Origin of the sequence: Octadecabacter algicola (assembly GCF_021532625.1) — a bacterium.
GTDB lineage: Bacteria > Pseudomonadota > Alphaproteobacteria > Rhodobacterales > Rhodobacteraceae > Octadecabacter > Octadecabacter algicola.
Genome location: NZ_JAKGAR010000001.1, coordinates 1 through 57,671 on the forward strand (window position 1 = coordinate 1; position 57,671 = coordinate 57,671).

38 protein-coding genes (1 of these 38 running past the window's edge) are annotated in these 57,671 nt (G+C 52.9%); 17 read left to right on the forward strand and 21 right to left on the reverse strand.

What is annotated here, in order from left to right; genetic code table 11:
• Positions 1–504: 504 nt before the first annotated feature.
• Positions 505–2,442 carry a polysaccharide biosynthesis protein gene (locus L0666_RS00005; RefSeq protein WP_235256848.1) on the forward strand — a complete coding sequence of 646 codons (1,938 nt, stop codon included), beginning with the start codon at positions 505–507 and terminating at the stop codon, positions 2,440–2,442.
• Between the two features lie 83 nt (positions 2,443–2,525).
• On the opposite strand, the gene L0666_RS00010 is transcribed toward L0666_RS00005, so the two are convergent.
• Positions 2,526–3,638 carry a polysaccharide biosynthesis/export family protein gene (locus L0666_RS00010; protein WP_235256850.1) on the reverse strand — a complete coding sequence of 371 codons (1,113 nt, stop codon included), beginning with the start codon at positions 3,636–3,638 and terminating at the stop codon, positions 2,526–2,528.
• A 92-nt stretch (positions 3,639–3,730) separates the two neighbouring features.
• The gene (locus L0666_RS00015) at positions 3,731–4,474 is read right to left on the reverse strand and encodes a DnaA N-terminal domain-containing protein (protein WP_235256852.1); all 744 of its coding nucleotides are present in this window, start codon (positions 4,472–4,474) and stop codon (positions 3,731–3,733) included.
• A gap of 457 nt (positions 4,475–4,931) precedes the next feature.
• Between L0666_RS00015 and L0666_RS00020 the strand changes: the two genes are divergently transcribed.
• From L0666_RS00020 to L0666_RS00035, 4 genes are all read left to right on the forward strand, one after another.
• Positions 4,932–6,275, forward strand: a complete 1,344-nt coding sequence (locus tag L0666_RS00020; protein WP_235256854.1) for an AAA family ATPase — start codon at positions 4,932–4,934, stop codon at positions 6,273–6,275.
• The gene (locus tag L0666_RS00025; protein ID WP_235256856.1) at positions 6,272–7,381 is read left to right on the forward strand and encodes a ParB/RepB/Spo0J family partition protein; all 1,110 of its coding nucleotides are present in this window, start codon (positions 6,272–6,274) and stop codon (positions 7,379–7,381) included. Before L0666_RS00020 ends, L0666_RS00025 begins: the two co-directional genes overlap by 4 nt.
• A 236-nt stretch (positions 7,382–7,617) precedes the next feature.
• Complete coding sequence (locus L0666_RS00030) at positions 7,618–10,107, forward strand: glycosyltransferase (RefSeq protein ID WP_235256858.1); 2,490 nt, start codon at positions 7,618–7,620, stop codon at positions 10,105–10,107.
• Positions 10,100–11,293: a hypothetical protein gene (locus tag L0666_RS00035; RefSeq protein WP_235256860.1), complete on the forward strand. Its 1,194-nt coding sequence runs from the start codon at positions 10,100–10,102 to the stop codon at positions 11,291–11,293. The genes L0666_RS00030 and L0666_RS00035 overlap by 8 nt, the downstream gene beginning before the upstream one ends.
• Here L0666_RS00035 and L0666_RS00040 read toward each other — a convergent pair whose 3' ends face one another.
• Positions 11,294–12,106, reverse strand: a complete 813-nt coding sequence (locus L0666_RS00040; RefSeq protein WP_235256862.1) for an ABC transporter permease — start codon at positions 12,104–12,106, stop codon at positions 11,294–11,296.
• A gap of 88 nt (positions 12,107–12,194) precedes the next feature.
• Between L0666_RS00040 and L0666_RS00045 the strand changes: the two genes are divergently transcribed.
• Together L0666_RS00045 and L0666_RS00050 are read left to right on the forward strand one after the other, a co-directional pair.
• Positions 12,195–13,676, forward strand: coding sequence for a KpsE/RkpR family capsule polysaccharide export protein (locus L0666_RS00045; RefSeq protein WP_235256864.1), 1,482 nt, complete (start codon positions 12,195–12,197; stop codon positions 13,674–13,676).
• Between the two features lie 15 nt (positions 13,677–13,691).
• Positions 13,692–14,357, forward strand: a complete 666-nt coding sequence (locus L0666_RS00050; protein ID WP_235256866.1) for an ABC transporter ATP-binding protein — start codon at positions 13,692–13,694, stop codon at positions 14,355–14,357.
• A gap of 11 nt (positions 14,358–14,368) precedes the next feature.
• Here the strand turns inward: L0666_RS00050 and L0666_RS00055 are convergent, their stop codons facing one another.
• The gene (locus L0666_RS00055; RefSeq protein WP_235256868.1) at positions 14,369–15,310 is read right to left on the reverse strand and encodes a glycosyltransferase; all 942 of its coding nucleotides are present in this window, start codon (positions 15,308–15,310) and stop codon (positions 14,369–14,371) included.
• Positions 15,311–15,483: 173 nt separating this feature from the next.
• Here L0666_RS00055 and L0666_RS17325 point away from each other — a divergent pair, with 173 nt between their 5' ends.
• The 3 genes from L0666_RS17325 to L0666_RS00070 all read left to right on the forward strand — a co-directional run bounded on the left by L0666_RS17325 (position 15,484) and on the right by L0666_RS00070 (position 21,250).
• Positions 15,484–18,039 (forward strand): DUF4214 domain-containing protein, encoded by a 2,556-nt coding sequence (locus L0666_RS17325; RefSeq protein WP_235256870.1) that lies wholly within the window; start codon positions 15,484–15,486, stop codon positions 18,037–18,039.
• Positions 18,040–18,091: 52 nt separating this feature from the next.
• Positions 18,092–20,065, forward strand: coding sequence for a DUF4214 domain-containing protein (locus L0666_RS00065; protein WP_235256872.1), 1,974 nt, complete (start codon positions 18,092–18,094; stop codon positions 20,063–20,065).
• Positions 20,066–20,149: 84 nt separating this feature from the next.
• Complete coding sequence (locus L0666_RS00070) at positions 20,150–21,250, forward strand: DUF2793 domain-containing protein (RefSeq protein ID WP_235256874.1); 1,101 nt, start codon at positions 20,150–20,152, stop codon at positions 21,248–21,250.
• Here the strand turns inward: L0666_RS00070 and L0666_RS00075 are convergent.
• From L0666_RS00075 to L0666_RS00110, 8 genes are all read right to left on the reverse strand, one after another.
• Positions 21,247–22,290, reverse strand: coding sequence for an enolase-like domain-containing protein (locus L0666_RS00075; protein ID WP_235256876.1), 1,044 nt, complete (start codon positions 22,288–22,290; stop codon positions 21,247–21,249). The two genes, L0666_RS00070 and L0666_RS00075, sit on opposite strands and share 4 nt — an antisense overlap.
• Positions 22,291–22,395: 105 nt before the next feature.
• Positions 22,396–23,823, reverse strand: coding sequence for a mannose-1-phosphate guanylyltransferase/mannose-6-phosphate isomerase (locus tag L0666_RS00080; protein ID WP_235256878.1), 1,428 nt, complete (start codon positions 23,821–23,823; stop codon positions 22,396–22,398).
• A 13-nt stretch (positions 23,824–23,836) separates the two neighbouring features.
• Entirely contained in the window at positions 23,837–24,745 is a 909-nt protein-coding gene (locus tag L0666_RS00085) for a hypothetical protein (RefSeq protein WP_235256880.1), read from the reverse strand.
• A 64-nt stretch (positions 24,746–24,809) separates the two neighbouring features.
• A complete protein-coding gene (locus L0666_RS00090) occupies positions 24,810–26,504 on the reverse strand; it encodes a sulfotransferase family 2 domain-containing protein (protein WP_235256882.1) in 1,695 nt (564 codons plus the stop codon).
• A gap of 48 nt (positions 26,505–26,552) precedes the next feature.
• Positions 26,553–29,090, reverse strand: a complete 2,538-nt coding sequence (locus L0666_RS00095) for a glycosyltransferase (protein WP_235256884.1) — start codon at positions 29,088–29,090, stop codon at positions 26,553–26,555.
• Positions 29,091–29,119: 29 nt separating this feature from the next.
• The gene (gmd, locus tag L0666_RS00100) at positions 29,120–30,133 is read right to left on the reverse strand and encodes a GDP-mannose 4,6-dehydratase (protein WP_235256886.1); all 1,014 of its coding nucleotides are present in this window, start codon (positions 30,131–30,133) and stop codon (positions 29,120–29,122) included.
• 322 nt (positions 30,134–30,455) lie between these two features.
• Complete coding sequence (gmd, locus tag L0666_RS00105; RefSeq protein ID WP_235256888.1) at positions 30,456–31,469, reverse strand: GDP-mannose 4,6-dehydratase; 1,014 nt, start codon at positions 31,467–31,469, stop codon at positions 30,456–30,458.
• 90 nt (positions 31,470–31,559) lie between these two features.
• A complete protein-coding gene (locus tag L0666_RS00110) occupies positions 31,560–32,471 on the reverse strand; it encodes an NAD-dependent epimerase/dehydratase family protein (RefSeq protein ID WP_235256890.1) in 912 nt (303 codons plus the stop codon).
• 389 nt (positions 32,472–32,860) lie between these two features.
• Between L0666_RS00110 and L0666_RS00115 the strand changes: the two genes are divergently transcribed.
• From L0666_RS00115 to L0666_RS00125, 3 genes are all read left to right on the forward strand, one after another.
• The gene (locus tag L0666_RS00115) at positions 32,861–33,055 is read left to right on the forward strand and encodes a hypothetical protein (protein ID WP_216037690.1); all 195 of its coding nucleotides are present in this window, start codon (positions 32,861–32,863) and stop codon (positions 33,053–33,055) included.
• A gap of 82 nt (positions 33,056–33,137) precedes the next feature.
• Complete coding sequence (locus L0666_RS00120; RefSeq protein ID WP_235256892.1) at positions 33,138–34,010, forward strand: hypothetical protein; 873 nt, start codon at positions 33,138–33,140, stop codon at positions 34,008–34,010.
• 9 nt (positions 34,011–34,019) lie between these two features.
• A complete protein-coding gene (locus L0666_RS00125; protein WP_235256894.1) occupies positions 34,020–34,889 on the forward strand; it encodes a hypothetical protein in 870 nt (289 codons plus the stop codon).
• Between the two features lie 39 nt (positions 34,890–34,928).
• Here L0666_RS00125 and L0666_RS00130 read toward each other — a convergent pair whose 3' ends face one another.
• Positions 34,929–38,219, reverse strand: coding sequence for a glycosyltransferase family protein (locus L0666_RS00130; RefSeq protein ID WP_235256896.1), 3,291 nt, complete (start codon positions 38,217–38,219; stop codon positions 34,929–34,931).
• Between the two features lie 48 nt (positions 38,220–38,267).
• A complete protein-coding gene (locus tag L0666_RS00135) occupies positions 38,268–39,023 on the reverse strand; it encodes a sulfotransferase domain-containing protein (RefSeq protein ID WP_235256898.1) in 756 nt (251 codons plus the stop codon).
• Positions 39,024–39,415: 392 nt separating this feature from the next.
• Between L0666_RS00135 and L0666_RS00140 the strand changes: the two genes are divergently transcribed.
• Positions 39,416–43,231 (forward strand): DUF4214 domain-containing protein, encoded by a 3,816-nt coding sequence (locus L0666_RS00140; protein ID WP_235256900.1) that lies wholly within the window; start codon positions 39,416–39,418, stop codon positions 43,229–43,231.
• A 60-nt stretch (positions 43,232–43,291) separates the two neighbouring features.
• Here L0666_RS00140 and L0666_RS00145 read toward each other — a convergent pair whose 3' ends face one another.
• Both L0666_RS00145 and L0666_RS00150 read right to left on the reverse strand, forming a co-directional pair.
• Complete coding sequence (locus L0666_RS00145) at positions 43,292–44,689, reverse strand: phosphomannomutase (RefSeq protein WP_235256902.1); 1,398 nt, start codon at positions 44,687–44,689, stop codon at positions 43,292–43,294.
• 137 nt (positions 44,690–44,826) lie between these two features.
• Positions 44,827–45,522, reverse strand: a complete 696-nt coding sequence (locus L0666_RS00150; RefSeq protein WP_235256904.1) for a hypothetical protein — start codon at positions 45,520–45,522, stop codon at positions 44,827–44,829.
• A gap of 93 nt (positions 45,523–45,615) precedes the next feature.
• Between L0666_RS00150 and L0666_RS00155 the strand changes: the two genes are divergently transcribed.
• The 3 genes from L0666_RS00155 to L0666_RS00165 all read left to right on the forward strand — a co-directional run bounded on the left by L0666_RS00155 (position 45,616) and on the right by L0666_RS00165 (position 52,416).
• On the forward strand, positions 45,616–48,471 hold the full coding sequence (locus L0666_RS00155; protein WP_235256906.1) for a DUF4214 domain-containing protein: 2,856 nt from the start codon (positions 45,616–45,618) through the stop codon (positions 48,469–48,471).
• Between the two features lie 267 nt (positions 48,472–48,738).
• On the forward strand, positions 48,739–49,917 hold the full coding sequence (locus tag L0666_RS00160) for a Hint domain-containing protein (protein WP_235256908.1): 1,179 nt from the start codon (positions 48,739–48,741) through the stop codon (positions 49,915–49,917).
• A gap of 63 nt (positions 49,918–49,980) precedes the next feature.
• Positions 49,981–52,416 (forward strand): tetratricopeptide repeat protein, encoded by a 2,436-nt coding sequence (locus L0666_RS00165; RefSeq protein WP_235256910.1) that lies wholly within the window; start codon positions 49,981–49,983, stop codon positions 52,414–52,416.
• Positions 52,417–52,461: 45 nt separating this feature from the next.
• Here L0666_RS00165 and L0666_RS00170 read toward each other — a convergent pair whose 3' ends face one another.
• The 5 genes from L0666_RS00170 to L0666_RS00190 form a co-directional block, all read right to left on the reverse strand.
• Positions 52,462–52,899 (reverse strand): hypothetical protein, encoded by a 438-nt coding sequence (locus L0666_RS00170; RefSeq protein WP_235256912.1) that lies wholly within the window; start codon positions 52,897–52,899, stop codon positions 52,462–52,464.
• Positions 52,900–53,007: 108 nt separating this feature from the next.
• Positions 53,008–53,145 (reverse strand): cytochrome bd-I oxidase subunit CydX, encoded by a 138-nt coding sequence (gene cydX / locus L0666_RS00175; protein ID WP_216037379.1) that lies wholly within the window; start codon positions 53,143–53,145, stop codon positions 53,008–53,010.
• 13 nt (positions 53,146–53,158) lie between these two features.
• Positions 53,159–54,319 carry a cytochrome d ubiquinol oxidase subunit II gene (gene cydB, locus L0666_RS00180; protein WP_235256914.1) on the reverse strand — a complete coding sequence of 387 codons (1,161 nt, stop codon included), beginning with the start codon at positions 54,317–54,319 and terminating at the stop codon, positions 53,159–53,161.
• A gap of 5 nt (positions 54,320–54,324) precedes the next feature.
• On the reverse strand, positions 54,325–55,938 hold the full coding sequence (locus L0666_RS00185) for a cytochrome ubiquinol oxidase subunit I (RefSeq protein WP_235256916.1): 1,614 nt from the start codon (positions 55,936–55,938) through the stop codon (positions 54,325–54,327).
• A 140-nt stretch (positions 55,939–56,078) separates the two neighbouring features.
• Positions 56,079–57,671, reverse strand: the 3' portion of a protein-coding gene (locus tag L0666_RS00190; RefSeq protein ID WP_235256918.1) for an amino acid ABC transporter ATP-binding/permease protein. The gene runs 54 nt beyond the window's last position; only the last 1,593 of its 1,647 coding nucleotides appear in the window; its start codon lies off the right edge, out of view; its stop codon occupies positions 56,079–56,081.

The window sequence follows — 57,671 nt, forward strand, 5'->3', positions numbered from 1 at the left end:
GCATCGGGCAACGTTGAAGTCGTGTTTGAGGGCACCGATCTCGCCGACTTCGATGACGGCATGTTGTTTGTATAAGGACCCTTGATGGCCAGACATCCATCGTTGAACGGTTCTTGAAATAGAAATTGGTCCCCGGTTCTACGAAAAGGATTGGGGACCGCGACTTACATATACTTTACATAACTATGATTATACGCCTCCCGTGTCGCTCAAACCGCCACACGGGATTACGGTCGATTCACAGTCTGATTCGTACTTTTTTCGGCACAAACCCGCCACACCGCCGCTTTTCTGTGCAAGCCGCCAAGAAATTAACTCGTAGTTAACAGGGATTTATGCCATTCCTTACCCTGTTGGCTACGAAACTGGCACAAATACAATACGACCTTTATACCAGAGGTTGTGGGGAAAGTGCCTACACGCGGTCCACAACCATGTTGAATGTTCTTTTTTGGACCAAGGTTATTAGTCTTTTGAATTGTTTTGGTGAAAGGACACGCTGGTATGCGACGTAGGACAATCAAGCATAAGCTGCTAAAGCTGAACAAGCGTATGTCCCGCACCTTCGAGACTATGCCAAGAAATGTTAAGCATGGCATCCTGCTTCTCGTAGATATCATGCTTGTGCCGATTGCGTGTGCGATGCTGATCTTTGTCGCCGAGGGCAATTTCCGTGAAAAGCTGGCTCTGGTGGTTGTTTTGACAGTCGCAGGTGGCGCCGCCTCTCTCATCATGGGTTTGCCACGCATCAAATTGAAGACTTACGAACAAAACGGCATTCAGCGAACCGCTGGATATGGGGCCATTGTCGGCATCGTCGGGTTTATTGGGTCAAAATTGCTTTACGGCACTGTCGCGGATCCAATTTTCATTCTGAATGTGACGATGGCAATTGTGATCCTGTCCGTGGCCGCGCGGTTTATAATGCGCAACATCCTGATCGCAATCTACACGCGCGGACATGACAGGCAACGGGTCCTAATCTATGGCGCCGGCCAAACTGGCGTTCAACTTGCCGCCGCACTCGACAAAGATGACATCATCGAACCGGTCGCATTCATAGACGACAACCCGACCCTTCAGAAAATCCTTGTTGCGGGCCTGCCCGTTCACTCTCCTGTTCGCATTGAACAGATTATTAAGACCCTAAGAGTCGACCGCGTTGTATTGGCGATGCCGACGCAAAGCCGTCCACGTCAAGCGCGCTTGATCAAGTACCTTCAGTCGCTTGATTGCGAAGTATCCGCCTTGCCCTCTTTTGCCTCCCTTGTCGGCGAGACCCGACTGACGGACAAACTCCTTCCTATTAACCCAACAGATTTCCTAAACCGTGCAGATCTGGATGCTGACTTAGAAGGCAGCTGTGAAATTTATGCAGGCAGCTGCGTGATGATCACCGGTGCGGGCGGATCGATCGGCTCAGAACTTGCGCGTCAGGTGATAAACTGTCGCCCGAAATGTCTGGTCTTGTTCGACGTAAGCGAACACGCGCTTTACCAGCTCGACAGAGAACTGAACGAGAGTTCCAGCGATGATGAAATCTGCCCGATTATTCCTGTCTTGGGGTCAGTAACAGACGCGCTCCATGTGCGACGGACCATTGCCGAACACGGTGTGAATACGGTCTTGCATGCAGCAGCCTACAAACACGTTCCGATGGTTGAGAAGAACCGCCTCGTCGGGCTTTATAACAACGTAATAGGCACCCAGACCGTTGCAAAAGCCGCAGGTGATGCTGGTGTCGATTCCTTTATTCTTGTTTCAACAGACAAAGCTGTTCAGCCCACAAACATCATGGGCGCATCCAAACGATTGGCCGAACTACTGGTTCAAGACATTTCGACACGCACACCTCAGACCCGTTTTTCGATTGTTAGATTTGGGAATGTTCTTGGCTCGTCGGGTTCGGTCATCCCGCTATTTGACGAACAGATCGCACGCGGCGGCCCAGTTACGCTGACACACGCTGAAGTCACCCGTTACTTTATGACCATCTCAGAAGCCGCGCGGCTGGTTCTGATGGTCGGAAGCCAAGCCCAAAAGACCGATCAACACGGCGAGATTTTTGTGTTGGATATGGGTGAACCTGTCTCGATCCGCGCCCTCGCCTGCCAGATGATCGAAGCCGCTGGATATACGGTGTGCGACGCTGAAAATCCGGATGGTGACATTGAAATTCAGGAGTGCGGCCTACGCCCCGGCGAGAAGCTGCATGAAATTCTGACGGTCGAAGGTAAGCCAATCACAGACACCGACCACCCGAAAATCAAACGTGTCCAAGAAGATCGCCTCGCGGAAATTGAAATCGCCTCTGCCCTTCGCGCCTTGAACGAAGCCTTCGTTGAAGGAGACGAGGACATCGCCGTAGACATGCTGCGCCGCTGGGTTAAACGCCCTGCCCTTGAACACGAAGGCTCCTCGTCTGCCCTAGCGTCGTTCTAGGCCCCTACCCTTTTACGTTCAGCTCGGCGCAAATGATCGTCGGCGGGTTCACACCGCCTTCTCCAAACGCTCAAAGGTCTGTCTTAGTTCAGCTGGTTGTTGATCCCAAGAACAGACCCAAACAAGCTAAAGATCGACTGAGCCGCCGTAACAGGGCTTTCTGCGACATAAATCAAATCGCCCGGCTGAACGATGAACTGGTCGGCGGAGAATAAGCCGTCAGCCGTAGTCAGATCGATTGTAAAGACCGTCCGTGGGTGATCTGGCCCAGACCTATCTGCCGTCACAGCACGCGCAGGATAGCGACGCAAAATCAAGATTCCCTTGGCATCCGCTCGCGATTCCGCGACACCACCGATGATCGTAAGGGCCTCTAGTGCCGTAACAGTGTCTTTTGTGAACGAATGCACCGCTTCAGTCCCTGACGCACCAAGCGAAAGGAAAATGCGCTCATCCTCTTCGACAAAAACGCGGTCTCGCGCATTCAGGGTCGTATTGAGCCGCGGTGTCCCCAACAAACGATCCGCAGAAACGCCATAAAGGGTACCGTTGCGCTGCAATCGGACCTGCGGGTTATTGAATGAGGTCACAATCCCGCCGCCATCCGCGATCAGTTCCAAGATTGTATAATTCGTATGGGGCAACGTAACCTGCCCTGGGGCACTCACACCGCTTACCAGCGTGACTTGCCGGTTTGGGCCCTCAGTAAGTTCCAATTGGACCTGTGGCGATTGTAGTGCGCCTTGATATTCAGTCTCTATTCGCGCCCGAGCACGATCAGGGCTCATACCGCTGACTTTGATGTCGCCAACAAATGGTAGAAAAATTGTACCCGCTGCAGACACTGTTGTTTGTGGAAACGTTACAGACCGTTGGCCGGGGTTCGTCAGAAGACCGTTTTCCTCTGTCCCCCAAATCGTAATATCCAATCGATCGCCTGGCGTTACAATGCGGGTATTGGGCTGATCAGCGGCTTCGATCCAACGCAAATTATCGTTGTCGATATCCGGCCAATGCAAGAACGTCGCAAGGTTATCGCGCGTGATCGGCTCGACAGCAAATTCAGGAACCACCTCTTCACCATTTGATGAATCCGGAACGGCCAGAACCTCTGACTGCAGCCCTGCCCCTCTGGGGATCAGGTCGCATCCAGACAATAAAACAGCTCCACACAACAGTAGACGGACGTTTAACATTTGTTTCCCCCGGTTGGGCATAAATAGCGCCCTTCGACTTTAAGACGCAACCCTAACGAGCCTGCGCGTTGTTTGGCCATGGACAGCCACCGCTAGTCCATAGAAATGAGTCGTATCCCCTTAATCGATCGATCTTGGGCAATTGCAGCCGACAAAAGCCGCGTGTGTAGATGTGTCTCGATATAACTGGCAGCAAAACTGCTTGGCGCCGCAAGAACCAAGTGGTCCCCATCACGGTCTACATAGGAAAGCGCACTCAACCATGCGGCATAAACCGCTGGGTCCTGTGCCTTCATCTCTGAGGCGATCGCTGGCCAAACTGTGCCGTCCTCCGCTGGAACAGTGTCTGTTCCGGTGCGCAGCGGCACAACATTGCTTTGGACTTCTTCTGATGGTTCGGGTGCACCAGCCATACGGGCTGAAAAGTCCGGACCGACGGAATCCCAATAACCGATCGTATCCCTGAGAATATCCGCGAACTGGATTTTGTGTTGAGTAACGCGCCCTCGGGTCGCGGTCTTCTGAACGGAAATCCAATTAATGCTCCGCATCAGTCCAATTTCGCGTTTGGCAGTTCGCTCGGTCACGCCCCACATCCGCGCCAGTTCTTTGACCCCGACACTGAAGAAACCAGATTTCCAATTAAACCGAGCCGTAATGACCAAAGAAAGGCGCAGGGCCAATCGGCCCTGTGTTCCGTTGTTCTGTGCTGCAAGCGCAAGAAGCGCTGTTAGAACATCATACTTGAGAGATGCTGACCCCGGTCCTGCAAATTTGTAATCTGCAGCTAAACCGCCCTGCCCTAACCTTGGTTGTCGGTCGTTAAAGATTTCCATGCCCGCCTCGTTTGCTCAATGGTTACTGCTAACCATGCGGAGGCTGCCTTTTGTTTTGACCGAGAGACTCAGTTTAGGCGTTATTCCTGACCGCCCCCTGATTTGCGTTGGAAAAGGTCTTCATGTCAAGGATTCGCTACTTTCTCCCCCAGTCCCTTTCAAACTATCTAAAGAAAAAATGGTATTAAAGGTATAGGGGGACATCTTGGGTGACACCCTATTGGTCGTAGATGTCCCCCCAAAGTATTCCAAAGCCGAATTCGTGTCCCCCTATATCTAGTCGATACTGTGGAGGGCTCTGCCTCACCCGATTCGGAGGGCCGTTGTGGTGCTTGGCCTACCTATCCTGACCTTATCCGCGGATAAGGATGGTTAGATTACATGAATAACATTCTCGACAAAAAGTGCAAATTGGGCGTAAATGCAGAAAAACCACGAAACAACGTCCGAGGCAAAAATGCTGAATCACCGCGATCTACAAGAAATGCAGTCGAGATCCCTGAAGATGCAGGGTTGGATTCGTCAGCAGACCTTCTCTCCGGAGAACGTTAAGTCCCTTCGGCGGTTCTCCTCATGGGAGGTTTCGGAGCTCATCTTGGGGATTAATCAGTCGACCTTTAGGGGCAAGCTTGCGGCGGATCCTTCATTACCAGCGGGTCTTGTTGAGCCCGATGGGCGGCAGCGTTGGTTTACGCTTGATGAGGTGAACATCTTGCGCCGGAAGATACGCCAGCGTGGGAAGCCTTTGACCCCTCCCCGTCCGGCTGGTCGTGCCATCAGAACTGCGATTGCAAATTTCAAAGGCGGCGCAGGAAAGTCGACCGTTGCGCAGCACTTTGCGCATGCGGCCGCGCTTGACGGATATCGCGTGCTTTGTGTGGATTTCGACCCTCAGGCCACACTTAGTCATTCAATGGGTCTGACGGATGTGAGTGAGGAAAACACGGTCTGGGGGATTATGGCCCGCGATCTGATCCGCCAGACCGAAGAGCAGAATGCTATGCCGCAAGGTGCTGCGAGCGGGGCTGCCCTGCCCCAGCGGTCAATCCCTTCGTCGATCACGTCTTTAGGCCTGCAGGATTTACGCATCTCTGATTTCATTCAGCCGACAAACTGGCCGACGATCGATCTGATCCCGTCCTGTGCGAACGCGGCCTTTGTTGAATTCGCCTCTGCGCAGTATCGCCACTTGAATCCTGAATGGTCTTTCTTTGCGGCAGTGTCGCGGTTCCTTGATCAGTTGCCGGACGATCAGTGGGACCTGATCTTCTTCGATTGTCCGCCAGCGATTGGGTATCAATCCATGAACGCGGTCTTCGCGGCTGACGTTCTCTATATTCCGTCAGGTCCTGGGTATTGGGAATACGACAGCACCACTTCATTTATCGGTCAGTTGGCCGAGGCGTTGGAGGATCTGTCGCAAGGGTTCGGCGATACCTTATCCGCGGATAAGGTTACGTTGCCGAAAGAATTTCATGATGTCCGCTTTTTGCTCACACGGTTTGAAGCCGGCAATGATCTGCACCGTGCGATGCGGGAAGCATTTGGTAAGGTTTTCGGTGAAAAACTTGCAGAGCACCCCGTGGAAATGACGCGCGCCGTTGAGCAATCTGGTCGGTTCCTGAGCTCCATCTATGAAATGGATTATCGGGACATGACCCGAGAAACTTGGCGCCGCGCGCGCGCTAGTTTCGATCGTGCCTATGGGGAGTTCAGAGAGGTGATCCTTCCGCATTGGGAGGCGATGTCCGAAGAAACCTTATCCGCGGATAAGGTCGAACGTGAGGGAGAGAACACATGAGCCGGAAACGTCGTGTATTTGATATTGACCTGCCAGATGACGCAGACGTCGATCAGCAGGCCCCAAAAGAAACCCCGACACGCCGCGGGCCGATGGCGAGCGCAATCTCCGAGAATGCGGATGCCTTGCGTGCGCGCAAACAGGCGGCTGATGCGATCCGCGACGAGAATGATGCCTTGGCCCATGAGTTCGTCGCCAAGCGGGAGGCGGGAGGCGTTGTCCTTGATGTGCCTCTGGAAGATGTCCATACCTTCATGCTCGTGCGTGACCGTATGCCGGGTGATGATCTGGAACTTGAAAGCCTTGTTACCTCGATCAGGGAATTGGGACTATCTAATCCGATCCGGCTCCTGAAGCGCCCTGATGGTACTGGATATGAGCTGGTGCAGGGGTACCGGCGTCTCAGCGCATATAAGGCGCTGCTTGAAGAAACAGGTGATGAACAGTGGGCCGCTGTTCCTGCTCTTGTTCTGCCGGGGGGCGATGACATTGGCGGGCTATATCGCCGTATGGTCGATGAGAACGTCATCCGTAAGGATTTGTCGTTTGCGGAAATGGCCCGTGCGGCCCAGACATATGCGGCTGATCCCGCGACGGAAGCAAAGGATCTAGGCGCGGCCGTGGCTGCGCTGTTCCAATCGGCTCCATATTCCAAGCGCAGCTACATTCGCTCCTTTGCGTTCCTTCTGGACCAAATCGGAGATGCTCTCGCGTACCCGACGGAAATCCCGCGGGCTTTGGGGGTGACGGTGGCGCGTGCATTAAAGGACCGCCCAGAGATCAAGGCGCGGATCAGGGATGACCTGAAAGACTGGGAGATGCGCGGCGTTCTGGATGAGCTGGACGTCTTGCGTCGTCATTCGGGGCAAGAGGCGATCGACGTTGGCGGAGACCCCGATGAGGTCGCCGCGGTCGTCAAATCTAAACAGGGGGCGGCTGATCCGTCCAAGACAAAGACGACGTTTGATATTCGCACCAGCGCGGGACGGGTGAAATGCACGGCCGGTGTCGGGCGTCTGGAAATTAAGGTGGATCGAGACTTTTCAACGATTGACCGTGCACAGCTTGAGCGCGCGATTGCCGGTCTTGTGGACGGGTTAGGGTAGGGACCTTATCCGCGGATAAGGTCTATAAGTTGGAGTTGGGTTAGTTTGCTGAGAAGGTGAAATTTTTTAGCGTTTTATATCAATGAGTTACGTTGGTATTGGGTTATTGTGCGTCGCGAGAAGGACCTGTTTGTCTAGGGTGCGATCCTGCGGAAAACACCTGTCTCTTGTTGGTTCGATGTATTATCAGAAACCGCGCCAAAAAGGGCTGTAAGGGTTAGATTGAAGGGAAGTGGATGTTTGTACGTCGGATTTATAGCGTCTTTGAGCGATACGCCGACATCCACGTGGCGATTGATGTACCAGTTGATCGTGCCCAGCCGAACGGATCAGGGGCTGATGTGACAATCAAATCAGTCTCTATCGCTGCGAATAGACTCTGTTTTACGGCTGTTGGACCTTTTGAAAGCGTTGAGCTTAGTTTGAATAAGGCGTCGGTTCCTGTGCTGGGGGTGCGCCAGACAGACGGAAGTTACAACTACGAAGGAAGCCTGCCGTTTGAGTTGGGCGAGGCGACGTTGCGATTTGGTGTGGGGAATGAAGAGGCGGATGTTTCGCTTCCTTCCATTAGTCCCGCCCGGCTTGCCCGCGCGAGGGTTTGGCAGGGGTGCCGGTTCTGCGCGCAAATCGTGCGATCTTTGCCGCAAATCTACCGATGGAAAGTTAAAGGCGACTTGCGTGAACGTGAGCTCGTGAAAGAGCGTTTTGGCCTCAGAATACGCCCGCCCGCTATGGCGCTGGAGCCAGGTCTTTTTGATAAAGCTAAAGCTGCCGTTGGGCCTCCACGACAGGCGACTTTGATGATGCCTGTGTTCAATGCATATGATTTGCTCCCCAATGCCCTTGATCGCATTGAGCGATACTCCGGTCAGGGCTGGCGTTTGGTTCTTGTTGAAGATTGTTCAACTGACCCGCATGTCAGGCCGTTTCTTGAGGAATGGTGTGCGGATGCCAGACGAGCTGACCGAGTTACATTGGTTAAGCATTCAGAGAATAAGGGGTTCGTTGGCGCGGCGAATACGGGGTTGAAACAGGCACAAACCTGGCCTGATGATCCTGTGGTTTTGGTGAATTCGGACGCGTTTGTGCCAGACGGTTGGCTCGATCGGCTGTTGGCGCATCTGGACAGCCCCGATGTTGCATCGGTTACACCCATGTCAAATGACGCCGAGATTTTCACGGTTCCTGTGCTATGCGCCCCATCCGCGCTAACGAGCGGGGCGGTTGATGAATTGGACGCTGTTGCCGCGACATTCGACCCTATTAAGGCCCAAATCGACGTGCCGACGGGAGTCGGGTTCTGTATGGCCATGTCGCCAAAGTACCTTCGGGACGTGCCGTTTTTCGATACGGCTTTTGGGCGTGGCTACGGAGAAGAGAACGACTGGTGCAAAAAGACGGAGGCCTTGGGTGGGCGCCATGTGGCTGCCGGAAACGTATTTGTTGAACACTATGGGGGCATGTCCTTTGGATCCGCTGCCAAGCAGCGACTGCTGGAAAAGAATATTGCAAAGCTGGCAGCCAGATATCCCAAATACGAGAAAGAAGTTCACACTTTCATAAGCAATGACCCACTGGCAACGGTGCGGTTGGCGTTGGCGTTAAAGTGGGCGTCAGTCCATCAGGAAGACCCTGTTCCAATCTTTTTGGCACACGCTGCCGGTGGCGGCGCGGATATCTATCTTGATGAACGGATCGCGGATTGTATTGCGGTTGGCGGCGCGGCTGTAGTGGTTCGGGTCGGCCTTCGCATGAGTTGGCAGATCGAGCTTCACAGTGGTCAGGGGTTGACCATTGGCATGTGCGACGACGTTGAAACGCTATTGTCGATGATTGGGGGGCTGGCGGAGCGGCGTGTGATCTATTCATGCGGTGTCGGGGATCCCGATCCCATCAGGTTGCCTGACGTTCTATTGCGGATGGCAGACAGCGGTCAGCATCCGGTTGAGGTTCTGATGCATGACTATTTCCCGATTAGTCCGTCGTTTACCTTGGTCGGATCGGATGGCACGTATCAGGGCGTGCCGCGGGCAGGTGGGCCACTAGAAGATGACCCTGCACATCAACCTAATGGCAAAGGCTTGGCGGACTGGCAGTCAGAATGGGGGCGCCTTTTGCGGGCTGCGCAAGACGTGCAGGTCTTTTCAAATGTGAGCAAAAATCTATTGACCGAAGCCTATCCCGAGATCGCGAATAAGGTATCGGTTGTTCCGCACGGGCTGCATTCTCAACCCGGTGCGATTGAACCTGCGAAGTACGGGCAGGGCGGTCTTGTGATTGGGGTTCTTGGCAATATCGGAGAGCATAAGGGCGCAGACGTTGTGGTTGAGCTGTCTAAGGAATTGGACCGAACTGGCGCCGGTCGGATCGTTGTGATCGGCAACCTTGCGCCAGGGTTTCATCTGGCACATGGGTCCAAGGTTCATGGAACGTATGACGTTTGCGATTTGCCTGCGCTGGTGTCGCGCTATGGGATTTCGAACTGGTTCATACCATCAATTTGGCCCGAGACGTTTTCATTTACGACCCATGAGGCGCTGGCAACTGGCATGCCGGTATTTGCATTTGATCTTGGCGCACAGGGTGCCGCCGTTGAGGCGGCGGTGAAAACCGGAGCACGTGGTGGGGTTCTGCCGTTACCGCGGATCGGCAGGTTGGACCAAACGTCGGCTGCAGAGCTTTTGTCTTTCTTGACGGCTTCGGAGACTGGAGAGCCACATGACTGAGCAAGCACAAATGGTTCTCCATGTAGGGGCCCCCAAATGCGGCAGTTCTGCTTTGCAGGCCGCGCTGAGCATGACGCCAGACCTGATGAGTAAAGACGGGCTGCCGTTTCGCTATACGACTTGGAAAAAGGCCGCGGGCGTCGGCCGTATCCAGTACGGCCGGGGTGTCACTGCTGCAGCCAAATGGTCGGCCTATGGGTACACGAGCTGGCCGAATATAAAGAACACAGAAGTAGATGCGCCAATGTTTGCAGCGTTGAACCGCGCGCGATTGAGCGGCCTTCGCAAAGGGCATGTGCCGATTGCATCCTGTGAGGGCTGGATTGACCGTGTAGATATGTTCGCGCATCACCTGAAAAGCTGGGGAAACCCGCCAGTTGATGTCGTCGCGTATCTTCGCCCCGTGATGGATTGGTACAATTCGGCGTTTTGGCAGTGGGGCGTCTGGAACGTCAAAAGCATGGACGCTTGGATCAATCGCGCGAAAATGCACTACACGTTTGGGACGAACCTTGAGGCGTGGTCGGCAATCCCGAATGTCAGAGTAAGATATGCATGGGCGCAGCCGGATGTCGTTGCGCGGTTTTCGGACCACCTTGGGGTGGAATTGCCGGCAGCAGAGCAAAGCAATGTGTCTTCGTCCCCCGCGTTGATCGGCGTGTTGAGGCGTCATCGCCGCCTGCGGGTTTCCGGGCACGATGCGCACACTGAATTCGTTGTGCAGCGGTGGTGTCCGCAGGTTGGGGGGCGGCGGCTTTGGGCGATTACGCCGCGCCATGCTGATATTCTACGACCTATCGCGCAGACCAATCTCGATGCGTTAAAGCGTGTGGCGTCTGATGCGGCCATGACCCAAGTGTGTGATGACGTTCGCTGGCTGGACGATACGCGGTGGCAGGACGAAATAGATCGGGGGGTTTCCCCGATGAATGATCCGGAACAATTGGCCGCGCTATTTCAATCGCTGATTGTCGGTCTTGAACGCGTCGCTGAGACTGGGGTGAAGGTGTCGGCCGACATGCCGGATTCCCCAAAAAACTCTGCGTCCATTAAGGAGTGGGACGGCGCCATTCTCGTGTTGCTTGATGCTTTGCTAAGGGCAGATCAGGACGCGCGCATTCAAGCCGTCGGTGGATCAGCCGGTAGAGTTCTTCGGAGGGTTAAGGGTTTGGTTCAGAAACCCTGATTACAGGTTCAAAAGATCTCGGTGGTATCGGCGTAGCAACAGCAGGCCAAGGACCGCTAGGGTCAGTGAGACGCCGATGACATACGGGATGCTAATCCAGTCGGGATCGTAAGTGCTATAGAATCCGGATCGCATCAGGCCAGTCACGTGGATCAGAGGGTTATACCACAACAGGGTCTGGTATTCGGTTGGAACAAGTTCGTAGGTGAAAAAGACGCCAGAGAGGATGAACAAGGGTGCGTTCAGAACTGCCCAGAATCTTTGGTAGACAGGGAACTGTGTGAACATAAAACAATTCACTGAACCCACGGCAAATGCGAGAGCCGCCGCGAGGGCGTAGGCCTGAATGATGATTGCAAAATTCAGGTGCGTGCGCGTTTCAAATAATAGGGGAATACCTGTGAGGACGATATACCCAACCAATAATTTGGTCATCGTTTCCAAGGTGAAACGAGCAACGAGTGAATCAAAATAAGTAACGGTTGGGTAGGCCATAAATGGCCTTGAATAGGTCAGCCCACCTGCGACCTTACCCTGCACTGCGTTATAAAGCAGGAAAGGAAGCATTCCGGTTGCGTAAAACATTGGGAAGCTAATACCGAGAGCAGGGCTGCGCACGAGCGCAGAGAATACGATCGACATGACGGTAATGGCCGCAACAGGTTCTAGGACCGCCCAAATGTAGCCACCTGGTGAGCGTCCATAAGACGTCGCCATTTCACGCATAATTAGGGCGAGAACAGCGCGAATGCTTCCGAAGCGACGCCGTGTTTGGGTTGGCGGCAGGGGAGCACGGGAGGGGGCTGTTGGCATTCTCGGTGTCCAATGTGCTATGGTGAAACGCTTCATATGGGTATAGCGTTCCTGTCAAAAGTTAAAGTTCTTCTTGAAAGGCCCTGCGATGTCCTCAGCCTCCAATTCTGATGCAGCCGCACCTAAACCGTCTGAGACTGTAAAAGGTTCTGCTGCAAAGGCTGCCAATAGCACCGATCAAGAAGGCCCCAGCAAAGCGGACCTGCGAAAGGCCGCGCGTCAAAAGGCGGCGCGAGAAGAACGAGCTGCACAGGCCGCGAAGGCCCCACCAAAGGCGCAGGCGCAACCAAAAGCACAACCCCAGCCGCAGCCGAAACCACAACCAAAACCGAAGGCACAGCAGCAGGCCAAACCACAGCCGAAGCCAAAACCGCAACCGAAAGCACAGCCGCCAAAAGCAGCAGTGCGGCCTCCGGTACGACGGAGCTTTTTCCGGTTGCGTCATTTCATAGTGACGTTGTCGTTTCTATTGTTTGTTGTGGCACCGAGTATTGTGAGCGGGGTCTATTTGTGGACTGTAGCGTTTGATCAATATGCGTCGAGCGTCGGGTTTTCTGTGCGTCGCGAAGATTCATCATCGCCCACTGATGTTTTGGTTGGGCTCACCAACTTCTCTGGCTCGAGTTCTACGGATACGGACATTTTATTCGAGTATCTCAGAAGCCAGAAACTGGTCAGTGAATTGGAAGACGAGATCGATTTGACTGAAATCTGGTCGCTGCCAACCGACGAGGAAACGCTTTGGCGCATTCCGTCGCAGGATCCTGTGTTCGCGCTGACGCCGGACGCCTCGATTGAAGATATTATGGTGTACTGGGGGCGGATGGTTAACGTCTCGTATGCTGCTGGAACAGGACTGATCGAGGTAGAGGTGCGCGCTTTTGATGCTGATGACGCCACGCTGATTGCGGAGCGGTTGTTTGAGAAAAGTTCGGGGATGATCAACCAGCTGAGTGCCGTCGCGCGAGAGGACAGTATCCGCTACACGGCCCGCGAACTGGGGGAAGCAGAAGACCGGTTGCGAACCGCGCGTTCGACGTTGACGTTGTTCCGCAATGAGAACCAGATCATTGACCCGGAATTGGATCTACAAAGCCAAACGTCATTGCTGGCGAGTTTGCAGCAACAAAAAGCCGAGTCATTAATTGCGTTGGATATGTTGAGCCGGATGGCGTCTGAATCGGACCCGAGACTTGTGCAAGAGCGTAGCCGTCTGGAAGTTATCGAAGAACGCATCATTCAAGAACGTCGAAAATTAGGGGGCGCAGGGTCGACAGATCCGGATGATGACGAGCAAGGGTTTGCCAACCTAATCGGCGAATACGAGACGCTGGTCGTGGATCGGGAGTTTGCGCAGGAGGCCTATATCTCAGCTAGAGCGGCCCATGACAGCGCATTGTCAGAAGCCAGCCGTCAAAGCCGGTATTTGGCTGCCTATCTAGAACCAACGCGCGCGCAAAGTGCTGTCTATCCTGAACGTTTGATTTTGCAGGTCGTGTTCACATTGTTCCTGTTTCTGCTCTGGAGCCTTGTCGCGCTTGTGTATTATTCCGTTAAAGACCGACGCTAGCGGTGTCTTAGATCAATGATCCGATTTGAGAATGTCACTAAGGAATTTGCCCTAGATGGTCAGCGCAAGGTCATCATGGAAAATGCCAATCTGGTATTTCCTGAAGGCCAGTCTGTTGCTTTGTTGGGGCGCAACGGCGCGGGAAAGTCGACGATCTTGAAGATGATCGCAGGCACCATGCAGCCGACGTCGGGAAGGGTGGTAACCACTGGCGCAATTTCTTGGCCCGTGGGATTTGCTGGGTCATTTCATGGCGAGTTAAGTGGCGCGCAAAACTGCCGTTTCGTTGGGCGGATTTATGGCGTGGATACAGATGAGCTGATCGATTTCGTTGCTGATTTTGCAGGGCTGGGTGCGCATTTTCATTTGCCACTGCGAACGTATTCATCAGGTATGAAATCGAGACTGGCTTTTGGTGTTTCGATGGGGGTGGCGTTTGACACCTACCTCGTGGATGAAATCACGGCTGTCGGGGACGCGGCGTTCAGAAAAAGAAGTGATGAGTTGTTCAAGGCACGCATGAAAAATGCTGGTGCGGTCGTGGTGAGCCACTCAATGCAACAAATTCGAAACCTTTGTGATTCAGCAGTGGTTCTTGAAAGTGGTGAGCTGCGGTTCTTTGACGACGTTGAAGACGGCATTGAATATCACAATGCAAACATGGAACGAGACAGCACTTAGCTAGGCCGCCGTTACACACGGCCCAACGCAACCGCGAGGTACAGCAGCGCTGTCGTGATGCGGTTTTGGCGACGGATGCGTGCCGCGTAAAACGCTTTAAGCCGTGCCGGACCTTTTGGAGTTGCTTCAAGTCGTTTGACGATGTCGCGATTGGCAGGGGTGAGCAGGGGGCTAATTTTGGACAGGGCCCTTAGGTTTGTGTCCACCCATGCGCCATAGGTTTTCCCGAAGACTTGGGTGAAGCGTATTAGGCCCGCACGAAGACCATCATGCGCACCCATCGCATTCGAGGCGTGTTGCCGATAGTAAATGAGCTGTGCTGTATCGATGTGGATTGTGCCGCCGACGCCACTGATCAACTGATACAGCCACCAATCATGATAGGGAATTCCGTCGGGCCGCCCAGCCTGACGAACAACCGCGAGCGCCTTGGTGTTCAAGACGAGACTGTGACCGCTTGCAATATTTTGGACCAGTGCGTTTTCAAAGAATGGCCCGCGGATTGGCGGGGTCGAGTGCCCGATCACATTCAGGTTGGTGTCTGTGTGAAAGCTTTGATTGCTGAACAAGGCGGGTCCGGCAGTGGGGCTGAGTGTCGCGAGGGCTGTGGAAAGTTTGTTGGGCAGCCAAACATCATCCTGATCCGACAGTGCGGCTGGTTGATCTTGGGGGAGGTCAGGGTGGACCAAAACGGACATGAAATTGGCCGCTGGGCCTTCGCCCGGGCCTGCCAAAATTCTGATGGTGCGGTTTTGCCCGTTTTCCTTGGCGAATGCCTTGAGGATCGTCATCGTGTCGTCGGAAGACCCATCATCAGAGACCCATAAATCCCAATCAACGTCCTGTTGAGCCACGTATGAATCGAGTTGCTGTTGAACGTATTTAGCGCCGTTGTAGGTCGCTAAGATAATCGTCACGCGCGGCAAGTCGGCTGTTTTCGTGGGAATGGTCATACGGGTTCCAGATCGATTGATTTAGCGGCTAACACCGGTGGACCTCTCAATAAAGCCATTAATTTTTGTGAAATTAAATCCGAAAGGCGCAGTCCTGCCGCGTTCGCGCCGCGCGTTTGGTCACGTCACCTTGCACACAAGAAGCCTAGGAGTGGTTTAGGTGGAGCAAGGGCGTGGCCGAGTTCGAACATGTTTCGACGCAGACGAACGGTGTGGTTTCGCATACGATCGGGCTGTCGGATGTGACGGTTTTTACGCTGGGTGGCGAAACGTTTGTCTATACGGCGAGCGCGATGGGGGGCGGTGTAACTGCCCGCACATCGGGCAGCGACATGGCGATCTTGGACCATGAAAATTATGATATGATTCAAGGGCTTGATGCGGGTCGATCGCTGACTGTGACCGGATTGGATGGCGAGGCGGTTTTGATCGCCGCGGGGCGATATGGCACCGAAATTGAGACATGGGAGATCAATTCGGACGGCACACTTGGTGCGTTAGAGTCGCTTTCGTTTGTTGGACAAGAAGACGAGGCCATAACAGCATTCGTCGACTTTTATAGCGGGGGCAGTCATTACTTTGTCTCGGCGAGCCGACAGAGTGACGGGCTAAAGGTCTGGGAACGTGAAGCGGGCGGGCTGGTTGAGGTGGGCAGCGCAGGTGCGACATCGTTCTTATCCGCAGGTGCCGTGCACGCCATCCAATGGGCAGAGCCTGATGGTGTGCCATTCGTATTGGCCTTGGATCACACCACGAATGATTTGCTGGCGTTTCGTGTTCTCGAGGACGGCACTTTGGGTGTTCCAACACGATTGGATGATCGGGATGGCTTATTCATATCAACGCCCACCGAGTTAGAAGTGGTCGAACTGGATGGCCAAACATTTGCCATTGTGGGTGCGGCGGGCAGCAGTTCGGTATCGGTGGTGGCGTTAGATGCGTCAGGGCAGATGACTGTGAAAAGCCAAGTGGTCGACACACGCGATACGTTTTTCGACGGTTTGGTTCAGCTAGAGGCACTAAAGGTTAACGATCTGGTGTTCGTTCTGGCTGCCGGAAATGACAACGGATTAAGTTTGCTTGCACTGCGAGTGGACGGTCAGTTGTCGCATGTCGCAAGCCTTGATGACGAAATGCGCGAGATGGCTTTGTCGGGCATTGGAGGCCTAGACATGGTCTGGCGCGAGGGTGGGTTGGACATCTTTGTAACGGGTGAGACACTCGGGGACACAGATGCAGGGCGCGGGATTACGCAGTTGCGGGTAGATGGCCTCGACGGTGAATTGCCTGCGACGCAACAGGCCGACGATGTGGGTTCCTTTTTTGGAACAGTTGGCGCGGATCAGTTTGTCATAGAAGATTCCGGCGTCCGGCAAGTCGTGAATGATTTCGACATCGATGCAGATCTGATTGATTTCAGTAACTTCGATCAGTTTTATGACCTTGATCAGCTTTCATTCAAATCCAAGAAGCAGGGGCTAGAAGTCGCACTAAATGGAACAACCATTCGGTTGCACAGTGATGACGGTGATCCGATCTTGGAAGAAGATTTTCTAGCGCGTCATGCGGTTGGATTATGGCAGATAGACACGACCCCACTGCCAACCGAAGCACTAAACGAAACAGGCACTGATGAACCCGATCTTTTAGACGGTCGCGACGGGGATGATTTTCTATTGGCGGGGGTAGTTGATAGTGAATTTGATGCAGCCTCGGCGCAAATTTTCCGCCTTTATCAGGCGACGTTGGCCCGTAATCCTGATGTCGTTGGATTGAACAATTGGGCCGATCGTTTGAGCGACGGGAGCTATTCGCTCGTTGAGGTAACGACTGGTTTCGTGAACTCGCCCGAATTTCAGAAGACATATGGGGATTTGGATAACGATGGGTTTGTGACCCTGTTGTATCAGAACGTGCTTGGCCGTGCGCCAGATGAAACAGGGTTGGCAAACTGGACGGCGCGGCTCAACGGTGGCGCAAGCCGGAGTTCAGTTGTCGTCGGGTTTTCTGAAAGTACGGAGTTCAAGAATGCCACGAAAATAGAGGCTTTGTCCTTCAGCCGTGCAGGTCTTCAGAGCGCGTTTTCGGATGATGTATTCCGGCTGTACGGGGCAACGCTAGATCGTTTGCCCGATGAAAGCGGGTTTGAGAACTGGTCGTTACGCTTGGCGGAGGGGATGTCATATTTAACCGTCGTGGAAGGGTTTATCAATTCCGCTGAGTTTCAGAAAATTTATGGATCGACGGACGACAGAGGCTTCGTTGAGCTTCTTTATTACAATGTTCTTGATCGCGCGCCGGATGAAACGGGCCTTGAAAATTGGACCGCGCGACTGGTGACCGGTGAGATGTCGCGGGCGCAGGTGGTGCAAGGGTTTTCCCAAAGTACAGAGTTCACGGATGCGAGCGACGACGTGATGATGGATTGGATCAAGAGCCTCGGGACCGAAGATATTCTGTCTGGAGGAGGGGGCAACAATGTCCTGATTGGGGGCGTAATGTCTGACACATTTGCGTTCGAGCAATCAACAAATGGCCACAATGTGATCATAAATTTTGAACCTTGGGATGTTTTAAGTTTGGCCGGATCCGATTGGAATTCAGTTTCTGACATTGAGCAGTTTCTGATTTCAGACGGGACCAACGTAATATTTGAAGATGCAGACTTAGTGATAGAATTTCGTAACACGACACTAGAACAGATACTTGAGTCCGAGTTCTTGTTCTGAGCGTAGCCAAAGCGAAACGTGAACTTTCTGTCTGACGAGCTGGAGCTGAAAGATGGAAAACGCCCCCAACGAGTTTGAGCAGTTGATGTTGGAATACACCAACCGTGCCCGAATGAACCCAGACGGGGAATATGATGTTGCTATGGATGCGATTTCATCAAATGCGGGAATCGCATCTGCGGTTAGTTATTTTGGCGTCGATATGGACGTCTTTGCAACGCAGATGGCGGCGTATGATCCTGTTGCGCCTCTGGCATGGAACGATGCTCTCGCGATTGCTGCAGATGGTCATTCGCAATTGATGATTGAAGAAGATGAACAGTCTCATCGGATAGAAGGTGAAGCATCACTATTGGATCGGGTCGAAGATGCCGGTTACGATAACTTGTGGACCGTAAGAGAGAACGTTTACGCGTACACAAAGGACGCACTCTATGGCCATGTCGGGTTTATGGTTGACTGGGGATATGATGACGCCGATTTTGGTTCGGACGGCAATCTTTATGATAACTGGCAAAGCATTGGCGACGGCATACAGGATAGCGCGGGCCATCAAGCCTCAATCATGTCGGGGACTGTTGAGGACATTGGTATTTCCGCGTTGGAGGAAACTGATCCCAGCACCGGTGTCGGCCCTTGGGTGGTCACCCAGGATTTTGCGGCGTCCTTCGGCAGTAGCGCCGTTTATCTGTTAGGTGTCTTTATTGACGATGCGGATGATGATGCGTTCTACGACATTGGTGAGGGGATCGGAGACGTAACCGTAACCGTTACTGATGACGACACAGGCGATGTCTTTGCGACAACGACTTGGGCCGCTGGTGGTTACCAAGTGGAAGTCGAAGCCGGTAGTTACACCGTAGAGTTTTCCAGTGATGATTTACCTGGCGTTGCGACGTATTCGGTCGACGTTGCCAATGAAAATACGAAATTAGACGGGTTCTTTGATGACCTTGTAACGACGGCGTATGCTTTTGCAGACGGGTTCGAGGCAAAATATTTCTCGTCCGTTTCAGAACAAGTTTTCCGCCTATACCAGGCAGTCCTTGGGCGTGAGCCTGATAGTTCGGGGCATCTGGCATGGACCGAACGTCTTGCCGTTGAAGGCCGAGAGCTGTTGGACGTCATTGGTGGGTTCATGGGCTCCAATGAGTATCAAACACAGTATGGCGGTCTGGAAAACGAAGCCTTTGTTGAACTGCTTTATTCTAACGTGCTCGGTAGGGATGCGGATGACGCTGGGCTAACGCGTTGGGTTGGAGAGCTGGAGTCCGGCACCGAGAGAGCATCGGTTATCCAAGGTTTTTCAGAGAGCACCGAGTTTAAGAACAGCACCGCTGACGCGGCCACTGCGTTCACTAAAGCAAATTCGCCGTCTGAATGGAGCGATGATGTGTTCCGGTTGTATCAAGCAACATTGGACCGAGCACCCGATGCGACTGGATTTGTGAACTGGTCCGATCGGCTTGGATCGGGGACAGAATATTTGGACGCTGCAAGCGGCTTTGTGAACTCAACGGAGTTTAAGAATACCTATCAAGACTTGTCGGATTCAGAATTCGTAACGCTGTTGTATGCCAATGTTCTTGATCGGGCGCCCGACGAAACCGGTTTGGCGAATTGGTCTCAGCGAATGGCTGACGGGATGACCGAGGTCGAGGTTGTCCAAGGGTTCGCACAGAGTGCCGAGTTCATTTCGGCAACCGCCGAGAGCCTGAAAGACTGGATCGTCGCGCAAGGTGTCGATGATGAACTGGAAGCTGGCAGTGATGGGACAGTGTTGGCCGGCGGTTCTTTGTCCGATAGTTTCGTTTTCTCTGAATCTGTTGCGGAAAGTTCGGTCCTTGACCTTGAAGCATGGGATTTCATCGATTTAACCGATTTTGACCTAGCGAGTGTGGCGGAGGCGCAGGGCTTGTTCAGTCAGCAAGGTGACGATGTTGTTTTTGATGATAACGCCAATGCGATGGTTACATTCGTGGGCACAGATATCTCGCTGATCACGGACGATATGATCCTGATCTAAGCAACGCGCGGTGGGTTTGTGATGTCTTAAAGGATGGTTTCTAGGGTTGGGGCAATCACGCCATCAACTCGGGGAACCCATCATATGTCGGATGTTTCGGCCAATCTAGAACTTCCATATTTGGCGCCGGCGCAGGCCCAAAAACACGTCACGCATAACGAGGCTTTGCAGATTATTGATGCCGTGGTGCAGCTGTCTGTTGAAAGCAGAATTCTGTCCGAACCTTCGGGCACGGTCGATGCCGGGACGTGTTTCGTTGTACCCGAACTCGCCACGGGTGTGTGGATGGGGCAGGACAACAAGATCGCGTTGTGGAACGGCACGGGCTGGATTTTCCTGACGGCAAAAGAAGGTTGGCGCGCGTGGGTTATTGCGGAAGGTCTTGAGGTTGTGATGACGTCTGGTGCTTGGATGACGGCCGAAGGCCAAGGGGCCAGTGAGACGTTCGGTATCAACACCACAGCTGATGTTGTGAATCGTCTGTCGGTTGCTGCTGACGCAACCTTGTTGTCTCATGACGGGGGCGGGCATCAGTTGAAAGTGAACAAAGCAAGCAGTGGGGATACGGGCAGCTTGCTTTATCAAAGCAATTGGTCAGGGCGAGCGGAAATGGGCCTTGCCGGTAACGATGAGTTTTCAATCAAGGTGTCAGATGATGGTTCTATATGGACCGAGGCACTGCGGTTTGATGGGGCGGATGGTCTGGCCAGTGGTGCGGCGGTTACACAGGGCCCAACGGACACCTTGGGCGGGCGCTTGATCCGGAACGGGGACGGCTATGTCAAAAGCACTGTTGTTGGCACGGTTTCCGAGTCCGGTGGTGTACCGACCGGCGCGATCATTGAGTCGGGTTCGAATGCCAACGGCGACTATGTGCGCTTTGCCGATGGCAGCCAAATTTGCACGGCGACCTTAACGCTTGGCTACTCGGGTGCGGTGCGGCTTTCTGGGACTTGGACGTATCCCGTTCCATTTGCGAGTGAAGCCAATGTTACCGGAATTGTTGACCTGGCGGATCTCAACGTCAATGCGACGCCGGGGCCGGATGAAGTGGGTTCTGTTATGCTTGGCAGCAACAATGCAACATCTGCTGTCTTCTGGTTATACCGCTTGAGCGGCATGACCAATTTCACAAGCGCCGACACCTGCGAAGTTAAGGTCCATTCGCGCGGTCGTTGGTTCTAGTTTGCTGAAATAGATTTCAATGCGGTGTGTAGCGCGTTTGACGTCCGATCAGAAAGGTTGGGCATTAAGCGGGCTGCAATCGTTTGCCGAGTCTCGTCTGAAATGTTCAATACAGCGCGACGTGGCTCAAAAGGGGGTATGTTTTGCGGAGCGAGGCCCCAATTCTGTGCAATTTCATCCATGTCGATCCGGTACCTTTGATCTAACAGTGCTTGCATTGGCTTGGGGAAAAAACACGGTTTAGAGCCTGTTTTTCCATAAGTGCGTTTAGTCGGGTTGTTAGCAATTGCTTTTGAAATCTCTCCAAAAGCCTCGTGCTCAATGTCGTGACTGTTGAGGTCTCGAAGGAAGAGAACTTCTTCCGGTGGGGGGGTAGGCCGGGAATGAAAATCCTGTTCGATGTCAACGTCGAGCCCGACATGTTCCAAGAACCCACCTAGCATGGAGCGTGGGCCTTTCCATAACAGGTCTTCGGCATAGAATGGACGAACGTCAGTAATGCCTAAGCCCTGAGCAATTCTGGAGATTTGTTCAGCATAGCCGCTATTTCGGTAGCTTTGGATCACGGGGTAATCTCTTGCAAGACACGAGGCCCGGACGATGTTGGCGACATCTGTAGCGAACAACCCTTGCAAAAGGTCAATCGGGTGACGCAAGCCGACGGTAAGGGTTAAATCTAGGCCACTGAATAATCCCGCAATGGCTGCTAGATCCATACTGTGATTTTCAAAGAATGGGGTTTCAGCTGAAATCACGATCGCCCGCATGTCGCTTGTTCGAAAGTCAGTGAGAATTTGGTCCCAAACGTTTTTCGCTTCAGCTCGATCATGTTTGGGTGGATAGCTGGATGGGTCACAATATGGCAGAAACAGAGTGCCATGTCCTGCTATGTTCCTGTCAAATTTGACCTCTGTCCCGTTCTTATCAAGAGTCAGGGGGGATCTATAAAACTGCGGATTGAGCGGCGTTAATTCTGGTTGCGGGTAAACAATGCCGAAACGAGCAAGATCTTTGTGCCGCCAAGACATGACGTTTTGCAAAGATGTTGTGCCTGTCTTTGGGGCACCAATGTGAAAAATGGCCCGCTTCATCAACACTCTCGTTTCATTTGGTAGGGGCGTCTGCTGCGAGACGCCCCTACCGATTTAGCCCTTAGCGCCTTGGCCGCGGGAATAGATGTCTTCGTAGCGGATGATGTCGTCTTCACCCAAATACGCACCAGTTTGCACCTCGATCAGGACCATTGGGACCTTACCGGGGTTTTCCATGCGGTGAACGGCACCAAGTGGAATGTAGACAGATTGGTTTTCAGTCAGCAGGGTAACGGTGTCATCAACCGTGACCTTTGCGGTTCCTGCGACCACGATCCAGTGCTCGGAGCGGTGGTGGTGGCTTTGAAGGCTGAGTGACGCACCAGGGTGGACGTGAATGCGTTTAACCTGAAAGCGATCAGCAAGTACCAGTGTTTCGAACCAACCCCATGGGCGGTGATCCACAGGGAAGTGCTGAGCCTGCTTCGCTCCGCGGTCTTTCAGGACTTTTACAGCCTTTTTGACGTGCTGACTGTCGGACAGGTTTGCAACCATCACCGCATCGCGCATGGCAACCGCGACGGTGTCTTTCATGCCGATTGCGACCAGTTCAATTTCGTCAGTTTCCGAGCGCAGCAACGTGTTTTCGCAATCAAATGCTGTCGTGTTTTCGGAAAACGCGTTGCCGTTTTCATCCTTTGGCGATTCCTGCCAGACGGATTCCCAGCTTCCTAGATCGGACCACTGGCCATCGAAACGGACGACGCTCATGTTGTCGGCTTTTTCCATGACTGCGTAATCAACGGAATCTTCGGGGACGCTAGCCCAAAGATCAGGATCGATGCGAATGAAGCTTAGGTCGTTTGTACCCGCATTGAGCGCGGCCTCGACGGACGCTAAAATTTCGGGCGCATGTTCGCGGAACGCCTCGATCAGTGTGTCTGCTTTTGCAAGGAACACACCGGCATTCCAAAGGTTGATCTTGTTTTCAAACAGCTCTTTAGCCCGCTCTTCGTTGGGCTTTTCGATGAAACGTGTCAGTTGGTGGACCTTTGGGTGCGTTTCATCACCAGCTTCAAGCCAGCCATAGCCGGTCTCAGCGCGTGTTGGCGCGATACCGAAGGTCACGATCTGGCCCTCTGCCGCTGCGACGCTGCCTTTTTCGACGGCCGTACGGAAAGCCTGCGGGTCTGCGACAGCATGATCGGACGGCACGAGAAGCATCATGGCGTTTGGGTCGGTCTTGGCCATTTGCAACGCAGCGGCGATCGCGGCGGGGGCTGTATTACGACCCTCAGGTTCAATCATGATGTCGGTTGCGTTCATTCCGACTTCGTCGAGCTGTTCGGTTACAATAAACCGAAAGTCGTTTCCTGTGATGATGATAGGGTCCGTGAACTCAGGTCCGGCAAAACGTTTGGCCGAAGCTTGGAACAGGCTTTCATCACCAATCATATCAGCGAATTGTTTTGGAAAGCTCTTGCGGGAAAGTGGCCAGAGCCGAGTTCCGGAACCGCCGCACAGTAAAATCGGTGTAATCATTGAGTTAGGCCTTTCAAATTGTCTGCGGTGCAATGAGCGCTTCACATGTATCGTAAAGGATGTTGTCCCAGACGATATAGCGTTCAAATATTTCTCGTTGTTGTGTGCTCAGCGAAGAGATCGCGGAGTCGTATTTGTCTGAGTTCGGCGATGTATTCGCACGACCGATATTCGGGGACGCGAGGAACCCTTCCTCGACGAGCGTCTCCAAGAGAAGTTCGATCTTCTCTACGACGCCCATGATCATATTGGGGGCCGTGATGTTGTGCAGCGCCAAACGTAAGAGGCTGGCTTCGGTGCCAAAGCTGGCCGCATTGAAGTGGCCGGACAAACGGCGCATTTGACCATTGTCTATTTCCAGACGGTGGTTCGGCGTTCGGGTGCTGTAATCAAGGTAATCGCCAAAGCTCATGTCCTGTTCGTTGAGTATCTCATACGAAGGATGTGTGCGGGTGCGTTTGATGAACTGATAAAAGCTAAAGATCCGCGGGCCCGGGCGACGCAGCGCACATAGATAGCGATAGGGCAGGCCATATGCCTCACCTGCGCCCATACTAAGGTGCCCACGAATATACCGGAGGTTCCGTCTGACAGGGCGTGGCAGAGCCTTTAGTTCATCCAAGGTGCCATCGTGCACAATCCTGTTCGGCTGCAGGGATGGTTCCGCAGACAGCGCCTTGGCCAGAGAGGTTCCCGCCGTTTTAGGAAGGTGAAGGTGGATAAGCGCCGGTTTGATTTGTGCGTCTTGTTCGGCAAGCATTACTGCATACCGACGTCGAAATTCATCAGACCCCATGAACGCACGTCTCACTGAAGAAAGCGTTTCGTGGTTTTTAGCTTGATTGGCGACTTCTTTTTCGGACCCGCGACGGTCCAAAATCAGTTGGTAGGCCAGAGCAACTTGGTTCGGATTTAAGGGCATTTGGAACCTACAACTGATGTTTCATGCTGCGAGGTCGTCCAGCTGAATATGTGGCGACGGTTCATCATTTGAGAAGCTCTCGTGCATGGGCATACAAGATACGATCATATGCAACGAGCTCTTCCATGTCGTCACGCGATTGAGCTGTTGGTTTTTGTTTGGCGATTTTCCGCATATCGGGGCTGCTGTCCATCAGGTCGTCGAGAACCTGATGTTTCTTGACCTTTGAGGGCGGTTCGCAACCCAATGTCGCGGCAAGGCGTTTCATGTCAGCTTCGTATTGGTCCATGAAACCAACAAAAGCGAATTTTTCCAGATTGCGCAGGGCTTGTTCCAACATCTCGTCGAGCGAGATTTCTTTTGCGGCGCCGGTTTCGTGGTACCGCCCGATCTGAGGAACGTCAGAGAAATAGCGCACCATGGTGTTGTTGATTGCGGGGCTGTTGCGAATGACCGGGTGTTCAAAATAGCTGTCGACGTCGTGCTCGTTCGCCCAACGGGGCAGAACGAGGTTGTGACGCTCGATAATGCTTGGCGAGTGCGCGCGGTGGAAGTTGTACAGTGATACAAGTCGATCCAGCGGGTCGCGCAGGAACGTGATCATCTTCTTGGGACCAGGAATGAGCGTCGTGGCGTAGTGATCGTAATGACCAGAAAAGACCATTGCTGACGCGAGGCTTGCACCAGTGTGACCGTACAGACCATTCAACCGTTCGGAATGAACATTCGACTGTCCAAACCAGTACGACAGCATGTTGTGTAAAGTTGTGCCGCCGCATTTGGGAATGTGCAGGAATACAACGCGATCCTCTTTTGCGGGCTGGAACTTGGTGATGTTCTTGAACGGCGTCGCAGGCGTAGACTGCTGGACGTTCGCGGCAGATTGAGCGCCGGCGATATTCTTGTACTGCGCCGAAAATTCGGACGACTTTAGGAAAACCTGACGAAGGCTTGTGATGTCAGGGTGCGTGTTCTTCACTCTCTCCATCTCTTGAGGGGAGGGCGCGCGACCGAGGAAAATATTATAGCTTGTCTGGATGTCACGATCGGAAAGACCTACTTGTTTTGGGTCTTTCTTGGACGCGTCAAGAGATGCGCGCAGTCGGTCAATCGTGGGCAGGCCTTGTAAGAGGATGATCTGTGCATTCGTCGCGTCACGACCCATGATGTTTTGGTAGGTCTGCTGCACGACGTGGCGAGGAAGTTTGAGGGTACGAAGCCCCGTAATTACATCTTCATTGTTATGGCGGAACGTGTCGGGAACGAGACGGTCCAAAAGAGGTAGCAAAGGAGCACAAAAGCGTTCCGCGTCAGTGGTGAGCAGAGGAGTGGTCCCGTGCTTTTCTGGTGCAAGGGCGTTGAGTACAGGATTCAGCGTTTTGGCCGGTGTCAGCCGCATTGCATTCAGGTTCAGCTTTGGTGTGGATTTGACGTCTGAACCGCCAATCCAACGTTTCCGGAAGTCGAGGAAATTCGAGAAGTATTCACTGACAAAGCGGGCAAAGTTATCAACGGTGTCTTCAAGGCCGTCACGCACAGCCTTTTCGAAAGCGAGAATGGCACCAGGCAAAAATGCCAAATGGACCACAACTTTTTGACCTTCAATGGGGTCTTCACCGCTCAGCTGTTCGGCTGTTGCGACTTTGATTTTAGTCTCTGTCGCATTCGCCAATTCCGCCAAAAACACCTTAGCTTCATCGGGGATAGACCCCGATCTGATGTCTGTAAGTGGCCAAAAAACTGCGGTCACATGTGTCATAAGAAAACATCTTTCAGGTCGGGACGTTCCAGATCGTGCTAACGAGACTTATAGATCTTCTAGGATTTCTTTCAAACGGCCACCGTACCGCTTGCCGATCGCCTTGCTTGAGAAGTTTTTACTAATGTAATCGTACGCTGCTTCGGCTTTTCCAATACGTTTCTTTGGATCATCGTAGGCTGCACGGAGCTGCGACGCGGCGTGCTCGATGAATGGTTCTGCCCATTCGGATTTGGGGCGCACAAAAATATAATCGCCATGGCGAAGTTGCGATATTTCGTAATCGACCAACCAAACCGTTTCATCCGAGCAGAAATCCATATTTCCGGAATACGCAGTGCAAACGACTGGAACCTTCAGGTTCATGGCTTCGATCATGCCGAAGCCCCAGCCTTCGGATTTGTGCAGTGAGATGTAGCAATCTGACCCACATTTGAGACGCAGTAAGTCGTGGTAGCTGAGTGTCTGGTTAAGGACCACAATACGTGGGTCCGATGACATGATTGCATCAACCTGATCCCAAAGCTGAACCTGAACAGGGTCAAAAACAGAATCACGGTTTTGGGTTTTCACGACAAGGCGGGCGTTCTTTACGCCCTCAAACGCCTTTTGGAATGACTTCAGAACGCTGACTGGGTTCTTGCGCTGAACAAACGAGAAGCTGTCAAACGCAACCAAGCAAACATAGTGTTCTTCATCGAACTGGAACAAGCGGTTCACGAAATCACGGCTGTCTTCGCGCGTGATGTCTGTGTTGTCTTCAAAACACATCCCGACGTTGACGACCGGTTTCCCTTTCGCGTCATCCTTATAGATGTCGACGCCATATTCGGTTGAAACCCAAATTTCGTCCAACAGCTCCATGCCGAGATAGTGGCAATACGCGGGCTTATCGAGTTCCCAGAAGAAGTAGCCGATATTGTAGGAGTTCGAGAATACATCTGGCTGATAGGCATAAGCGAGAGGCGTGCTCTCAGCGTTCAGGTGAATGATGTTCACCTTGGCTGGGCCATATTCCTCGATGAGTGTATCGGAGCTGAAGCCAACGGGGGCAGGGTTGTCGAGGTCGAAATCGACGCCTCTGATAGAGACACCTGTCTCGCGCAAAACGGCGGCAGATAGACGTGTCGCCTGACCAAGGCCGGATGCTTTTGCAAGCGGGCCAATCAGCTGAACATCAACGGTTTCACGGTCATCATCCGGCAATGGAAGGGCAGCCGCTTCGAAGCGGTTGCCGTCCTGATCTCGGGTCATGAACATAAAGCTGTCGAGGTCAAAGCCGCGTTTGCGCAAGATTGCGGCATAGCGATTACGAGACATCGAAGTGAATTCACCGTCGTCGTTCTGCAGGCCATTCAAGAAGCGTTCGAATTCTGACTGGCCGTCGTTGTCTTCAGCAAGCAGTGAATTGATCGAAGACTTCGGGATATAGCGGAGCAGATCCGGCCGTTCGACCGCTGCCAGCATCATCGCTAGAACGAGGGATTTTCGGCCGCTTGCTGTGCCCGGCCGTAAGAAATGCAGGCTCGGCGTATTTTGGAAATACCGTTCTGAGAAATAGCTCAGAGGGTAGGAATCAAGCCGACGGGATGGGTGCACGCCTCGTAGGAAGTCAGCGTATCGGTCCGGTATCAAGCAATCTTCGAAATTCAAATGCGGGCAGTCCTGATGGGCCCACCAGAACAGGGTGTTCAGAAAGCTGTCACGATCATTGAGGTTCAATGTGCCCATCAGGTCTGGACGACCTGTGATGCGCCACCAGATGACCCGGCTTACGGAAAACGTTTGACCGGCCATAACGATCGGCTCGTTCAAGTAATCGATGAGTTCGGCACTGAGCGGCACACGGCGTTTTTCACCACCGCGATACGCGGTCAGGTACCAGAACAAAAACCGGTCTTGGCTCTCAAGCCCAGGTTCCACCTTGTAGGTTTCATCCATCCGGTATCTGTACCGGACATAATCCAAGTAAGCCGGATGACCACTTGTCGGGATTTCAGGGATGATCGGGTCGGTTTTGAACATCAAACCGTGGTTCTTGAACGGCGGTTTGACGATCTTAGGGAGAGGGCCGTCTTGTTCAGGCGTTTCGTCTGCAAGCTTTATAAACTGCGATATCTGGCCGCTCAGAGCGCGGCTGCAACGTTCTGCGTCAGAAAGGTCAACAGCCGGGTTTGAGGCGTCTACGGCAATGGTCAGAGACCCAATTTCGTAGGATTTATCCCCATGGGTGCGGACCGAAAGCCTGCCCTTTGCCGCTTTCAAAAGGTCATATGTTGCGTCGTTGAGCTTGAAGCTAAAACCGCATTCAACCTCACCACCGGTTACGCCACGGACGTCTTCACGCAAGCCATTTGCAAAGCCAACTTCGACAAGGGTGTCGCCCGCATAAAGCGCCACCTGCACGCGACCTTGTTTGGTGCGTTTGTTGAACACCCAACCGCGCACCATTCCATCGGCGTTAACTTCATCAACGTAGCCCTTGTACGGGCCCATCTTTGCAAGACGGGACGCCGCATTCGCTGCGCGCTTTGATGAATAGAAGGCATTGCCAAGCAACCCTCGGAAAGACGAAGCAAAAGACATGTTAAAACGCCGTTTCTAAATGAGGAACTTTATCCGAGGGCGTCGTAGTCGGACTTTGCCATCATTTCTGCGAGTTCATTCACCGTGACTTTAGGCTTCCAGCCCAGCTTTGTCAGGGCTTTCGTAGGGTCACCAATAAGAAGATCAACTTCGGCAGGGCGGTAGAACTTAGGGTTGACCTTCATGACCTGCTTGCCGGACTTCTTGTCTGTCGCGGTTTCGTCTTCGCCTTCTCCGGACCATTCGATGTCCATGCCAAGTGCAGTACCTGCGGCCGTGAAGAAGTCACGGATGGTGGTCGTAACACCCGTTGCCAAAACGTAGTCGTCTGGAACGTCTTGTTGCAGCATGTGCCACATACCTTCGACGTAGTCGCCAGCAAAACCCCAGTCGCGTTTGGCGTCCATGTTGCCCAGCTCGATCGCAGCGTCGCCGCCCCGTGCCAAAGCCGCGAGACCTAGTGTGATTTTGCGAGTTACGAATTCTTTGCCGCGTAGCGGGCTCTCGTGATTGAACAAGATGCCGGAGGAGGCATGCATGTCGAAACTTTCACGGTAATTCATAGTGATGTAGTGGCCGTACACCTTTGCAACACCGTAGGGCGAGCGTGGGTAAAGGCGTGTGGTTTCAGACTGTGGAACCTCTTGCACAAGACCAAACATTTCAGATGTCGAGGCTTGGTAGAAGCGTGTCTGAGGGCTGAGGGAGCGGATCGTGTCGAGAATTTTGACTACGGCCATCGCATCGACGTCAGCGGTATAGATCGGGAGTTCCCAAGATGCGCCAACAAAGCTTTGCGCGGCCAAGTTGTAGAACTCATCAATTTCGAGATCGCGGATCACACGGAAAATGTTGTTCTGCTCGGCCAAATCGAACTCATGCAGTTCCACTTGATTTGTGACACCGAGTAGATCCAAACGTGTCGTTTCCGGTTGTGAAATTCGACGAACGCCCCCGTGTACCTTGTACCCTTTTTCCAAAAGGAATTTGGCCAAATATGCACCGTCTTGCCCTGTGATGCCGGTAATGAAGGCAGTTTTCATCTTGATCTCGCTCAATTACACAAAAGTTCGAGCGACTCTTATTACGGTCGGGTAGGTAACACAATGGCCATCCTAACACCGCGAATTGGGCGCTAGATCAAAGATATTTCTTTGGTTTTGAGGTCTGGTAGAGGCGCTGTCTAAACGTCCCAGAGGTTGAAAGCCCTAGGCGCCGGATTGAGCGAATGGCAGCCAATTCAGCTACATATTTTCCGGAGTTGATCTGATCTTGAAACGACTTAGCGCCAGGACAACAGGTGCCCCGAGGATCGAGAGTAGTCGCCCCATACCGCGCGATCGCAGCATGGGGCGGAAAGGTTTATTAAGACAAGGCGTCGAAGTCGGCTTTTGCCATCATTTCAGCAAGCGTTTTAACGTCAACGGTGTGCTTCCATCCGAATGTAGCTTTTGCTTTGGATGGGTCACCCACCAAAGCGTCAACTTCGGCTGGGCGGAAGAACTCTTCGCTGACTTTTACGATTGCATTGCCTGACTTACGGTCGACCGCTTTTTCGGTAACGCCGGTCCCGCTCCATTCAAGATCCAAGCCCAAGGCAGACCCTGCGTAGGTTACGAAATCGCGGATCGTCGTGCTGACACCTGTTGCGAGAACATAATCGTCGGCGGTTTCCTGCTGCAGCATTTGCCACATGCCTTCGACGTAATCCCCTGCAAAACCAAAGTCGCGTTCTGCATCAAGGTTACCAAGCAAAAGCGGCTCGCTGCCACCTTTGGCAATCCGGGCAAGTTCACTGGTGATCTTACGGGTCACGAATTCTTTGCCGCGAAGTGGGCTTTCGTGGTTGAACAAAATGCCGCTGGACGCATGCATGTCAAAGCTCTCACGGTAGTTGACCGTGATGTAATGCGCGTAAACTTTGGCGACACCATAAGGCGAACGAGGATAGAAAGCTGTTTCTTCGTTCTGCGGCACGCTTTGGACGCGACCATACATTTCTGATGTGGACGCTTGGTAAAAACGCGCTTCTGGCAAAACCGTACGCAGAGCATCAAGGATGCGCAGAACACCGATACCGTTTACGTCTGCGGAATATGTAGGTTGATCCCAAGATGCGCCAACAAAGCTTTGAGCAGCGAGGTTGTACACTTCATCGAAATTGTTGTCGCCAAACGTCTTGAACAGATTTGAACTGTCGCCCAGATCGAATTGGTGCAAGTGAACATCATCCAACACACCAAGCTTTTCGAGACAGCTGGTTTCAGGGCTGGCAGGGCGGCGAACACCACCGTGCACCTCGTACCCTTTTTCAAGTAGGAATTTCGACAGATACGCGCCGTCTTGGCCGGTAATCCCTGTGATGAATGCTCTTTTCATGATCTCATATTCCAGATTTGTATTTTAGTTGTTCGCCAAGTCAGGTTCGTTGATATTTCCTAAGGGAGATTTCACAAACCCGGCGGCAATTCAATGGCGGGCTTTGGCGTGGTTTTCTTGATACCAATCATAGGTTGCCTTCAAGCCATCCCGAAGAGACCAGCTATGAGTAAAGCCGATGTCGCGCAGACGCGAGACGTCATAACTTCGATCCAGCTGGCCCTCGGGTTTGTCGTGCTCCCAATTGATTCCAGTAACACCTGAAACCTCGGATAGGATTTCAACGACCCGCGCGATCGGCAAGGTATTGCCAGTGGCAACGTTGATACGGCCTTCACCATTATCAACCATGTGTACAAGAGCGGCTGCTGCATCTTCTACATAAAGGAAATCACGACGGGCTCGGCCGCGGCCCCAAACAGGTACTGCGCTGCCTTCATTTTTGGCGGCGAGGAACTTGCACACCAACGATGGAATAACGTGGCCGTTCTCAACGTCGAAACGGTCGCCTGGACCGTAAAGGTTCGTCAGAATAGCGTAAGCATAGCTCATGCCGTATTGGCTTTGGTAGGCTTCGAGTTGGCCAAGCATCGCGCGTTTGGACGCCGCATATGCCGCTTCGCCTGCGTGAGGCGGGCCATTGAGGTACTGCTCTTCTCGGATATCTTCCACGAGGTGGCCTGGGTAGGCCGCAACAGTTGACGCCGCGACGAACCGTTTCGCGCCGACGGCGTGGGCGGCTTTGATAACGCTCAGGTTGATAGAGATGTTGTCGTCAAAAACTTCAGCAGGAAAGCGCTTATTGCCCATCAAACCATGGACACGGGCAGCCGTATGAATGACCGCCTCTGGCTTATGCTTTTCGAAGAACTCAAGGGTCTGCTCGTAATCAGTCAGGTCAACTTCTGAATGCGCCGCGGATACGTAAGGCCTATTGGCGGCATCCAGTTGCCGGACAATTGACGCGCCCAAAAGCCCAGTGGTGCCAGTGACTAATATCATCTTCTTACTCCGTAATCCGTTTCCATTCACTAAAGCGTCTATTCTCAAGTGTGGAGGAAACAGGGTCTTTTATTTCTAACTATTCTATCGTGCCAACAAGGCATTGGGCCGGTCGTCTTATCCGCACAAAACCGCATGTTTGATTTCTGTTCGCACCTTGATCTTCTGCTAGGCCCTTTTCACTATGAGGCACGTGGGAGTCAATCCAAATGGGCCCACTAAGTAGCGGAATCGCCTTACTTTACGTCACCCCAGAGGCGCCTTACAGGGTCTCGTATAGGGGGTTTGATCTGGACTTAGAAGGTAGGGTTTCCTATAGTTAATTTTGTCTAGAAAGATGGCTAATGGTGCCATTTGAATTCTTTCGACTACACAGGAGCTACCCTATTATGCCAAACGACAAAACCGTCGAATTTGACAGCCTCGTCCTCAGCAAACTTGCCCGAACACTTTACGGCCGCCAATCCCAAGGCGCATTCGATAAGGACGCTTGGGAAGCAGCCCGCCCAGAATTCCGCAAGCAAGCCCGCGCTTTGTTGCGCAGTCTGGACAAGCAGGGTCTGAAACTGGTCAGCGCTGAATAAGACACCTTTTAGGTTAGAATTCTTACACCTCTGAATGTTGTCACAGACACGTTCGGAGGTGTTCTATATTTGGTAATAGATAATGAAGAAGATCGTCCTGCACATCGGGCTGCCAAAGACGGCAACGACAACGATACAAAACGCGCTTTGTGATCATCCTGATAAGCTAGCGGACTTGGGCATCGCCTATCTTCAGGCGGGATCGCGAGATTTCGGTGACCGTGGCCATCACCTACAAGTTCAAGGGCTGCTGGGTGAGCGCGGCAAGCGCATTCGCGTCAAAACCTCGATGGAAGAAATTGAAGCTATCTGGCCACAATCCTTTGAGGAAATGAATGCGAGTTCTGCCGATCAAATCATGATCAGTTCTGAGCTGTTCTCATTCGCCGTGATCACTCCTGCAGACATACAAAAACTAAAAGAGCTTCTGGGAGACTACGAGGTCCGAGTTGTTCTGGTATTGCGAGACATCGCCGATTTCGTCGACAGCGTTTATGCGCAACGCATCAAGGGTGGCTTCGGCGGGACCCCCGGCGAGTTTATAGCAGACAACTGGGCAAATTTGCATTGGCTCCAGATGTACAACCGTTGGGCAAATGTGTTCGGCGAAGACAATGTCCGTGCGCTTGATTTTGGCGAACTCAAGAAGGGCAACTTGGTCGATAACTTTGTTCGTGATGCCTTTGATGTCAGTTTTGATGGACCATTGTTTGACACTGATAAAGCGAATGAGGCCCTCCCTTATTATGCGGCGCAAATGCTGAAAGAAATTAACGCCAGCGATATACCACGGCCAATTGCCACTCGTTTCCGCATTCAAATTCGTGACTTTTTTATTGAACACGGTAGTTCTGGTGATTTTCGCAAGGCAAAATTCCTCGATGAGGACACCAAGACGATGTTGCGCCACTACTGCAAATGGCCACGCGTTTTCAATCGATCCGACAATGACTAGTAGCCCAAAATGAAGCAAATCCTACTGCACATTGGTCTGCCAAAGACAGCGACAACCCTCATTCAAGATGAGTTGGCGACTGAGCCTGAGGCGCTACAAAACGCTGGTGTGCACTATGTGCAATCTGGGACGGACGTATTTGGTGACAAGGGTCATCATATTCTTGTGCAGGCTCTTTTGGGCGACCGAGGGCGCCACATTCGTCATGATACCACGCAGGATGAACTGGATCAGGCATGGCCAAATGCTATGCGCGAAATGCGCCGCCATGATGCACCAATTCAGGTTCTAAGCTCGGAGTTGTTTTCGTGGGCTTTGACTGACGTCCGCGATCTCCGACGGTTGCAGCGGCGTTTAGACGGGTTCGACGTGCGGGTTGTTTTGGTCTTGCGCGACATCGGATCTTTTACGGACAGTGCATATGCTCAGCGTGTCAAAGATGGCGCAGGCAGTTCAATCGGTTCGTTTGTCGCCCAACATTGGGATTTGCTGAATTGGCGGGAGCTCACAAGAAATTGGGCCCGCGTTTTTGGACGGGAAAATGTCCGTGCTCTTGATTTCAAGACACTTCAGAAGGACGGACATGTCGTCGACAATTTTCTACGCAAATCTGTAGACCTAAAGATCGACACGCCGATATTTGAACCCACATCATCTAATGTTGCGCTGCCATTAAACGCAGTACAAATCATCCGCGAAGTAAACGCCAGCGACATTGGGCAACCCGACCAGATTGCGTTCCGCCATATGGTTCGAGCCTTTTTCGAGAAGCACGCCGGAGCTGTTGATCCGGCCGCGTTTCAAAAGGCCAAATTCCTGAGCGGTGACGCCCGAAAAGTTCTGGAACGTCATTGCGACTGGCCACAAACAGACGATTAGCCCCCAACCATTCGGAAAGGGGCTAACCTGCTTCTTTGGTTATGAGGACTCGTCGTCTGACGATGCTGTCCGAATTGCAAAACTGGAAATATTTGCACCCAATCGGCGACTGTCGAGGATATCCGTTTTATCCGCACCAAACACCATTTCAGGCATCTCTTTCAAACTGATCTCAACGGATATGTCCTCGGATTCATCCGAGAATACAGACGCAGGAAGACGCGTTACCAACTCCTCGATGCTCGTTGTCAGTTCGTGAGTTTCCAGTTTTTCACCATTGACCGTAACGACCACTTGGTGCGCATCGCCCGAAGAGAGATCGCGGCCAGACATCGCCAAGACAAGTTCGAGTTCTTCGTCCGCTGCCTTGAACTGAATGTCGATCACAGCCCGATCACCGTCGATCCATGTGAAATTATCTTCAGCCGATGAAAACCCGTCTGACAAGAACTGCAAGCCGTCCTCGTTGGTGACGGTCTTATAGACTGTATCGACCTCAACGTATGACGCTTGGGACAAACGCATCTTCTCAAGACCGGCGCTGACAACACGGTTCTTACCACGTGCGCGTTTCGCATGACTTGGATGAAGTTCCAGATGGCAGACGCCTGCAGACCCAGCCATTTCTGAATCGAGCAAGATATCGTACCGTTCGACCTTATCGGTCAAAACGAACTCAGACGTGGTCGTGTCATTAATTGAGCACGTCATAGTAATGTCATCGCCCTGTTCCTCAGAGTCGACAGCGCTCATGTAGAGGGACAGTTTGGTCGAGCTTTTCAGTTCAGGAACCGCGAAGCTGAACTTAGCAGGGCCATCCGTCAGCCAGACCAGATCAGGTTCGACATAACCGCCGGACACCAACAATGGCAAACCAGATCCACCCCGACGCATGTCGTAGTCCATGTCCTCGGACAGTTCTGGGATCTCGATGTCTTGCGCACGAATGATACCAATCGAGCTAACAAGCATACTCAGTTCGCGTGGGTCCAGTACCGCACCATGTTCATCAAGAACCCGTTCGGCGTGATCGGCGGTCAGGCGCAGACGAATGGTGTCGGAATCAAGTGCGCCCAATGGCAACGTAACCAGAATTTGGGTCGGGCTTGAGTTCAACGCGTAATACCCGAGAGTCACACCATTGACCGAAATCGTACAGTGCTGCGGACGTTGTGAATTCGTAGCTGGACGACCCGCAAGGCCGATCGAAAGCTTCAGGTTATCTTTGTCCTTTTCGGTGACATCACCTAGCCGGAACCGCAATGTCGCAGAGAGACCGTCCACCCAAATTGCGGTTTCCTCCGGATAAGAGAAACCGGACCCCAAGTACTTCAGGGCTTCGCTCCCTTTACGCAGATCGACGATATCGTCGATGAACATACGAGGGTAATACAGCGATGCCTCGCCACCAGACTTCGTAACCTGTGCGCCGATTGGTTCCAGACAGTCACGAAGCGTATTCATCTCTGGATCAAACTTCATCATGTCCCGCAGGAACTGACGTTGCCGAACAAAGCTGGCCTTTGACGGCCTGTGCGTTTCCAAGTCTGCCGTCACTGCGACATAACTAGCGATGCCATTTTGTTGCAAACCACCGTTTTTCAATGCGCCAATCAACAGGGCGACAACTTCCAAACCGTCCAGCAACGCGAGAAACTCAGGGCGCAACGTGTCCAGCGTTGAACGTTTGAACACAAAACGGCCTGTGTCTGAAAAATTATCGTCCGTCAAAAGCTGTTCAGTTTTAGTAGAGAACCCAAGACCTGCCACTTTGCGAGTCACAAAACGGTCGCGAACTGTGCCCTCGAACGTTTCTTCAAGCTTGCCGGATGCGGCAACCTGCGCTGTCGGATTGTCTGACAAACGTCGCGCCAAGCCAGAAAAGTGTTCGCTAAAGAACCGCTCACCTGTGCGTACCAACGCAAACTGGTCTGTCTTGATGTGGGGTAGGGCGGCAGCAAATGCTTGACCCGTTGTTGCTTCGATCGAGCTCGTTCCAAACACATCTGTAATGACCGTAGCGGAGGCAAATTGCTTGCCAAGCCCTGCCACGAGCTGTTTGCCAGCCCCTTCGGCGAAGGCCTTATCACAGACAAAAACCAAATGAAGTTTGACTTTGACCTGTTCGGCCAAATCTTTGATCACGTTGGCGGCTTCTACCACGCGGTGACCGCGATACGGGAAAACAACCGTGATTTCGGATTTTGCCGTTGCCAGATTGTCCTTCGCGAAGGTTTTCGCGCGGCCTTCGTGTTGGTTGATCAATGCCTGAAGCGATTTTTCGAGGCTGAAGAATTCACGCATCCGTTCCTGACCGACCCGCGCGCGTTCGTTCGCGGCGACTGGATCCCGGCGAATATCTTCGATGATCCCTTTGACCTGAAAGAAAATCTCTTCGTCGCTGAGGGTGTCGTCAATTTCATAGACAACATCCGAGAAATACTTGTCCACGATCGAGTGCGGGTTCGCGATCATGGCCGCACCTGCAGCCAAACCTTCGAACAAGCGGTTGGACATCACGCCACTTTCTTGGTGTGGGTGCGATGACATCGCGAGACAGATACCGGACCCAGCCAACGCGCGCACAACGGATGTCCCATCAAATGGAATTTCACCGCGATACGTGTCGAACCCTTCCCACGGACGTTTCCCAAGAAACACACGCGGGCCATAAATATCGATCAGGTCTTCTTCGTCCAATAGGCGCAACAATTCATGGTGGCGCCCTTTGGTGCTCCCCAGACGTTCCCAATTGATCCCGATATAAAACAGTCGCGAATTTTCCGTGATGTTTGGCTCGAAGTAAGGCTCGGCAGGGCTATGGAACAAGTATGGGAACGGCTTTGGCGGCTGTGGACGCGCAGACCCCATCAAGGTGCGAACATGTGCATCGGCCATATCGGATGAACAGGACAACGCGTCGTTGTGGGTCATCAGTTTTTCAACGGACGCTTCGTATCCGAAATCAAAATAGAAGCTCACGGGTTGCCAGATTGCATAGTAAGAATAAACGTCCGTGAGACGCGGGCTTTCAAAATGCAACGACAGGACAAAATCCACGTCGTCCCGCCCAAGCGGCCTGCTGTCATCAACGGGGCTGTCGTCACTGGCCCAAACTGGATAACCGTTATTGTCGGTCACAATGATCTTTGAACCGATGTTCTCTGCCGCAATACAGAAACGTTTGATCACCTCGTATTCTGCATTCTTAATATCAGGCCAAGTTAATGGCACTGCAATCGTCGCCTTTGTTGGGTCGCCTGAAATGTTGGTTTTGAAATAGGTCTCGAGCTTGCTGAGATCGGGACTACCCAGAGTGGCTTTGATCATTTATTTTTCCAGTTTTTAATCAATGTGTTGGAGACGTACGCAGGTGAACTAAACAGGCTCGGGCCACTCACAAGACGCGAGAAGCTTGGCCTTAAGTTCCTCTGTTACAAAGTTTGGTCGGGGTAATCCACTTGGTTCCGCGGTTATCTGCCCATGAACTGAATTTCGCAATTCTGCTTTCAGTTCTTCGCTCAAGTTAGAGCCGTTAATTTCTCTGAAAAACTCGATCGCGCAATGAGGGACGCTTTCGTTCGAGGATTCATTCGGAAGGCGTGGTTCTTCGTAGTCCCAACCAAACATCCTGCGAATAAAGTCGTCGGCAAGCTGGTCGCGTTGAAGATGTTCAAATCGGAACGTAATGACATTCGCTGGGCCAAATACCGAACGCCAATGGTTTACGAGGGTCTTCCAGTTCAAAAGAGGCCAGATTTGATCTGCGTACTCTTCGATCGTTCCAATATATCCGTCACGCACACGTTGCGCGTAAACTGAATTCAGAAAATCCACGGGGTCGCGCAAGACCAGAACGATCCGGATCTCATAGCCAGAAAACGAGTCCCGTAACCGTTCCAAATCCAAGGTCTCGTGGAGGTCCATCGAGAACAGCTCGGAACTGATAATAATGTAGTCTTCTGTACATTCAGCGATTTCGATGAACGCATCATCCCACGCTTTTTTGACCCGCTCTTCGGTTAGGCCAGGGTAAATGTAGCGACCTCGTTCACCAAGAAGGCCCATCACCAGGACATGGTGCCCGGAATCATGAAATTCCTCGGTGCCGGCCTGAAGATAACGAATGTTCATGTCTGCCAAAGCCGTAGGCGCCTTCCGCAAGCTATTTTGGAAGGTTGAAGACGCCGTCTTAGGCAGCCCTACGTGCAAATACACAATCTTAGACATAGTTTTTGGTATGGTATTGGCCGCTCCTTGTAAAGCAACCGGCCCTGACAACGCCTATTCCCTTGCGTTAAGGCGGCCGCACTTAAGCCCCTCGTTCATAAGGTGAAATCCGGCCCAGATGGGCGGACGCTTTATGTCGGCTGCGTACAGTGCGACTTAACCCAAACGGCACCCACAATCGAAAACGAACTGTTTGACCATATTTCGGTCATCATTTTGCCTACCCTTTAATGCCATTACGTCGGGGCAGGAAACCGCAAACCTAATGAGCAACTAGTTTTCAAGGACAACTCTGAATGGACGACTTTTTCTTTCCAGAACATTATGCACCCGACAGTCTAGAAGAGGTGCGGAACGACACCATCCAGACTGCGCAGCTGATCGCTGAGGGAACATACGATGTGTCCGGTCTGGGTCATGACTGGTACGAAATTCGCGCTCAAGCTGGTTTCCTAAACATCACAATGACGCCTGGTGATGAACCTCTCAACCTCGAGATGGCGCTGCACAACAGCGATGGCGTCCGCATCCAACGCGCACCGTCACCAAGCGGGGAAGAAATCCTCGAACGTCGGATCTCGACAGAAGACACTTATTTCTTACGCGTGTTCGCCGCGCCGCTCGGAGATAACCCAGCCGCCGACACTGAATTGGATTACACTCTATCAATCGATCTTCCTGAATATATCGAAGACGATGGAAACGATACGCTGGCAACCGCAACGACCCTCGACGAAGGGACCTCTGGCCCGATCTTGGGGACCGGTATCGATTGGTGGAAAGTCACCAGCCCGTCTGGGTCAATAAATGTCACCATGACGGCTGCCGAAAACCTTGATGATCCGGACGACTTCCGCGACGACCTGCGCAACTTGAACATGGAATTGTACGACAGCGACGGTAACCTACTGCGGTCGAATTTCTCGACCAGCATGGTCGAGGATCTGACTTATCTGGCACCGACCGCAGGCGATTACTTTATCAAAGTTTACACATCGCAGTTTGGTGGAAATACGCCCGCGCCTGACAATATTCTGCTGAGCTACTCTCTCGACATAGACTTGCCAGAAGAAGAAAATCGCGTTGATACAAACGGGTCTATCGCGACAGCTGAACTGCTAAGTGCGGGTGAAACCGTCGTCACCGACGGGATAGGGTCTGACTGGTATCAGTTTGAATCCGGGCCGGGGCTCATGGAATTTTCCATGACAAACACAGATGTGTTTACGCCAGATGGCACTGCGATGAACCTGAACATGCGTCTTTATGATGCTGACGGAACTCCGATCCGGAACGGGTTCCAAGAATTCGCTGACGAAAGCTTTGAGCAGTATTCCAAAGAAACCGCTACCTATTTCTTAAACGTTTACTGGGCACCTTATGAGGGCCAAGACCTGCCCAATGGGGTCGTTTTGGATTACACTCTGAACGTTGATCTTCCGGTAAACACTTGGTCAAAAGAACTCGAATTTGGCCCTATCCGCAATGCCTCGGCTTCTGTCTATGACATCGACAACGATGGCAAGGACGAGATTTTCGTTGGCGCGGTGAAATCCCTCGATGATGACGGCAATGAGATTTTGCCCGGTGGTCTGATTGTTCTTGAGGACAACGGTGACGTCAAATGGAGCCAAACATTCCCTGCAATTTCCGGTGCCGACCCAGTTACGGGTCTGTTCTACAACAGTACCTCAGTGACCACTGCGCCGGTTTTCTCGGATGTGAATGGCGATGGTAGCATTGATATCATTGTTGGCGTTGGCGCCGACAATCGGAACGAATTTGCGCCTGCAGGCCAGCCCGGTGACATGGGCGGCGTCTACGCGCTGGACAGCGACGGCAATATTCTTTGGTCGCATATAAATGAAGATTCATTCGGTCTTCTAAGTGATCCAAATGACCCTGAATCCGCAAGTGGACCAGACGGTCGCCCCGATGGGACCTATGGCACACCGCGTGTTTTCGACATCGATGCTGACGGTCAACGCGAAGTTATCGTGGCCTCTTGGGATCACTACTTATATGTTCTGAATGGGTCTGACGGATCTGTAGAATACCGCGTCGATCTGCATGACACCGCAGGTGCATCGCCGGCGGTTGCAGACCTTGATCTGGACGGTTTGTTCGAGATTATTGCGCCTGCAGATATTACTGCGAACGCACGCGCCGGCATTCCCGAGCAAGGCGGAATCTTGCACGTCCTAAACAACTACGGTCATCAAACCGTGAGCGGCTGGGACACCCAAGTCGGAACATCAACCAATTCTGAGTTCAGAGGCCAATTTGACGAACAATCCTTGTGGTCAAGCCCCACGACAGCCGATCTTAACAACGACGGCAGCCTAGAAATCATCCAGGGCACGGGCAACTATTTCCAAGATGACCGCGGCCAACATGTGAATGTCTGGGACGCCGAAGGTAATTTAGTTATCGAGCTGGCCACCCAAGGGCGCGTTTTGGCAGGCACCCTCGTTGCTGATCTGGACGGCGTCGGCGGATCAGAAATCATTGCAGCAACCCTAGACGGTTACGTCCATGCATGGTCGGCATCTGGCCAAGAATTGTTTTCAACTCAGGTGATGCCATACAATCCGGCAACGGGAGAAGGTGTCGTTGATATTCCAATCGCACGTCAGCCCGTCGCCGTTGACCTGACGGGTGATGGTAACTTGGAAATCCTCGTTAGCATTGGGTCTCAGGTTGTTGTTCTGGATTCACAGGGCAATCAGATCACCAATACGGAGTCAGCAGAACGGGCATTTAACAATTATGCCGGTTCTCCTGTCGCACATGACATTGATGACGATGGCTATCTGGACTTGATCACAGGCGGCACGAACGCAGCCCAAGATCATGCCGTCGTCTATCGCTGGGAAAACATCGTAGATACGCAATTCTCAACTGAAACCCGCATTGGCGAATATCAGAACAGCCAGTCCCTGAACGAGATCGAAGACTTTGTTCAACAGCTCTACGTCAACATTCTTGGCCGAGAAGCGGATGCACGCGGTCAGAACAACTGGACGGACCGGTTGTATACTGGTGTTCTCAGCGGATCTGACGTCGCGCGCGGGCTTATCTTCAGCCAAGAATTCGTAAACCAAAACACGACGAACGATGAATTTGTTTCCGTTCTATACAAAGCAATCTTCGGCCAAGATGTTCCCGACGAACGTGGCTTTGCACGATGGACTGGAGATTTGGACGACGGATTGAGCAGATTGCAAGTTTTGCAAGGGTTCACCGGCTCCCCACAATTTTCTAACTTGGCGAGCTCTTATGGTATTCGGGCTGCCGCCAAATTTGGCGCTGTCACAGCAGGTGAAACCCTGATTGGTGATGATACCGAGAGTTCGGTTCTGCGGGCTGGCGCCGGTGACAACACTCTCGTTGTAGGATCCGGTGCGGTCGATGACTTCTCAACCAGCACCGTCGAATTGGCTGGCCAAGTTTATCGACTGTATGAAGGCACTCTTGGTCGCCAACCAGATTCCACGGGCTTTCAAGGATGGTTTAATGGTCTGTACAAAATGGTCGAAGGTGTTGGCGGCGGTGTAACGTTGCAGCAAGCCGCGAACACCTTTGTAAACTCCGCTGAATTCCAGAAAAACTACGGCGAGCTGTCTGACGCGGAATTCGTAACACAGCTCTATCAAAACGTTCTGGATAGGGCCCCCGATGATCGCGGCTTGGCCCGATGGACAGGGGACCTTGCTGACGGCCTATCGCGCGCCGAAGTCGTCCTAGGCTTCACCCAAGCGACGGAGTTCCGTGCCAACACAGATCCAGAACTTGATGACTGGATGCAAGACGCCAAGGTCGAGTGGAACGACGTTTTGGAAGGCGGCGCTGGCGATGATTTGATGAATGCCGGTACGGGCAGCGATGTCTTCGTATTCCGCAACGGCGAGGGCGGATCAGACATTATCTATGATTTCGAACCTTGGGACCGTTTGCAGTTGTCCGGCTTTGGGTTTGACACAAAAGAAGATGCGATTTCGAACATGAGCCAGAGCGGGAGTTCTGTCGTCTTCGAGAAATCTGGTCAGAAGATCACCTTCTTGAACACAAGTCTCAGCATGATGGATCGTGTCGGCTATAACCTGTCGTAATCACAAACGACAAAATTAGCACGCAGCCCGATGATCAAAGATCGGGCTGCGTGCTAATTTCTAAAGTGTTGTGCGTAGTTTTTCCAAATGCACGCCAAGCAATTTTTGCGCGCGTTGGGCTGAGTCAGCTTCGACGTAACACCGGAATTCAGGGGCGTTACCTGACGGTCTCAGGTGGACAACATTGCCACCCTCAAAGCTTACTCTCAAACCGTCTGTTGTGTCAGCATCGGTTTCAGCCCCGACACCCGCAAAGAAAGCCGCGCGCGCGGCGCGGTTCTCCGTCAGCTCTGTCAAAAACGCTTTGGACGCATCCGTAGCGATACCCGTCAATCGATCCGCAGCCGTGAAACGGGCGGGCAGGTCAGCAACCAGCGCATCAAGCGTGGTTCCAGACGCCTGCGCAAGCGACAACGGCGCCAAAATCGGCAAAAGGCAGTCGCGGGTCATCAAAGGCGCCAATCGACCTGACGGTGTGACTGCTTCGAAGCCAAGCAAGAACCCGCCATTCGCCTCGTAGCCAACTACCTTTGCCGATGGATCCGCCGCGAGGCAGTCTTCCATCGCTGCAATCACAAACGGTGACCCGATACGCGTTAGATGGATGGTTTCGAATTCGTCCATTTGCTTGATCATCGTGTTGGATGACACAGGCGTGCACAGAATGTCGGCGCCCAACATTTTCGATGTGATCGCGCCCAAGACATCCCCTGGAACGATATTGCTATTGCGATCCACGACCATCGGACGATCAGCGTCACCATCCGTTGAGATCAAAACATCAAGGTTATGATCACCGCACCAGCCAGCAAACAAACTGCTGGTTTCTGGATCTACGGCTTCGGTATCGACCGGGATAAATTCATCCGACCGCGCGATCGGCACTGCGGTGCCACCCAATGCAGTCACAACATCAACCATCACGTCCCGCGCCACAGAGCTGTGCTGGTAAACACCGACCCGCAAACCTGTCAGAGCTGCCGTACCGAAAGCCGACGTATAACGCGCTACATACGCAGCAATCGCGTCTTGCCCGCCATCGATCTTAACCGTCGCCTCAACCGCAGGCCCATCGAGCGCTGTCAGATGCGAAAGAATAGAGGTTTCGTCGTCTTTCGAAATTTCGCCCTTCGTCGTGTAGAACTTCAGCCCGTTCCGGTCAGCAGGAATGTGGCTGCCCGTAATCATGATCGCAGCTTGTCCCGCGGATAAAGACGCGAGCGCCAGTGCAGGCGTCGGAAGAGGGCCGTCTACGATCGCGGTTTGACCAGCCTGCGAGATTGCCGTGATAACAGCGTCGGCGATTTCCGGTGAGGATGGGCGCAAATCCCAGCCCACTCGGACGGTGCCATTTGTCTCGCACGCCAAAAGGAACGCATTGGTATAATCACTGACAAGTTCCGATGTCAGTTCAGTAACAAGGCCACGAAGGCCGCTTGTGCCAAATTTAGGAGCCATTCTCGGGTGCCTTCCAAAAAATTGATGTGGGTCCGAAGGTTTTAGCGGCCCCAAGTTGATTTGGATTGTCTGTTACAAGAAATACTGGAAAACTGGAACGGCCCTATCTGCAGAAACTTGTTTTCATCTCAACGCGTTCAATATGCCGCGCTGACCCCCAAGTTGAGAGCGAATGTCTTATCCTGAGTAACTTGCACTCCAAATGCAATTTGGCCGTTATAGGAACTGTCCCATCCATAATATGCGTCCGTAAAGACAAACCCCGTCGCATGAATGCTGGTATCTCGCACATCCAAAAGCGCCGATGTGATCGCAACTCGCGTTCGGGAAACTTCCACTCCGCCGCCGCTTCGCACCCCCCACACGCCGGATCCGCCAACCGGCCTTTCGATTTGGGAATACAGGCGTGGGGTCAGCGTAACATAATCAAACCGGACAGAAATCGGATCGATCAAAGGCCCCGCACCTTCAGGCAAACGATAATATGCTTGTCCGACCGATAGCATCGCGTCCCACATTATATCCATATCAGGCCTAGACCATATCAATTGCGACGCCTGCAACGACAGCGCATAAGATGCCCCGCTGCTTTGGCGCGCGCCATCGGTTTCCCCAAATATGTCATCTGCGCTTAGGTTAAATCCGCCCCCCACGGGGGTTGGGCCGAAAAAGCTATTGGCGGCGCTCTCCAAGGCATCCGGCAGTGTCAAACTAGGTCCGGATCCTGCTTGCAACCGAAGCTCAATAGGGTGCTGCGCAGAGCCAACGGTTGGGTAAAGACCCGAAAACAGAAACAATCCTGCAAGAAAAACGCGAATAGTTATTTCACCCATCTATTCAGAACTTTCCGCCTTGCTCGAGTTCGAACCATTGATAGTATAACTTTGATAAAAAATTGAGAATACTTGCTTTTAAGGGATACAATTATGTTGGACGGTGTTTTTTCGGTACTTACTTTTATTGAGGATGATGGTGAAACAAGTGTTTTTGACAGCCTATATGACGCGGCTCTGATCGAAAACTTAAGTTTCGATCATGCAGACGCGCTTGAAGTTTTCGGTGACACTATTTCTGCCGCCCTTAACGAAGCACCGACAACAATTTCCAGTTCAAAAGTCGTTTGGGGCGATGCACAGAATGCGCTCTCAATTTCTGGTCTTAACCTTAGCAATATTAGCTCACTAGAAGACTTCGCCGCAGATCTGGAAGCCGGCATCGCATCCGGTAGCTTTACATCGATTGATTTCATCAGCGGCGGGACCAATATTCTGGAAATCCAAGGGACCGGAACAGAGTTTTCGCTCATTTCTGGTGATCAAAGGATCGACCTGACTGGGCAAATCCCCAATAGCTTTCAGGGCATGTTTGATCTGATTATTGCTGTTGGAAATTTGACGCTGACCGATCCAGCAGACTTTACCCAAGCTGAATTCAATTCCCTAATCAGTGTCTTGGAAACTTTTGCATTGTCGTCTGCGACGATAAGCGACGGCGGTGCGCAAGTTGCGCAACTGTCGCTCGGTTCATCTAATGTATCACTCAACCTCGCGGGGATGGAATTTGCAGCCGCTGGCGCATTCGATTTTGATAGCCTTGGAAACTTCATCGACATTCTTTCGGATGCCACGAATAGGGGTGAAGATCCTCTCGACCTCGGCGATATCGCAGAATTTGGGCTGACAGAATTGTCGGTCACAGGCGCTGACGGCACCGAACTGATCAGCATTACAGGGAACCCAGAAACCGAGGATGACCTCTTCTTTGAAACCATAGAAGTGGTAGGGACAGATGAAGACGACCGTAACATTGATCTCGACGCCATTTTGTCCTTCGACGCTAACCAATTTAATATTGATCTTGGCGCCGGTAGAGACGAGCTAGAAGTCTATCCAGAATATGCATTCTATGGTGGCGAATTCGACAATTTCGAGCTTCCTGAAGTCTTTATTGACGGTGGGACCTCATTGGACGGTGACTTTGAGAGTAACGAGTTTGATTTCGTATCTGGAATCTATGGCATTTACACTCTCAACTTCGAAGAAGGTACGTTCGAGGCATTGGTCGACCCAGATGCCGCCTACGGATATTACAATTATGTCGACGGCCAGTATGAATACGTCAGCCCAGAGGGGGATTTCTCCGAAGAAAATGCCGTCGTGGTCCAAGAATTTGATTTCGCGAATTTCTCAGACGCTGATCTCAATTTCTATGGCGGCGGCCAACTGATTGTCACAGGTGACGCCGAAGAAAACCGTTTCGATCTTAAATCGCTGGTGGACTACTTCGAGATTGATGGCAAAGACGGCGAAGATCGACTGAAATTCGACAACGGGTATTACGACGTTACAGTCACAGAACTGGTCAACGGAGTCGAAGTATCAAGCATCGAAACCCTAAACGACATCACAGCTGACGCTTTCCTCGCCGTGTTCGATATCGAGGTAACCGAAGGGGCCTGGTATGAGATATTCGTTGAGTCCACTGGCGAAGTCATCGGACAGTTCCGCAATATCGAGTCTTTCCAGTTCCTTGACGACCTTGGAGAAGACGTTTTCCTAGGATTGGAAGACTTGGTTAATGACAATGCGTTTGTCGGCGACGGCCTCGACAACTACTTGGTCGGAGATGATGCGCAGAACGTTCTTGTTGGCGCTGGTGGTATCGACGTACTGCGCGGTAAAGCAGAGTCAGATATCCTGTTCGGCGACGACGGAGACGATTACATTTTCGGTGACGATCTTCCGGTTACGTATTTCGCGGAGACGGCGGCGTCTGTGTATCGTTTGTACCAAGCCACGCTTGGTCGCGAGCCGGATGCGAATGGGCATCAGAACTGGACCACGCGGGTGGCCACTGATGAACTGTCGCTGCTGCAGGCGGCGAACGGGTTTGTGAACTCAACGGAATTCCAGAACACATATGGTGCGTTGGGCAATGCGGACTTCGTCAATCTGCTCTATCAAAACGTACTGGGTCGCGATGCCGATGACACCGGTTTGGCCCGGTGGGTTGGCGACCTCGAGGGCGGCATGGAGCGGGCGCAAGTCGTTCTTGGGTTCTCCAATAGTAACGAGTTCAAGAACAACACCGCAACGGATGCTGCGCAATTTGGGCAAAGCAATACCCAGCAGGTTTGGACCGACGATGTGTTCCGCCTGTATCAGGCCACGCTGGATCGCGCGCCCAATGTGGACGGCATGTTCAACTGGTCTGAACGCCTGGGAACGGGGACGGATTACCTGGATGCGGCCAACGGATTTGTTGCTTCCCAAGAGTTCAAGAACCGCTTTGGTGAAGACCTGAGCAACGCTGATTTTGTCGAACTGATGTATCAGAACGTGCTTGGCCGTGCCGCGGATGAAGGTGGCTTGGCGCGCTGGGTTGGTGACCTCGAAGACGGGGCATCACGCACGGAAGTTGTGCAAGGCTTTGCCCAATCCAGCGAGTTCCGCAACAACACCGAAGACGCATTGGAAGACTGGATGCGGGACAATGCGGCCAGCGATGAAATCATCGGCGGCGAGGGTGATGATGTGATGGCCGGCGGGTTCGGCTCGGACCTGTTCGTGTTCCGCCAAACGGACGCAGGCAGCGACGTTGTGCTTGATCTGGAAGCTTGGGATGGCATCGACATCACCGATTTCGAGTTCGGCGACCTAGCAACAGCACAAGCTGCATTCACGCAGGACGGCACCGACGTGGTCTTTGCATCGGGCAACGTTGAAGTCGTGTTTGAGGGCACCGATCTCGCCGACTTCGATGACGGCATGTTGTTTGTATAAGGGACGTCTGGGGATCTATCCTATGCTGGTAGGCTTTAGAAAAGCGGGTGGGAAAATTACCATCGGCAAGCTGTTGAGCGCATTCATAGTTTGAAGTTCGACTAGCACAGAAAATGACCATCGAGACGTCATTTAGATCGCCAGCCGTCGATGAAACATGACTTCATGCGTTATTAGTTAACTTGATCTATTTTTGCTGTTACGAAGTGAGTGTCAGTCTGGCTGACTTTGAATTTCGTACCCTTGAGACACAGTGGAGAGAGTATCGTGGCAACAACTACAAATGTGATCAATGGCGGTCTGGCGATAAACGAAGTCGGAACTGACCCAAACGGAACTCCCGGATTTGACACTGACGGCAGCGGCGATATCGACGCGCTGAAGGATGAATTTATCGAGATCATCAATGTATCGGGCTCGCCAATATCGCTTGCGGGTGTGGAGCTTTGGGAAGACCAACTGGTGCACAGTTTCTCAGGTGGCACATTGGGCGCTGGGGAAGTCTTGCTAATTTTAGATAACAACGCAGACCTTGCATCAGCACAGGCCGCGAACCCGGGCGCAACGATTGTGGTGGCAAGCGGGTCATTGTCGCTTTCGAATACCGGTGACGGGCTTGCGATGGTCGACACCACGTCAGGCGATTATGTTGCATTTAACTACGGCAATGCCGTCGGTGGCGATGAGGCCGCAGATTCTCCAAGCTTTCCTGGTACCAATCTAATTGGCACGGACGACGTCGCACTGACCGCTGACGGCCAATCGATCCAGCGCGATCCAGCGGGCGATGACAATATTGTAGTTGACGACGCAACACCGGGATTGCTGTGTTTTGCCGAGGGCACCCTAATTCGCAGTTTGAACGGCGAAGTTCCGGTCGAAACTCTTGAGGTCGGGCAGAAAATCCAGACAGCGTCTGGTCAGGAATGTGATGTGCTTTGGCTTGGGAGACAGACAGCGCAACCTGGTTCCGCTCAGGTGCCTGCTAAACTTGAACCTGTCCGCATCCACAAAGGGGCGTTGGCGAACGGAGTGCCGCATAGTGATTTAACCGTAACGGCCGATCATGGGTTGGTCGTAGACGACTTGGTCATAAACGCGGGGTGTCTTGTGAATGGTTCGACTATTCAATGGGTGCCTGCTGGCGAACTGCCAAAAAGCGTTACTTACTACCATATCGAAACCAAGCACCACGAGGTCATCCTTGCTAACGGTGCGCCAACAGAAACCTTTATTGATTATGTTGGGCGGCAAAGTTTCGACAATTACCAAGAATATGTCGATATGTATGGCTGCGAGCGGATCATTCCGGAGCTGAAATACACACGCATTTCGGCCAAGCGGCAGCTTCCAAAACACATCTGCGAGCGTTTTGATATTCCTTCATATGATGATGCGGTTGAAGCAGAGTTTGTTGAGATGATGCAAACGCTTAACGTTGGGTGATAAAGCGGTTTGTTGAGATTTTGGCCAGCCATTTAAGGGATAACGCAATCGTGGTTCCCTTAAATGGTTGATACGACGAGAAACAACAAACCCACCGCCGCGGACCTGTTAGAAGCAGTGAGCGAAGCGCAACAGGTGCTCAACTTCGATGGGGCCTTGCAACAAGTTGTTTCTGCATTGGAGCAGTATCCTGGCAACCTCCCACTGCAGTTGCGAAAGGCGGTCGTGTTGCGCCAGTTGCGGCGCAACGATGAGGGCATCGCGCACTTACAAACGTTGTTGAATCGACGCCCGCGCAATGTCGCGATTATGTTCGGGCTCGTGGCAGCGCACCGCGAAGCAGGCGAATATGAAACCAGTCTAGAATTGATTGAAACAATACTGGCGTTACAGGCAGGTCACCGTGGCGCACTTCTCGCCAAGATCGAGATCGCCATCGCGTTGCACAAATTCGACGACGCCCTATGCCATGCCAATGCAGCCGAAGCCGCACTTCCAAACGACCTGACCATTCAAATCAAAAAAGCCATATCTTTTCGGGGCCTTAGGCGCCACGAAGAAGGCATTTCTCTTTTGGTTGCGTTGTTGAAACGCAACCCACGCGACATCACTATTATGCACACGCTAGCAACGTCACACCGCGTCGCAGGGGATCAAGTCGCCAGCCTGAAATTGATAAACAAGATGCTGGCGGAACAGCCAAACCACCGTGGTGCGCTTGTCGCGAAAATTGGATTGGCAAGCAGGTTGCAAGACTTCGATACGTTGACAGACTTTGCTTCAAACCATCTGCCTGTGTTGATGTCGAAAAGCGATGAAGCTGATATAAACCTTGGCGCAATACTGGGTGCGACAATTCTCGCCGGTTTACCGCCGAGGTTGTCTGAGGATTTGTTTGACGAAATTTCAGATTGGCTTGTTGCGCACCAAGAAAACATTCCCAGCGGCCTTTTGTGGGATGTATACGAGCGCGCCGACCTCAGCGGCAAGGATGTATTAGCCGACAGTTTTCTAGGCGATCTGTTTTCACGCAAAACCCTAGGCCTTCATGAAAGCAAACAGATACTGGCCAAAGCGTTTCAGCACCAGCTGTCGAACTGGAAAGAGATCGGGCAGGTGCTTTTATCCAAACAGTCGCCAGAAAGCCGGCCTCAGTTCGAACTCGAATACGATGCGTTGACCATTGGGGCGTCTAGAGCGCTCAGTCAAAGGGAGCGCGACGGTGGTACCCCACGCACAGTTGCAGAATGTTTGCTTATTTCCAGACTGCTGAAACAAGCAGGAAAACAACGTGTCGCGGTACGGTATTTACATAAGGTTTTTGATCATCACCTTGATAGCGTTCCAGTCTTTCGGGACTATGTGATGACCTCGATCGCGTCCGGCGAGCCGCATCGTGTCGCCAAGGCCAAAGAACGCCTGCAATCCTCTGCACCCCAAAGCCAACTTGTTATTGCGCTGTGCTTTGTCGAGATGAACGATCTCAAAGAGGCACGCAGGGTTCTTGAGGCAATTACGGACCCACAATTGAAGCTCGACTCTCGTGCAATCTACATTGATGTGTTGATAGGGTTGAACGAGATAGATGCCGCCGAACAAGCCATCCAAGAGATGCGGTCTTCGCAGTCTCAAAAAGACTACATACATTTCAACCCATCTTTGCAGGGTTTGCTCTTTGCTGACGCTAAATTGGCCAGCGAAGCCGGTTTGGATCAGGCGAGTTTCACTACAATTGCGCCTGCTGTTCAGGTGATATCTGACTGGATGAAACGCACGGCATCCAAAACAGGTGAAAGTCAACAAATACCACGAAATATCGTGCAGTATTGGGATGCAGAAACTCCTCCCGAAGATGTTTCTGAGATCATGCAAACTTGGAAAGATGCGCCGCATTGTGACTATCGCCTTTTTAGTCGCGATATGGCCCTACGTTTCATAAATGATCGGCTTGGCCCAAGTTGGGGAAAGGCATTCTTGTTGTCCCGTTCACCTACAGAACAAAGTGACTTCTTTCGCCTTTGTTTTTTGATGTTAGAGGGCGGTATTTACGCCGACTCGGATGATCGGCTGATCTGTCATGTCGACAGTCTTTTTGCTCAGTCCGACGGGCTCACCGTCACATTGGAACCCTTTGGGAAAATCGGAAACAACATCGTCATGGCGCCCGCAAAGCATCCAGCAATTGTTTGGGCCGCAGTGTCTGCGAAGAGATCGCTTCTTCAGCGCGACAACGACAGTACATGGAGCAAGGCCGGCCCCGGTCTACTGACGAGGGCGGTCGCTAGATATATTCAGAAGTGCGATCTGGAAAAGGCGCACGTCGATCTGACCATAATCGAGCGATACAAAATCGGAAAGTTTGTGCAGTACCATACGCCTTTGCCCTACAAAGAGAGCAAGCTTTATTGGAATTCGCAACATGTCGCCGGAAGCCTTAGGGGGTTATCCAGCAAGTTTTCTGGTGCGCCTGTCACGAGCGATACATCCCGCCAATTATAAGCTCCGGTGACGCGCCCGCAGACCAAAGGGCTGCAGGCGGTTGGCTTAGTAGCTTGCGATGCGTGCGTTTGGTGCAATCATTGCGGCCGCCATCGCAGGGGGCTGAGCGACTGTGACTCCGTCCATCAACGAGTCTGCCTGCAGGCCTTTGCCGGGAAGGTAGATGGCGCAAACTTCGACTTTGGCGCCGGGCAGGGCGGCGATTTGGGTCAGCAGGCCTTTGGGGCTCATGTCGCGCGGTGGCTGCGGTGCTGTGGCGCTTTCGGGGGCGTCCTGAAGGGCGATGTCACCAGCAGGGCCGCACAACATGATGTGAGGCGCAGCGCCTTGTTGGGCTGCCTGCATGGCGAGAACCATTGCCATCAATTGTGTCTGAGGTTCCGCTGCGGTCAGGATTGTGACCAGCGCGTCTGGTGCATCTTGGGCAAGGGCCGGACCTGTAAGTGACAGTGCGGAACACGCCGCGAGGAGGAGTTTCTTCATTTCGAGTATCCTTTCGGGATAAGTAATATTTGGGCGGGTATTGGCGCGGGCCTCCTTTAAAGAGGGAACCCACGCCGGACCGAGGAGGAGGGGACGAACCCCGGTCGTTCAGTGGGTGTGATCACCCATGGGGCAGTCGCCCTCATCCGAGAAGCAAGCGTCGGTGCGCATCTCTAGCCAGATCGCATTCAAGACGGCGAACATAGCGGCGAGGGGCAGCCCGAGTAGCCAAGCAAAATACCACATTTTGTTTTTCTCCTTAGTAAACGCTGTGAGAGTTTTCGGTGACGTCAGCTTCGGTGACTTTGCCCCAAAGCACTTTGTAGACCCATGCGGTGTACATCAGGATCAACGGCATGAAGATCGCCGTGGCCACCAGCATGATGAACAGTGTCTGGTGCGAGGACGATGCATCCCACACAGTCAGAGAGCTGTTTGGATCAATGGTGGACGGCAGGATGAACGGGAACATTGTCAGCCCAACGGATGAGATGATCCCGAAAATTCCGAGCTTCGACCACAACAGTGTTGAGACTTCGCGACCAGCCCGCAGCCCCATCACGGCAAAAGCGATGCCAACAAAGCCCGCAATCGGTGCAATCGCGATCCATGGACGGATAGCATAGGCGGCCAGCCATGATCCATCACGGGTCACGTCCGAATAGAGCGGGTTCGACGGGCCATTTGCCGCCACTTCACCCAAGGCGAAACCGTCAATGCCAACCGCAAGCCACAGACCTGCAAGCGCATAACCCGCAGCCGCCACGAACCCGGCTTTGATGCCGATTGCACGGGCACGTTCAGCGACAGCGCCTTCGGACTTTAAGGAAAGCCATGCCGCACCGTGCATCAGCAACATGGAAAACGAAACCAAGCCAGCAAGCAGCGCGAAGGGGCGCAGGAGGCCAATGAATTTCATCGCGGCGTTACCGGGATACATCGGCATCAGGTCTTCGGTCAGGTAAAACGGCAGGCCCAAAAGGACGTTCCCAACGGCCACCCCGAAGAGGAGCGCAGGCACAGCACCACCGGCAAACAGCGCCCAATCCCAACGCGCGCGCCATTTAGGATCCTCGCGTTTGGAGCGGTATTTGAATGCCACAGGGCGCACGATGAGCGCGGCAAGCACCACAAACATCGCCAGATACAGTCCGGAGAAGCTTACGGCATAAAGCGGGGGCCATGCGGCAAAGATCGCACCGCCGCCAAGGACGAACCAAACTTGGTTGCCTTCCCAAACAGGCCCAACAGTGTTGATCGCGATGCGGCGTTCAACGTCAGTTTTGGCGACGAATGGAAGCAAGGCGCCAACGCCCATGTCAAATCCATCCGTCAGAGCAAATCCGATCAGCAACACGCCTAAAAGCGCCCACCAGATCACACGAAGGATATCGTATTCGATCAATTCAAAAAGGATCATCGGTTTTACTCCGCAGGTTTGGTGTTGGAGGTCGGAATGTCGATCGCTGTACGAAGGCGTGCTTCGTGACGTTCCTGCCATTCATTGGTTTCGTCCACGTCTTGGAATGGGCCTTTGCGGATATATTTCACCATTAGGCTCATCTCGATCACGAAGAGGACCGAATAGAAGATAAGGAAGCCTGCCAAAGTGATCAGCAGATCAGCAATGCTGAGGTGTGACGCGCTCATCGCGGTCGGTAGAACGCCATCCACTGTCCAAGGCTGCCTGCCGAACTCCGCTACAAACCACCCGAGTTCCGCTGCGATCCACGGGGTCGGGATGATGGCAACTGCTGCATAAAGTGACCAACGCGGGAACTGCATTTGCCGGAAAGAAGCCCGATAAAAGAAGTAGGCCATCACAGCGATAAAGCTAAAGCCAAGGCCAACCATAATACGGAACGCCCAGAACAGCGGTGCAACGCCAGGGACCGTATCGTCAGCAGCCATCTGGATTTGCTCTTCTGTCGCGTCGCGCGGATCGTCGACATAGCGTTTAAGCAGATATGAATAGCCGAGGTTTTCGGAGTGGGCCTCAAACGTGTCGCGTACCGCTTGCGGTGTGGCGTCACGCTGTTCGCGAATGGTCATCAGCGCGTCATAAGCGATAAGGCCGTCGCGGATTCTGACTTCGGATTCTTCAACCAACTCGTTGATGCCGGGGATTTCAGTGGTCAGGCTGCGTGTGCCGATCAAACCCATGGCCCAAGGAATGTGCACGGCGTAGTGGGTTTCGCGCGCTTCTTGGTCCGGAAACCCGATCAACGTGAACGATGCAGGGGCCGGTTCCGTGTGCCACATCGCTTCGATCGCAGCGAGCTTCATGCGTTGTGTGTGGCTGGCCGAGTAGCCGGATTCATCACCAAGGACGACAACAGACAGGGCCGCAGCCAGTCCAAACGCGGAGGAAACAGCAATCGAACGGCGTGCGAGATCTTTGTGTTTGTTTTGGATAAGGTAAAGAGCAGACACGCCCAAAACGAAAACGGACGCAGTTACGTAACCCGCCGATACGGTGTGCACGAATTTGGCCTGGGCGACTTCATTGAACAGAACCTCGAAGAACGAGGTCATTTCCATCCGCATGGTCTCGGGGTTGAACTCAGCGCCCACGGGGTTTTGCATCCAACCGTTGGCGATCAGAATCCAGAGCGCGGAGAAGTTTGAGCCGATAGCAACAAGCCATGCGACTACCATGTGCTGGACCTTGCTGAGTTTGTCCCAACCAAAGAAGAACAATCCCACAAAGGTTGCCTCTAGGAAGAACGCCATCAAGCCTTCGATGGCGAGGGGCGCCCCGAAGATGTCACCGACATAGTGGCTGTAATAGCTCCAGTTCATGCCGAACTGGAATTCCATCGTGATGCCGGTTGCGACACCGATCGCAAAGTTGATGCCAAACAGCGTGCCCCAAAATTTAGTCATCTGACGCCAGATGGGGCGGTTCGTCATGACATATACGGTTTCCATGATCGCAACGAGGATCGACAGACCTAACGTCAGCGGCACGAAGAGAAAGTGATACATGGCTGTAAACGCGAATTGCATGCGCGACAGCTCGACCAGTCCGATCTCCATGAGAAGGCTCCTTGAATGATTTAAATGCGCATCAGGGATGCGGATTAAATTTCAAGTATGCCGATTCTGATTTGCATTATTTGATCTGTGTCAAAAACTTGTATTTCAGATGTAGATTATTTCGGTATTTCCGCGACGTCCTATGTGACGCGTACAATTTTATCCGCAAATGCCACTTCTTCTGGTCGGTGTGCGGCGATCAGAAACGCCGCATTTGGTAGGGCCCGACGCAGTCCTTCCAACACGGTTTTCGCCAGCGGCGGATCAAGCCCTTCTGTTGGTTCGTCCAACAAAAGAAGTGCGGGTTTGCGCAAAATCGCGCGGGCAAGAACAAGTCGGCGTGCTTCGCCGCCCGACAAACCCAGCCCTCGAAACCCGAGGCGACTGTCCAAGCCACCTTTGGAGCGGACCACACCCGCAAGCTGCGCAGCGTCCAACGCCGCCCAAAGATCCGCGTCCGACGCAGCAGGGGCGGCCAGTCGAAGATTTTCCGCGATTGTCCCAGCGACCAATGCATGGCGTTGAGGAACCATCGCAACGCTGCGTGTCAGGGCCGCATTGGGAACAAGATGAGAGGCTGATCCTCTGTAAGACAGTTTGCCAACGCTCGGTGCGATTTGCCCTGCGGCCATCAGTAAAATCGTGGATTTTCCGCTGCCACTGCGACCAGTCAATGCAACGGTTTCACCGGACCCCACGCGAAAGCTCAGAGGCGCGAATAACGGGGGGGCGGATGGCTCTCGTGTGGCCACAAGCGCTTCAGCGATAAGGGGGCCATCCGTGCCGTCGACCATCTCTTCGGATGGTACAACATCAGCGTTTTCCAGAAGGGGCATGACGCGCTTTGCGGCGGACCTCATCTGCCCAATCTCCGCCAACGCTCGGCGGACGGGGGCCACCGCCTCAGAAAGTGCGAGCGCGGCAAACACGCCAATCGCCGCCTGTGCGGCGCTGATAGAACCCGATTGAGTAAGCGATGCACCAATCGCAAGTGAAACTGCGACAACACTCCAGCCCATCACCTCAAGACAGAAACCGGTTTGGCGTTCTATCCTTTCAACAGCGTTCTGACCAAGCGATTGGTAAGAGATGGCCATACCAATGCTCTCTTGTGCATGCCGGATCCGACCAAAAGCGACCAGTTCTTCGCGCACGGTAATTAGGTCAATGACGCGGCTTCGCAGCGCCTGCATCCCTGCTTCGTTTCTGCGTGACGGGCGCTGTGCCAGCGACTGTCCCACGAGGAAGACAAAAGTTGGTCCAAACCCGTATCCAATTAGGATCACTAACGCGATGGCGGGATCGACAAGCAGCCCAACGGCGATCGCCGTAAATGCGATGACAGCCAAGCCCGCGATCCCAGGGATCAGCAGCCGGAGTGCCAACCCGTCAAGTGCGTCGATGTCAGCGGTAACTCGGTTCAAAAACACGCTCGCGCGGAGGCGTTCCAGATGTCGGTAAGGGGCGTGAAGGACGCCGTTTAAGAGGCGAATGCGAAGGTTCGATAAGGCACGCAGGGTCGCGTCATGGGTGGTTAGGCGTTCGCCGTAACGGGCCACTGTGCGGCCCAGTGCCAGAAACCGAACCATGGCGGAGGGGCCAAAGACGTTAAACACGGTCCCCAACCCGATCAAACCCGCCGCCGCCGCCGCAGTGATGAACCAACCGGACAGCGACAGAAGTGTAATCCCCATTATGAGCACGGTGAGGGACAAGGCCATGCCCTGCGCGAA

What these genes read in the sequence shown, in the direction of transcription:
- L0666_RS00005 (WP_235256848.1), top strand. Translation starts at nt 505, where the DNA reads ATGCGACGTAGGACAATCAAGCATAAGCTGCTAAAGCTGAACAAGCGT.
- L0666_RS00010 (WP_235256850.1), bottom strand. Translation starts at nt 3,638, where the DNA reads ATGTTAAACGTCCGTCTACTGTTGTGTGGAGCTGTTTTATTGTCTGGA.
- L0666_RS00015 (WP_235256852.1), bottom strand. Translation starts at nt 4,474, where the DNA reads ATGGAAATCTTTAACGACCGACAACCAAGGTTAGGGCAGGGCGGTTTA.
- L0666_RS00020 (WP_235256854.1), top strand. Translation starts at nt 4,932, where the DNA reads ATGCTGAATCACCGCGATCTACAAGAAATGCAGTCGAGATCCCTGAAG.
- L0666_RS00025 (WP_235256856.1), top strand. Translation starts at nt 6,272, where the DNA reads ATGAGCCGGAAACGTCGTGTATTTGATATTGACCTGCCAGATGACGCA.
- L0666_RS00030 (WP_235256858.1), top strand. Translation starts at nt 7,618, where the DNA reads ATGTTTGTACGTCGGATTTATAGCGTCTTTGAGCGATACGCCGACATC.
- L0666_RS00035 (WP_235256860.1), top strand. Translation starts at nt 10,100, where the DNA reads ATGACTGAGCAAGCACAAATGGTTCTCCATGTAGGGGCCCCCAAATGC.
- L0666_RS00040 (WP_235256862.1), bottom strand. Translation starts at nt 12,106, where the DNA reads ATGCCAACAGCCCCCTCCCGTGCTCCCCTGCCGCCAACCCAAACACGG.
- L0666_RS00045 (WP_235256864.1), top strand. Translation starts at nt 12,195, where the DNA reads ATGTCCTCAGCCTCCAATTCTGATGCAGCCGCACCTAAACCGTCTGAG.
- L0666_RS00050 (WP_235256866.1), top strand. Translation starts at nt 13,692, where the DNA reads ATGATCCGATTTGAGAATGTCACTAAGGAATTTGCCCTAGATGGTCAG.
- L0666_RS00055 (WP_235256868.1), bottom strand. Translation starts at nt 15,310, where the DNA reads ATGACCATTCCCACGAAAACAGCCGACTTGCCGCGCGTGACGATTATC.
- L0666_RS00065 (WP_235256872.1), top strand. Translation starts at nt 18,092, where the DNA reads ATGGAAAACGCCCCCAACGAGTTTGAGCAGTTGATGTTGGAATACACC.
- L0666_RS00070 (WP_235256874.1), top strand. Translation starts at nt 20,150, where the DNA reads ATGTCGGATGTTTCGGCCAATCTAGAACTTCCATATTTGGCGCCGGCG.
- L0666_RS00080 (WP_235256878.1), bottom strand. Translation starts at nt 23,823, where the DNA reads ATGATTACACCGATTTTACTGTGCGGCGGTTCCGGAACTCGGCTCTGG.
- L0666_RS00085 (WP_235256880.1), bottom strand. Translation starts at nt 24,745, where the DNA reads ATGCCCTTAAATCCGAACCAAGTTGCTCTGGCCTACCAACTGATTTTG.
- L0666_RS00090 (WP_235256882.1), bottom strand. Translation starts at nt 26,504, where the DNA reads ATGACACATGTGACCGCAGTTTTTTGGCCACTTACAGACATCAGATCG.
- L0666_RS00095 (WP_235256884.1), bottom strand. Translation starts at nt 29,090, where the DNA reads ATGTCTTTTGCTTCGTCTTTCCGAGGGTTGCTTGGCAATGCCTTCTAT.
- gmd (WP_235256886.1), bottom strand. Translation starts at nt 30,133, where the DNA reads ATGAAAACTGCCTTCATTACCGGCATCACAGGGCAAGACGGTGCATAT.
- gmd (WP_235256888.1), bottom strand. Translation starts at nt 31,469, where the DNA reads ATGAAAAGAGCATTCATCACAGGGATTACCGGCCAAGACGGCGCGTAT.
- L0666_RS00110 (WP_235256890.1), bottom strand. Translation starts at nt 32,471, where the DNA reads ATGATATTAGTCACTGGCACCACTGGGCTTTTGGGCGCGTCAATTGTC.
- L0666_RS00115 (WP_216037690.1), top strand. Translation starts at nt 32,861, where the DNA reads ATGCCAAACGACAAAACCGTCGAATTTGACAGCCTCGTCCTCAGCAAA.
- L0666_RS00120 (WP_235256892.1), top strand. Translation starts at nt 33,138, where the DNA reads ATGAAGAAGATCGTCCTGCACATCGGGCTGCCAAAGACGGCAACGACA.
- L0666_RS00125 (WP_235256894.1), top strand. Translation starts at nt 34,020, where the DNA reads ATGAAGCAAATCCTACTGCACATTGGTCTGCCAAAGACAGCGACAACC.
- L0666_RS00130 (WP_235256896.1), bottom strand. Translation starts at nt 38,219, where the DNA reads ATGATCAAAGCCACTCTGGGTAGTCCCGATCTCAGCAAGCTCGAGACC.
- L0666_RS00135 (WP_235256898.1), bottom strand. Translation starts at nt 39,023, where the DNA reads ATGAACATTCGTTATCTTCAGGCCGGCACCGAGGAATTTCATGATTCC.
- L0666_RS00140 (WP_235256900.1), top strand. Translation starts at nt 39,416, where the DNA reads ATGGACGACTTTTTCTTTCCAGAACATTATGCACCCGACAGTCTAGAA.
- L0666_RS00145 (WP_235256902.1), bottom strand. Translation starts at nt 44,689, where the DNA reads ATGGCTCCTAAATTTGGCACAAGCGGCCTTCGTGGCCTTGTTACTGAA.
- L0666_RS00150 (WP_235256904.1), bottom strand. Translation starts at nt 45,522, where the DNA reads ATGGGTGAAATAACTATTCGCGTTTTTCTTGCAGGATTGTTTCTGTTT.
- L0666_RS00155 (WP_235256906.1), top strand. Translation starts at nt 45,616, where the DNA reads ATGTTGGACGGTGTTTTTTCGGTACTTACTTTTATTGAGGATGATGGT.
- L0666_RS00165 (WP_235256910.1), top strand. Translation starts at nt 49,981, where the DNA reads ATGGTTGATACGACGAGAAACAACAAACCCACCGCCGCGGACCTGTTA.
- L0666_RS00170 (WP_235256912.1), bottom strand. Translation starts at nt 52,899, where the DNA reads ATGAAGAAACTCCTCCTCGCGGCGTGTTCCGCACTGTCACTTACAGGT.
- cydX (WP_216037379.1), bottom strand. Translation starts at nt 53,145, where the DNA reads ATGTGGTATTTTGCTTGGCTACTCGGGCTGCCCCTCGCCGCTATGTTC.
- cydB (WP_235256914.1), bottom strand. Translation starts at nt 54,319, where the DNA reads ATGATCCTTTTTGAATTGATCGAATACGATATCCTTCGTGTGATCTGG.
- L0666_RS00185 (WP_235256916.1), bottom strand. Translation starts at nt 55,938, where the DNA reads ATGGAGATCGGACTGGTCGAGCTGTCGCGCATGCAATTCGCGTTTACA.